General features: G+C 65.8%; 50 protein-coding genes, 1 tRNA gene, 1 pseudogene and 2 riboswitches (1 of these 54 cut by a window edge). Of the genes and pseudogenes, 24 read left to right on the top strand and 28 right to left on the bottom strand.

Annotation, left to right across the window (positions count from 1 at the left end):
- Positions 1-817 carry the 5' portion of an acyl-CoA dehydrogenase family protein gene (locus tag LSI54_RS00260; RefSeq protein WP_241477491.1) on the bottom strand. The gene continues 485 nt to the left of window position 1, outside the view, so 817 of the gene's 1,302 nt are visible here — the first part of the coding sequence; it begins with the start codon at positions 815-817; its stop codon lies beyond the left edge, outside the window.
- A 5-nt stretch (positions 818-822) separates the two neighbouring features.
- A riboswitch (SAM riboswitch) is annotated at positions 823-909 on the bottom strand.
- 262 nt (positions 910-1,171) lie between these two features.
- Positions 1,172-1,258, top strand: a riboswitch (SAM riboswitch).
- A gap of 8 nt (positions 1,259-1,266) precedes the next feature.
- Here LSI54_RS00260 and LSI54_RS00255 point away from each other — a divergent pair.
- The 4 genes from LSI54_RS00255 (at position 1,267) to LSI54_RS00240 (ending at position 5,809) form a co-directional block, all read left to right on the top strand.
- Positions 1,267-1,797, top strand: a complete 531-nt coding sequence (locus tag LSI54_RS00255; RefSeq protein ID WP_241477490.1) for a flavin reductase family protein — start codon at positions 1,267-1,269, stop codon at positions 1,795-1,797.
- Between the two features lie 144 nt (positions 1,798-1,941).
- A complete protein-coding gene (gene acs / locus LSI54_RS00250) occupies positions 1,942-3,981 on the top strand; it encodes an acetate--CoA ligase (RefSeq protein WP_274617482.1) in 2,040 nt (679 codons plus the stop codon).
- Positions 3,978-5,273 carry an O-acetylhomoserine aminocarboxypropyltransferase/cysteine synthase family protein gene (locus tag LSI54_RS00245; protein WP_241463612.1) on the top strand — a complete coding sequence of 432 codons (1,296 nt, stop codon included), beginning with the start codon at positions 3,978-3,980 and terminating at the stop codon, positions 5,271-5,273. Before acs ends, LSI54_RS00245 begins: the two co-directional genes overlap by 4 nt.
- Complete coding sequence (locus LSI54_RS00240; RefSeq protein ID WP_241463611.1) at positions 5,273-5,809, top strand: CoA-binding protein; 537 nt, start codon at positions 5,273-5,275, stop codon at positions 5,807-5,809. Before LSI54_RS00245 ends, LSI54_RS00240 begins: the two co-directional genes overlap by 1 nt.
- Here the strand turns inward: LSI54_RS00240 and LSI54_RS00235 are convergent.
- The 3 genes from LSI54_RS00235 to LSI54_RS00225 are packed head-to-tail and all read right to left on the bottom strand — an operon-like array spanning position 5,796 to position 9,075.
- On the bottom strand, positions 5,796-7,070 hold the full coding sequence (locus tag LSI54_RS00235) for an O-antigen ligase family protein (RefSeq protein WP_241477489.1): 1,275 nt from the start codon (positions 7,068-7,070) through the stop codon (positions 5,796-5,798). The two genes, LSI54_RS00240 and LSI54_RS00235, sit on opposite strands and share 14 nt — an antisense overlap.
- Positions 7,067-7,720: an arsenate reductase/protein-tyrosine-phosphatase family protein gene (locus LSI54_RS00230; protein WP_241477488.1), complete on the bottom strand. Its 654-nt coding sequence runs from the start codon at positions 7,718-7,720 to the stop codon at positions 7,067-7,069. Before LSI54_RS00230 ends, LSI54_RS00235 begins: the two co-directional genes overlap by 4 nt.
- Entirely contained in the window at positions 7,717-9,075 is a 1,359-nt protein-coding gene (locus LSI54_RS00225; protein WP_241477487.1) for a polysaccharide biosynthesis tyrosine autokinase, read from the bottom strand. Before LSI54_RS00225 ends, LSI54_RS00230 begins: the two co-directional genes overlap by 4 nt.
- Before the next feature lie 1,703 nt (positions 9,076-10,778).
- Between LSI54_RS00225 and LSI54_RS00220 the strand changes: the two genes are divergently transcribed.
- Genes LSI54_RS00220 through LSI54_RS00205 form a run of 4 tightly spaced genes read left to right on the top strand, consistent with a single transcriptional unit; the run spans position 10,779 to position 13,863 of the window.
- Positions 10,779-11,435 (top strand): SipW-dependent-type signal peptide-containing protein, encoded by a 657-nt coding sequence (locus LSI54_RS00220; RefSeq protein ID WP_241477486.1) that lies wholly within the window; start codon positions 10,779-10,781, stop codon positions 11,433-11,435.
- A 24-nt stretch (positions 11,436-11,459) separates the two neighbouring features.
- Positions 11,460-12,134, top strand: a complete 675-nt coding sequence (locus tag LSI54_RS00215; RefSeq protein ID WP_241477485.1) for a SipW-dependent-type signal peptide-containing protein — start codon at positions 11,460-11,462, stop codon at positions 12,132-12,134.
- Positions 12,131-13,273 (top strand): hypothetical protein, encoded by a 1,143-nt coding sequence (locus tag LSI54_RS00210; protein WP_241463605.1) that lies wholly within the window; start codon positions 12,131-12,133, stop codon positions 13,271-13,273. The genes LSI54_RS00215 and LSI54_RS00210 overlap by 4 nt, the downstream gene beginning before the upstream one ends.
- Before the next feature lie 17 nt (positions 13,274-13,290).
- The gene (locus LSI54_RS00205; protein WP_241477484.1) at positions 13,291-13,863 is read left to right on the top strand and encodes a signal peptidase I; all 573 of its coding nucleotides are present in this window, start codon (positions 13,291-13,293) and stop codon (positions 13,861-13,863) included.
- Positions 13,864-13,879: 16 nt separating this feature from the next.
- Here the strand turns inward: LSI54_RS00205 and LSI54_RS00200 are convergent, their stop codons facing one another.
- The 10 genes from LSI54_RS00200 to LSI54_RS00155 all read right to left on the bottom strand — a co-directional run bounded on the left by LSI54_RS00200 (position 13,880) and on the right by LSI54_RS00155 (position 26,369).
- Positions 13,880-15,169, bottom strand: a complete 1,290-nt coding sequence (locus LSI54_RS00200) for an adenylosuccinate synthase (protein WP_241463603.1) — start codon at positions 15,167-15,169, stop codon at positions 13,880-13,882.
- A gap of 106 nt (positions 15,170-15,275) precedes the next feature.
- On the bottom strand, positions 15,276-15,926 hold the full coding sequence (locus LSI54_RS00195; RefSeq protein ID WP_241463602.1) for a thymidine kinase: 651 nt from the start codon (positions 15,924-15,926) through the stop codon (positions 15,276-15,278).
- A gap of 36 nt (positions 15,927-15,962) precedes the next feature.
- Entirely contained in the window at positions 15,963-16,385 is a 423-nt protein-coding gene (locus LSI54_RS00190; RefSeq protein ID WP_241463601.1) for a DUF3151 domain-containing protein, read from the bottom strand.
- Positions 16,386-16,540: 155 nt separating this feature from the next.
- A complete protein-coding gene (locus LSI54_RS00185) occupies positions 16,541-16,960 on the bottom strand; it encodes a hypothetical protein (protein WP_241470313.1) in 420 nt (139 codons plus the stop codon).
- Between the two features lie 219 nt (positions 16,961-17,179).
- Entirely contained in the window at positions 17,180-18,202 is a 1,023-nt protein-coding gene (gene fbaA / locus LSI54_RS00180) for a class II fructose-bisphosphate aldolase (protein ID WP_241463599.1), read from the bottom strand.
- Between the two features lie 60 nt (positions 18,203-18,262).
- Complete coding sequence (locus LSI54_RS00175) at positions 18,263-20,518, bottom strand: MMPL family transporter (protein ID WP_241470314.1); 2,256 nt, start codon at positions 20,516-20,518, stop codon at positions 18,263-18,265.
- Positions 20,519-20,866: 348 nt separating this feature from the next.
- Complete coding sequence (locus LSI54_RS00170; RefSeq protein WP_241477483.1) at positions 20,867-24,313, bottom strand: pyruvate carboxylase; 3,447 nt, start codon at positions 24,311-24,313, stop codon at positions 20,867-20,869.
- A 119-nt stretch (positions 24,314-24,432) separates the two neighbouring features.
- Positions 24,433-24,750 (bottom strand): P-II family nitrogen regulator, encoded by a 318-nt coding sequence (locus LSI54_RS00165; protein WP_241463596.1) that lies wholly within the window; start codon positions 24,748-24,750, stop codon positions 24,433-24,435.
- A complete protein-coding gene (locus LSI54_RS00160; RefSeq protein WP_241477482.1) occupies positions 24,750-26,252 on the bottom strand; it encodes a DUF1538 family protein in 1,503 nt (500 codons plus the stop codon). The genes LSI54_RS00165 and LSI54_RS00160 overlap by 1 nt, the downstream gene beginning before the upstream one ends.
- A gap of 44 nt (positions 26,253-26,296) precedes the next feature.
- Positions 26,297-26,369, bottom strand: a tRNA-Ala gene (locus LSI54_RS00155).
- A gap of 217 nt (positions 26,370-26,586) precedes the next feature.
- Here LSI54_RS00155 and LSI54_RS00150 point away from each other — a divergent pair.
- From LSI54_RS00150 to LSI54_RS00140, 3 genes are all read left to right on the top strand, one after another.
- Positions 26,587-27,375, top strand: coding sequence for a PTS sugar transporter subunit IIA (locus LSI54_RS00150; protein ID WP_241477481.1), 789 nt, complete (start codon positions 26,587-26,589; stop codon positions 27,373-27,375).
- 9 nt (positions 27,376-27,384) lie between these two features.
- Positions 27,385-28,920: a PTS ascorbate transporter subunit IIC gene (locus LSI54_RS00145; protein WP_241476712.1), complete on the top strand. Its 1,536-nt coding sequence runs from the start codon at positions 27,385-27,387 to the stop codon at positions 28,918-28,920.
- A gap of 148 nt (positions 28,921-29,068) precedes the next feature.
- Positions 29,069-29,950, top strand: a complete 882-nt coding sequence (locus LSI54_RS00140) for a hypothetical protein (protein ID WP_241477480.1) — start codon at positions 29,069-29,071, stop codon at positions 29,948-29,950.
- 36 nt (positions 29,951-29,986) lie between these two features.
- Here LSI54_RS00140 and LSI54_RS00135 read toward each other — a convergent pair whose 3' ends face one another.
- Together LSI54_RS00135 and LSI54_RS00130 are read right to left on the bottom strand one after the other, a co-directional pair.
- Positions 29,987-30,616 carry a TrmH family RNA methyltransferase gene (locus tag LSI54_RS00135; RefSeq protein ID WP_241477479.1) on the bottom strand — a complete coding sequence of 210 codons (630 nt, stop codon included), beginning with the start codon at positions 30,614-30,616 and terminating at the stop codon, positions 29,987-29,989.
- A gap of 106 nt (positions 30,617-30,722) precedes the next feature.
- Positions 30,723-31,394: an O-methyltransferase gene (locus LSI54_RS00130; protein ID WP_241477478.1), complete on the bottom strand. Its 672-nt coding sequence runs from the start codon at positions 31,392-31,394 to the stop codon at positions 30,723-30,725.
- Between the two features lie 85 nt (positions 31,395-31,479).
- On the opposite strand from LSI54_RS00130, the gene LSI54_RS00125 reads away from it, so the two are divergent.
- Positions 31,480-32,019 carry a GNAT family N-acetyltransferase gene (locus tag LSI54_RS00125; RefSeq protein ID WP_241476711.1) on the top strand — a complete coding sequence of 180 codons (540 nt, stop codon included), beginning with the start codon at positions 31,480-31,482 and terminating at the stop codon, positions 32,017-32,019.
- Between the two features lie 43 nt (positions 32,020-32,062).
- On the opposite strand, the gene LSI54_RS00120 is transcribed toward LSI54_RS00125, so the two are convergent.
- From LSI54_RS00120 to LSI54_RS00105, 4 genes are all read right to left on the bottom strand, one after another.
- Positions 32,063-32,992 (bottom strand): endonuclease domain-containing protein, encoded by a 930-nt coding sequence (locus LSI54_RS00120; protein ID WP_241477477.1) that lies wholly within the window; start codon positions 32,990-32,992, stop codon positions 32,063-32,065.
- 172 nt (positions 32,993-33,164) lie between these two features.
- The gene (locus LSI54_RS00115; RefSeq protein WP_241477476.1) at positions 33,165-34,424 is read right to left on the bottom strand and encodes an MFS transporter; all 1,260 of its coding nucleotides are present in this window, start codon (positions 34,422-34,424) and stop codon (positions 33,165-33,167) included.
- 43 nt (positions 34,425-34,467) lie between these two features.
- Positions 34,468-35,061: an orotate phosphoribosyltransferase gene (gene pyrE, locus LSI54_RS00110; RefSeq protein WP_241463586.1), complete on the bottom strand. Its 594-nt coding sequence runs from the start codon at positions 35,059-35,061 to the stop codon at positions 34,468-34,470.
- A gap of 13 nt (positions 35,062-35,074) precedes the next feature.
- The gene (locus LSI54_RS00105) at positions 35,075-35,866 is read right to left on the bottom strand and encodes a potassium channel family protein (RefSeq protein ID WP_241477475.1); all 792 of its coding nucleotides are present in this window, start codon (positions 35,864-35,866) and stop codon (positions 35,075-35,077) included.
- Between the two features lie 288 nt (positions 35,867-36,154).
- Between LSI54_RS00105 and nadE the strand changes: the two genes are divergently transcribed.
- Together nadE and LSI54_RS00095 are read left to right on the top strand one after the other, a co-directional pair.
- Positions 36,155-36,982, top strand: a complete 828-nt coding sequence (gene nadE, locus LSI54_RS00100) for an ammonia-dependent NAD(+) synthetase (protein WP_241463584.1) — start codon at positions 36,155-36,157, stop codon at positions 36,980-36,982.
- A gap of 44 nt (positions 36,983-37,026) precedes the next feature.
- Positions 37,027-37,830 carry an exodeoxyribonuclease III gene (locus LSI54_RS00095; protein WP_241463583.1) on the top strand — a complete coding sequence of 268 codons (804 nt, stop codon included), beginning with the start codon at positions 37,027-37,029 and terminating at the stop codon, positions 37,828-37,830.
- 410 nt (positions 37,831-38,240) lie between these two features.
- On the opposite strand, the gene LSI54_RS00090 is transcribed toward LSI54_RS00095, so the two are convergent.
- Positions 38,241-38,867 carry a sigma-70 family RNA polymerase sigma factor gene (locus LSI54_RS00090; protein ID WP_241463582.1) on the bottom strand — a complete coding sequence of 209 codons (627 nt, stop codon included), beginning with the start codon at positions 38,865-38,867 and terminating at the stop codon, positions 38,241-38,243.
- A gap of 748 nt (positions 38,868-39,615) precedes the next feature.
- On the opposite strand from LSI54_RS00090, the gene LSI54_RS00085 reads away from it, so the two are divergent.
- The 4 genes from LSI54_RS00085 (at position 39,616) to LSI54_RS00070 (ending at position 46,252) form a co-directional block, all read left to right on the top strand.
- On the top strand, positions 39,616-43,674 hold the full coding sequence (locus tag LSI54_RS00085) for a Pls/PosA family non-ribosomal peptide synthetase (protein ID WP_241477474.1): 4,059 nt from the start codon (positions 39,616-39,618) through the stop codon (positions 43,672-43,674).
- A 38-nt stretch (positions 43,675-43,712) separates the two neighbouring features.
- Positions 43,713-44,717 (top strand): 4-hydroxy-tetrahydrodipicolinate synthase, encoded by a 1,005-nt coding sequence (gene dapA / locus LSI54_RS00080; RefSeq protein WP_241463580.1) that lies wholly within the window; start codon positions 43,713-43,715, stop codon positions 44,715-44,717.
- A gap of 116 nt (positions 44,718-44,833) precedes the next feature.
- The gene (locus tag LSI54_RS00075) at positions 44,834-45,937 is read left to right on the top strand and encodes a heparan-alpha-glucosaminide N-acetyltransferase domain-containing protein (RefSeq protein ID WP_241463579.1); all 1,104 of its coding nucleotides are present in this window, start codon (positions 44,834-44,836) and stop codon (positions 45,935-45,937) included.
- 63 nt (positions 45,938-46,000) lie between these two features.
- Positions 46,001-46,252: a hypothetical protein gene (locus tag LSI54_RS00070; protein WP_241463578.1), complete on the top strand. Its 252-nt coding sequence runs from the start codon at positions 46,001-46,003 to the stop codon at positions 46,250-46,252.
- A gap of 34 nt (positions 46,253-46,286) precedes the next feature.
- Here LSI54_RS00070 and LSI54_RS13080 read toward each other — a convergent pair whose 3' ends face one another.
- Positions 46,287-46,889 (bottom strand): 4'-phosphopantetheinyl transferase family protein, encoded by a 603-nt coding sequence (locus tag LSI54_RS13080; protein WP_241477473.1) that lies wholly within the window; start codon positions 46,887-46,889, stop codon positions 46,287-46,289.
- A gap of 136 nt (positions 46,890-47,025) precedes the next feature.
- On the opposite strand from LSI54_RS13080, the gene LSI54_RS00060 reads away from it, so the two are divergent.
- Positions 47,026-48,327: a M1 family metallopeptidase gene (locus LSI54_RS00060; RefSeq protein ID WP_241470329.1), complete on the top strand. Its 1,302-nt coding sequence runs from the start codon at positions 47,026-47,028 to the stop codon at positions 48,325-48,327.
- A gap of 182 nt (positions 48,328-48,509) precedes the next feature.
- Positions 48,510-49,406 carry a hypothetical protein gene (locus tag LSI54_RS00055; RefSeq protein ID WP_241477472.1) on the top strand — a complete coding sequence of 299 codons (897 nt, stop codon included), beginning with the start codon at positions 48,510-48,512 and terminating at the stop codon, positions 49,404-49,406.
- Positions 49,407-49,453: 47 nt separating this feature from the next.
- Here the strand turns inward: LSI54_RS00055 and LSI54_RS00050 are convergent, their stop codons facing one another.
- Complete coding sequence (locus LSI54_RS00050) at positions 49,454-50,578, bottom strand: helix-turn-helix transcriptional regulator (protein ID WP_241477471.1); 1,125 nt, start codon at positions 50,576-50,578, stop codon at positions 49,454-49,456.
- Between the two features lie 268 nt (positions 50,579-50,846).
- Here LSI54_RS00050 and fdhA point away from each other — a divergent pair, with 268 nt between their 5' ends.
- Positions 50,847-52,064, top strand: coding sequence for a formaldehyde dehydrogenase, glutathione-independent (gene fdhA, locus LSI54_RS00045; protein ID WP_241477470.1), 1,218 nt, complete (start codon positions 50,847-50,849; stop codon positions 52,062-52,064).
- 155 nt (positions 52,065-52,219) lie between these two features.
- Here fdhA and LSI54_RS00040 read toward each other — a convergent pair whose 3' ends face one another.
- The 5 genes and pseudogenes from LSI54_RS00040 to LSI54_RS00020 all read right to left on the bottom strand — a co-directional run bounded on the left by LSI54_RS00040 (position 52,220) and on the right by LSI54_RS00020 (position 55,280).
- Positions 52,220-52,987, bottom strand: coding sequence for a GAF and ANTAR domain-containing protein (locus tag LSI54_RS00040; protein ID WP_241477469.1), 768 nt, complete (start codon positions 52,985-52,987; stop codon positions 52,220-52,222).
- 6 nt (positions 52,988-52,993) lie between these two features.
- Positions 52,994-53,332 (bottom strand): hypothetical protein, encoded by a 339-nt coding sequence (locus tag LSI54_RS00035; protein WP_241463571.1) that lies wholly within the window; start codon positions 53,330-53,332, stop codon positions 52,994-52,996.
- The gene (locus LSI54_RS00030; RefSeq protein ID WP_241463570.1) at positions 53,329-54,063 is read right to left on the bottom strand and encodes a GAF and ANTAR domain-containing protein; all 735 of its coding nucleotides are present in this window, start codon (positions 54,061-54,063) and stop codon (positions 53,329-53,331) included. The genes LSI54_RS00035 and LSI54_RS00030 overlap by 4 nt, the downstream gene beginning before the upstream one ends.
- Before the next feature lie 463 nt (positions 54,064-54,526).
- Positions 54,527-54,737 (bottom strand): annotated as a pseudogene (locus LSI54_RS00025) (manganese catalase family protein); the annotation flags it as partial.
- Between the two features lie 93 nt (positions 54,738-54,830).
- A complete protein-coding gene (locus LSI54_RS00020) occupies positions 54,831-55,280 on the bottom strand; it encodes a hypothetical protein (protein ID WP_241477468.1) in 450 nt (149 codons plus the stop codon).
- Positions 55,281-55,775: 495 nt separating this feature from the next.
- On the opposite strand from LSI54_RS00020, the gene LSI54_RS00015 reads away from it, so the two are divergent.
- The 3 genes from LSI54_RS00015 to LSI54_RS00005 form a co-directional block, all read left to right on the top strand.
- Positions 55,776-56,177 (top strand): hypothetical protein, encoded by a 402-nt coding sequence (locus tag LSI54_RS00015; RefSeq protein ID WP_241477467.1) that lies wholly within the window; start codon positions 55,776-55,778, stop codon positions 56,175-56,177.
- 51 nt (positions 56,178-56,228) lie between these two features.
- Positions 56,229-56,783 carry a hypothetical protein gene (locus LSI54_RS00010; protein WP_241463567.1) on the top strand — a complete coding sequence of 185 codons (555 nt, stop codon included), beginning with the start codon at positions 56,229-56,231 and terminating at the stop codon, positions 56,781-56,783.
- Positions 56,784-56,854: 71 nt separating this feature from the next.
- A partial coding sequence (locus LSI54_RS00005; RefSeq protein WP_241477466.1) for a hypothetical protein occupies positions 56,855-57,208 on the top strand: 354 nt, incomplete at its 3' end.

Genomic DNA, 57,208 nt, shown 5'->3' with positions numbered 1-57,208 from the left:
AGCGCTCATGCAGCAGCGTTGCGGCGTCCCGTGCCGCGGCCTCGACGACGCCGGCGAGCACGATCAGCAGGAAGTGCTGGTAGAGCGCAGTCTGGTACGGGAAGCGATCGGTCAGTCCGCGCAGCTCCGACTCCTCCACCACGGCGTCGGTCAGCCGCGCGGTGCCGGAGCCGGTGGTGCGCTGTCCGAAGCCGTCCCAGTCGTCGTCGATCTGCACTCCGGGCTGGTCCCGGCGCACCAGCACGGCGAGCTCATTGCCCGCGGCGTCCCGGGCGGTGACGTCGAGCCAGTCCGCGAAGATCGCACCGGTGGTGTAGTACTTCACCCCGGTGACCCTGGGCCCGTCGTCGGTCTGGCTGACCACGGTGCCGGACTGGTGGAAGCCGCCCTTGCCCGGTTCGGTCCAGGCGTTGCCGACCAGCTCCCCTGCGGCCAACCTGGCGAGCCAGCGCTGCACGACGCGCCGGGCATCGGGCTGGGCATCGGGCCGGGCGTCACGCGCGGAGTCAGGGGCGGAGTCAGGTCGGGCGTCGCAGCGCCACAGCAGATCCTCCTGGACCGCGAAGTGGCCGCGCAGCACCTGCGGGATGTTGCTGTCCTGGGCGGCGAGCTCCAGGAGGACCTCGGTGGTCTGCACCCAGTCCAAGCCGTATCCACCAGCCGGCTCCGGCACGCGAAGCCGTCCGATGCCACCTGCCACGAGGTCCGTGACCTCATCGCGGGCGAGCTCACGGCTGCGCTCTCGGTCGAGCGCGGAGAGGCCGACACGCTCAATGGCGTCGCGCAGATTCTGGGGCACAGGCAGCTGAATGTTCATTCTTTCCTCCATCGATTCTGGCGGTAGCACCCGGCATGCCCGGGTTGCTGCGACGTCTTCGGGCCAGATCCCTCGGTCGCTCTGGATGGTGATGAGGCTCAATATAGAGGATGCAGGGGCTCATCCGTCAAGTTCGGACGACGGCGGAAGCCAGACTCCGACTGACGGACCAGCGCCGAGCCGGGCGAACCATATCCATGAACGTCGTCCACCCTGACCTCCGTTGTGACCAGGTGTGTTCATCCAGCAGATCAAGGACACGTTCGGTGGTGACACCAGCGCCGAATGTCATATGGCGTCTCACAGTGCGAACGATTCTTGCTGGTCGGCGAGACGACGCGTAGCGTTGAGGTGTCACCATCCCGAGCGGCTGAGAGATCTGGCTCAGAGACGCCGCAGCAACCCGGATTCGCCGGGTGCTAACGCCAGGACCGATGGAGTTGATCTGCATGTCTGTTCCTGCTCGCACCCTTGAGAACCCCACCGCCGCGTCCCGTGTGGACTCCTTTGCGCTGCGCCACGCCCTGGCACAGTTTCCGCAGGGCGTCGTCGCCGTCGGCGCGGAGGTCGATGGGACACCTGAGGCGATCATCGCGTCCACCTTCACGGTGGGCGTCTCGCTGGCGCCGCCCCTGGTCACCCTGGCGGTGCAGCACGATTCCTCCACCTGGCCGAAGCTTGAGCGCAGCGGCGGCGAACTGGGCATCTCGGTGCTCGGCCGCGATCAGAACGGGCTGTGCAGGCAGATCGCGTCCAAGGACCGCGCCAACCGATTCACCGGGGTGGACTACCAGCTCCACGGCTCGGCGCTGCTGCTCGATGGGGTCCCGATGTGGCTGCGCACCCGGATCTACGACCGGGTCCGCGCCGGGGACCACGACATCATCGTGCTGGAGATCCTGGACCTGGGCTTCACCGAGGGCGCTCCTGGGCTGGTCTTCCACCAGCACGAGTTCAAGACCCTGACCACCCTGAGCTGACCCGAAGGACCCTTGTTGAGCATCCACCCTCGATCCACCGTGCCCGCAGCCGCGGCCACTCCCGAAGACCCGACGCACCGCGACACCCCCGAAACCGCACCCTCGTTCAAGGCCCAGCGCTCCGCGATCGTGCCCTCGGATCCGTTGAGCGCCGACGTGCACGCCTGGACGGACCCGCAGAACGAGGACCAGCGCATGGCATTCTGGTCCGCGGCCGCCACCCTGTTGGACTGGTCGACCCCGTGGGAGACCACCCACTCCTGGACCCCGCCGAACCCGGTCACCCAGCGCGGCCCGAAGATCGGCTGGTATGAGGGCGGGACGCTCAACGCCGCGGTGAACTGCGTGGACCGCCACGTCGCCGCGGGACGCGGGGAGAAGATCGCGCTGCACTTCGAAGGCGAGCCCGGAGACCGCGAGGACGTCAGCTACGCCGAGCTGGGCCGTCGGGTCAACCAGGCGGCGAACGCGCTGACCAGCATGGGCATCACCCGCGGGGACCGCGTGGTGATCTACCTTCCGGTGCTGGTGGAGACCATCGTGATCACGCTGGCCTGCGCCCGGGTCGGCGCGGTGCACTCGCTGGTCTTCGGCGGATTCTCCGCCGAGGCGCTGAAGTTCCGTGTCGAGGACACCGGGGCGAAGCTGCTGGTCACCACCGATGGTCAGTTCCGCCGCGGCAGGGCCGTGCCGGTGAAGGCCAACGCTGATGCCGCCGTCGCCGAGGCCACCGCCGAGCACGGCGGCAACCTCGAACACGTCCTGGTGATCAACCGCACAGACTCCCCCGTGGAATGGACGCCGGAGCGGGACCTCTGGTGGCACGAGGTGGTCGAGACCGCCTCCCCCGAGCACACCCCGGAGTTCTTCGACGCCGAGACCGAGCTGTTCATCATGTACACCTCCGGGACCACCGGCAAGCCCAAGGGACTCGTCCACACCACCGGCGGCTACCTCACCGGGGCCCTGTACACCTACCTGCGGCTCTTCGCCCACCCTGACCCGGAGCGGCGCACCCAGGACGTCCACTGGTGCACCGCCGACCTGGCCTGGGTCACCGCGCACACCTATGAGATCTACGGCCCGCTGGCCGCCGGCGCCACCCAGGTGATCTTCGAGGGCACGCCGAACACTCCGCATGAGGGCCGCCACTTCGAGATCATCGAACGCCACCAGGTCACCACCTACTACACCGCCCCCACGCTGGTGCGTTCCCTGATGGGCTGGTTCCCCGAAGGTGTTCCGGCGCAGTATGACCTCTCCTCGATCCGGCTCGCCGGGACCGTGGGCGAGGCGGTCAACCCCGAGGCCTGGCACTGGATCCGCCGCGAGATCGGCCGCGACACCACCGACGACGCCGGCCGACCGGCGCTTCCCGTGGTGGACACCTGGTGGCAGTCCGAATCCGGGTCCACGGTGCTCTCCCCGCGGCCCGAGGACGCCCGGTCGACGCACCCAGGGCTCAAGCCCGGGGCCGCGACCCGTGCACTTCCCGGCTGGGGCGCCGCCGTCGTCGATGAGGCCGGCCAGCAGGTGCCCACGGGCACGCAGGGCAACATCGTGCTCACCCACACCGGCCCCTCGATGGCCAGGACCGTCTGGGGCAACCCGGAGCGGTACTTCACCTCCTACTGGGAGAAGTACGCGGAGCAGGGATGGTTCCTCGCCGGGGACGGGGCGCGGAAGGACGAGGACGGGGACATCTGGATCCTGGGCCGGATCGATGACGTCATCAACATCTCCGGACACCGGCTCTCCACGATCGAGATCGAATCGGCGCTGATCTCCCACCCCGACGTGGTCGAGGCCGGGGTCTGCCCGGTCTTCGATGCCATGACCGGTCACGCGGCCGTTGCGTTCACCGTGCTGACCACCGCCGCCCGCGAGCGCCTCGACGCCGCGGGGGGTGCGGGCAGCGCGGCCGAGCGGGAGCTGCTCGGGAAGCTGCGCAGCCATGTGGGCGAGGTGATCGGCCCGGTGGCCAAACCACGCACGGTGATCCCCGTGCCCGAGGTGCCCAAGACCCGCTCCGGGAAGATCATGCGCCGGCTGCTGACCCAGCTGCATGACGGCGAGACCCTGGGAGACACCACAAGCCTGCAGAATGAACCCTGTGTACCGAAGATCGAAGAGATCTGCCAACGGCGCGGAACCGCGCCGAGAAGAGAAGAGGTAGCTACATGAGCGATCGCCAGTTCGGCTTCCGCACCCGCGCCCTGCACGCCGGGGCCGTCCCCGATGCCGTCCACGGATCGCGTGCTGTGCCCATCCACCAGTCCACCTCCTTCGTGTTCAAGGACACCGACGACGCTGCGAACCTCTTCGCGCTGCAGAAGTACGGGAACATCTACTCCCGGATCGGCAACCCCACCGTCTCGGCGCTGGAGGAGCGCGTCGCGTCGCTGGAGGGCGGCATCGGCGCGGTGGCCACCGCCTCCGGGATGAGTGCTGAGTTCCTGGTCTTCGCCGCACTCTGCGGCTCCGGGGACCACATCGTGGCGAGCTCGAAGCTCTACGGCGGCACGATCACCCAGCTCGACGTCACGCTGCGCCGCTTCGGGATCGAGACCACCTTCGTGGACTCCCTGGAACCGGAGGACTACGAGGCGGCGATGCAGGAGAACACCAAGGTTCTCTACACCGAGGTCGTCGCGAACCCCAGCTCTGACATCGCTGACCTGCGCGGACTCTCAGAGGTCGCGCACAAGCACGGAGTCCCGCTGGTGGTGGACTCCACCCTGACCACCCCGTACCTGATCCGCCCGTTCGAACACGGCGCGGACATCGTGATCCACTCGGTCACCAAGTTCATGGGTGGCCACGGCACCACCCTGGGTGGAGTGATCGTGGAATCCGGCGAGTTCCCCTGGGACAACGGGAACTTCCCCGCGATGACCGAGCCGGTGGCCTCCTACGGCGGGCTCTCCTGGTGGGGCAACTTCGGCGAATACGGCTTCCTGACCAAGCTGCGCGCCGAGCAGCTGCGCGACATCGGACCCTCACTGGGCCCGCAGGCCGCGTTCAACCTCATCCAGGGCATCGAGACCCTGCCGCAGCGTATCGACGAGCACGTCGCCAACGCCCAGAAGGTCGCCGAATGGCTCGAAGCCGATGACCGGGTGGTCTACGTCAACTACGCCGGTCTGCCCTCCCACGCCGATCATGACCGGGCCAAGGAGATGCTGCCCAAGGGTGTGGGCTCGGTGTTCAGCTTCGGCATCCGCGGAGGCCGGGCGACCGGCGCCCGCTTCATCGAGTCCCTGCAGCTGGCCAGCCACCTGGCTAATGTGGGGGATGTGCGCACCTTGATCCTGCACCCAGGATCAACCACCCACCAGCAGCTTTCCCCGGAGCAGATGGCCGCAGCCGGGATCCCGGAGGACCTGATCCGCATCTCGGTCGGCATCGAAGACGTCGATGACATCATCTGGGATCTGGACCAGGCGCTGAGCACCGCAGTCGAAGGAGACAAGTGATGAGCGAGCAGACCCTGCAGCACCACGACGAGGCCACGGCCGAACATCCCCACGGCCGCTGGGAAGCGCCGTCGCCCTCCCGCCGGCTGCAGCTGCTGCGCAGCGCCAAGTCGGTGGCGATCGTGGGCATGTCGGACAAGCCAGCCCGGGCCAGCTACTTCGTGGCGACCTACCTGCTGAGCTCCTCGAGCTACACGGTCTACTTCGTGAATCCGCGACTCAAAGAGGTGCTCGGCCAGCCGGTCTACGCCTCACTGAAGGATCTCCCCGAGGTCCCCGACATCGTGGACATCTTCCGCCGAGCCGAGGATGTTCCCGACATCGCCCAGGAGGCCGCCGAGATCGGCGCCAAGACCATCTGGGCCCAGCTCGGCATCGAGACTGAGCAGGCCATGCAGCTGGCCCAGGACGCCGGGCTCAACGCGGTGCAGAACCGGTGCCTGAAGATCGAGCACGGCCGCTTCCACGGCAACCTTCACCTCGCCGGCTTCAACACCGGTGTCATCTCTGCGAAGCGGCAGATCATCGACCGCTGAGTGAGACACGCTTCGAGGGCGCGGCACTGAGGGACTCCGTCTCCGGGTGCCGCGCCCTCGTCCGTCGTTGCTGCAGCAGCCCGAAGAACAGCGTGAACAGCGCGAAGCTGCCGAAGTGGTTGTAGTTGATGAAGAGGAACTCTGTGGGTGACGCGATCAGGAAGATGACCATCACCATCAGCAGTCCCACACCGGTGCGCGTGTCTGTGCTGCGGGCGTAGAGATACGCCCAGCCGGTGGTGCATCCCAGCACCAGGATCAGCAGCAGCAGGCCCAGCAGACCGAGGTCGACGGCGGTCTGGATATAGGAGTTGTGGAAGTGCGCGATGGCGTAGTCGTCGAACTGCGGCACATACAGGCTGGGAACTTCACCCTCAGGCGAGTGGAAGTAGCCGGTGAAGCCCCACCCCGTCACCGGCCGTTCGGCGATCGCGCGGTAGCCCCATTCCCAGAGCACCGTGCGTCCGGTCAGCGTCGGATCGCGCCCGATCGCCTCCAGCAGAGGCACCCAGACCTGGTTCAGCACCGCCCCAGCGGCCACGCCCACCGGCACCAGGACGGCGAGCAGGCCTCCCAGCGGGATGCGCGGGACCAACAGCTGGGCAAGCGGCACGATGATCACTGCGGCGCCCGCGAGCAGGACCCCCGTGGCGGAGCCGGCCCAGAGGACGAAGAGGATGAACGCCGCGAGCACCAGCACCCGGCGGAGACCGCGCAGCAGCGTCATGGCCAGGACAGTGCCGGTGGCCCCGTAGAAGCCGGCCATGATGTTGTGCTGGAAGAAGCCGCGGATCGGATCTCCGCCGAGGAGGTTAGCGCGGCCATGCGGATCAATGTACAGCACCTGGTCGACGCCGACGAGAGCGAAGGCCATGCCTGCCAGCACCAGCACGGTCAGCACTCGGAGGAACACCCGGGCAATCTGCTGCAATGAGTATTCGGCGGCCAGCATGCACGCGACGAGGATGTTTCCGGCGGCCATGACTCCATAGACCAGTGAATCCGTTGGAGAGACGGACCAGGCGGCGCTGAGGACCACGAGTCCCCCGATACTCACGGCGATCGTGATCGGCACCGGGCTCAGTGACCGTGAGGTCAGCAGGACCAGCACCGAGATCAGGTGAAGCAGGACCCAGCTTGCGGAGAAGATCGAGTTGTCCACGACGCCACCGGCGGGGTCGTACGAGATCAGGATGACGGCATTCGCCCCGAGGGTGCAGGCGATGTAGACATAGAAGAACCAGGTCCGCAGCGACCTCACCAAGGCACTCCCTGCGCGAGCTTCCGCACCGATCCGTGGATGCGCGCCAGCGACTCCTGGACCTGTTCGGCGGACGCTCGGTAGACCTTCGGGGCATGCCCGTAGGGGTCGAGCACGTCCATGGTGTCCGGATCACGGGGTGGAATCATCCCGCGCTGGGCAGCCGCACGCTCGACTCCCTGGCGCAGCTGGTCGGGCAGCAGCGGCGACGCGAGACCCGAGCGAGGTGAGGGCAGCGGCTGGAACCGATGCGCCGACGCCCGCTCGACACCTTCGAGAAGGTCGGCAAACTCGGTCAGCAGGAATGCCTTGCGTGATGCCCGTGGTGCAGCGCGAACCACCTCACTGCGGTGTTCACGCGCCATGCCCAGGACGAGATCGGCTTCCTCGACCATGGTCGGGGTGAGCTGCCTGGCTGTGTGGCCGGTGGCATCGGCTCCAAGTCTCAGGGAGAGCGCTGCCGCCTGCTCATCCATGGGGGCTCCTTCCAAGGCTCGGGTCCCCGCACTGGCGATCACCACCGCCGAGCGCCAGGACTCCCCGGCCTGCGCAACCGCGGCCTGCAACAGCTGCGCAGTCTGGGGCGAGCGGCAGATGTTCCCGGTGCAGACCACCAGGACCCTGAACGGGTCGTCACTGACCGGCATCATCGCGGAACCACCCCCACCTGCTGACGGTATGGAGTGCTGTAGCCGTCGACTGCCTTCGGGGGCAGCATCGTGGGCACCACTCCGAACAGCGTCACGTCCACTATGCGCATCGCCTCGATGGCCTTCTGCAGCTGCGGCTTGTGCACCCTGCCAACCGCCACCACCAGAAGCACTCCGGAACACAGGGCGCCCAGCACTCGGGCGTCGCTGACCGGCAGCAGCGGCGGGGCGTCGAAGATGATGATCTCGTACTCACGCTGAAGCGTCGCGACCAGCTCTTCCATGGCCTCGGAGCCGAGGAGCTCGATGGGATTCGGAGGCACCGTCCCGGCTGGCAGCATCTCCAGGTTATCGGGTCCCCAGAATTGGATGACGTCGGGCAGCTCCACGCGTCCGCTGAGCACATCGGTGAGTCCCACCGCGCCCTCGAGTCCGAGCATCTGGGCGGCCATGGGCCTGCGCAGATCTGCATCGACCAGCAGAACCCGGTGGCCTGCGGCGCGCAGGCTGATGGCGAGGTTGACCGCTACCGATGACTTCCCCTCCGCCTCGATCGAGGAGGTGACGACGAAGCTGCGCGCCGACTGTCCCACGGCCAGGAACTGCAGATTGGTCCCGAGCGTGCTGAAGGATTCGGTCAGCGGACTGCCCACATCTGCCTGGGCTATGAGCCGACCCTTCTGCAGCTCCCGGTCGAACTGCACGCCTCCCAGCACTGCCTGATCGGTGACCTCCGTGATGTCCTGCTCGCTGCGGACCTTCGTGTCGAGGACTTCGCGCAGCGCCAGAATCACGATCCCGATGGCGAGGCCGGCCAGCAGTCCGAGTCCCAGGATGCTGATCGGCTGCGGAAAGCTGGGAGCATCCGGGACGAAAGGTTCTTCCACGGCGGTCAACGTGACGTTTCCGTCGCCCTCCGTCGATGTCGTGAGACCCTGGACCACATCATCGAGCGCAGCAGTCATCGACGTGGCGATTGCGGCAGCCCGCTGAGGATCCTCGTCGGCGACGGTGACCTCCAGGATCACCGTGCCGGTCTGCGCGGCCACCGTGATCTGTTCGGCGAGCTCTCGCGGGGTGTCCTCAAGCTCCAGGTCCTCCACCACAGGTCCAAGAACGGCTGAGCTCCGGGCGAGCTCGACGAAGCTCCTTACGAGTTCCTGGCTGTAGATCGACCGCTGGCTCAGGTCGTAGGCCTCGGCATCCTCCACCGCGACGTAGATGCGCGTCTCCGCCTCGTAGGTCGCCGGCAGCAGCGCGACCAGCGCGGCCGCGGCACCGACGGTCACGACCACGGCCAGGACCAGGGTCAGCCATCCTCGCTTGAGGACTCGGACATATTGCTGGAGCTCCATTGAGAAACCTGCTCTTGTAGAGAAACGACGGTTACAGACTTAGATTACGGTGCAGAATGCGAATCGAGAAGGGTTTTTCGCGGGAGAAGCCAAGGTCAGTCACGATTTGACAGGTTCGTCCACGGCCTGGCGACCTGTTTTGTCTTGACCCCGCAGAGATGAATGAGCTGCAAGAGAAGCGCTGCCCGCGAGCGCGGGGCGGCAGGCTCCCCGCAGGGCCCGCCGCGAGCGGCCGCGTGCCGGGTGAGGCATCACGCAGTCGGTGCCGAATCTCGTAGCGGGACGAGACGTAGACCTTCGTCATCGCATTGCGCACATGGAAATCTACGGTGCGCAAGGACAACCCCCAGCGCCTCGATGATCTCCTTGTTTGTCCAGCCGTCAGTGATGAGCACGGCGGCCTGGCGCTCTCACGCCGAGAGCCCCTCCAAGACTCCTGCCCCATCGACAGCGACCTCGGCGCAAGCTTCCTGCGGAGGCGTCTCCACGGATTTCACCGCTGAGGGTCGGAGCGGAGCCGTCTCCTGCGCGCGTGAGATCCAAGGTTCCCAGGGCAAGGAAATTGAACGCCCGAAATACGCGGTGGGCGCCGAAATCCGAGACGTGCTGCGCGGAATGGATCGGCTGAGTGCGCGGCCCGCACCACGAGCAGCATCAAATCTGCTCCAACGTTCCACCACGCCCCGGACTCGCCTCGAAGGCGCAACAGGTGCTTCACGGTCTGCTTATGACCCGGCTCCACGATGGCCTCCAGGCATGGAATCGCTCTTGCCCGGCCGAGACCAGCACTCCGGATTCCCGGCGCACGGCGGTGATCTCGGCAATCATGGGCTCGGCGTCGTCGCACTGGCTCCGACTGATCGAAATCAAGGCCCAGGTCAGGTTCGCGACAAAGACCCCGGCATCCTCGCATCCGGGGACACTGTCACGGCAGTGGAAAGATCGGCAAAGGCCGCGATGGGGTCACCCAGCTGGCGAGAGACGTCTTCCTCTGCTTCGCGGATCTTCCCGGGCCCCGATGACGCTGCAGGCCGGGGCCTCATTCTTCTGCCTCACCTGAAGGCCTACACGCGATGCTCGGCGGTGTCGCCCCGATGCAACCACGCGACATCTAGACACTATGCCCAGCTACCAAAGACCTTCTGGTCGTCTGAGAAAATAGATCATTGATGGAATTGCATAGATCATGGAATCTGAGAAACGTCGACATATGGCCATCCGCTTCACTGATATCAGCTCCAGTTACCGCGCCAAAAATCTAGTCTTTCTACTAGAAGATACTTGAAACAAGCAACAAGTTGCTGCTCCGTATCACACCCTCGAGAGCGCACGATTCGACGAGTCACCAGACTTTCTTCGGAAGACTGCGGACAATCACCCAGAATCCCCCTTGCGCCCCACCTGATTTCATCCTTATGCGGACGCGTGTACGCATTACCGCGCGGGAGATCTAGTCGGAATGGCCAGCAGCTCTTGTGAGTCATATCACTACACCGCGTTGCGGTTACCTGCCATTTTCCTCAAAACCTTGAATACTGCACTTGATTGTGTTTTAGTTAGAACGTCTAAGCGTCTTGCACCGCTTGGATCTGTCACCAGCAGCGAATGCGCGAGTACTTCGCTCCACCCTTGTCCGTTTACTTTTCCGTCCACTGTGCCGTGGATTCATCCGGTACAGCATGCCTGCGCCCAGGAGATCATCCATGACTGCAACACCCCCTGCCTCACGCCCAGAAACCTTCGAATCCCAGACCCGCGCTCACTCACGCCGCCGCAAGATCAAAGCCGTCGTCGCCGCAGGCACCGTCCTCGGCATCGGCGCCGTGGCCACCCTCGCGACCTGGAACGACTCAGAATTCGCCCAAGGCCTGTTCGGCGCCGGGTCATACAACGTAGAGAGCTCCGAAGACGGCAACGGTTTTGCAGAGCACCCCGAAGGCGAACCCGCACAGCTGCAGTTCTCGGCGGCCAACGCGGCCCCGGGCGACAAGTTTGCGGCCCCCCTCTGGCTTCGCACTGATGAGGAAACCACAATTGACGGCATGATCACCGGCATCACATCTGTGGGCACTGGCCAGGTTGAGAACTTCGTCGATGTCCGGGTATTGGAAGTGACCGGTGGCACCTGCGCCGCAGGAAGCAATTCCGGCAACGTCATCGCGACTGGAGCCCACCTCGGAGAGCTCGAGGGCGCGCTTAGCAAGGATGAGCAAATCCGTCTGGTCAACGGCGAGTCCGACACCGCAGGCACCTCCGTTCAGCTCTGCTTCCAGGTGACCGCCGCTGACGAGAACATCCTGGAGCCCAAAGCGAAGGCTTCCGCCACATGGAAGGTGCAGACCGAGTCCGTCGAAGACTGACCTGAGCCCCGATAAGCTCAGTCAATGAAGATGTCCGCCGCTGGCCCCACGCATGACCGCGTATGTTCCCCACGTGGCAGGCGTCTCGCGAAGCTGCGAGCCCTGCTGGCGAGCGGCAGCGTTCTGGGTCTGGGCGCGTTCGCCACGGTGGCATCCTGGACTGATCAACAGGATGCCACCGGCACGCTGACCGCGGGGGAGTTCGTACTGACCAGTTCGACCAATGGTGAAGACTTCTCTCAGTACAGCCCCGATGCCCCGGCTCCACTGTTCATCGATGCCGCAGAAGTGGACATGATCCCTGGATCTCCGGTCTACGCCCTGCTGAGCGTGAGCACTGATGAGGGTTCGGTCGGCGGCGCAGTCGCCCTGCTGGCTCACCCGGACAACATCACGGGACTGGGCGCGCACCTGACCTACGGAGTCCAGCGGCTCCCCCCGAGTCCGGCCGGCCCCCCTTCCTGCAATGCCGACAGCTTCACAGCCAGTGAGACTGCGGTCGTCCCGCTCGGGTCATCCTTGGCCGATGGCGGCGGTCCGGGCAGTGAACAGGCACTTCAGGCACAGGGGTCCGACCAGGTCGACTTCTGCTTCGCCATCACTCTGCCGCCCGAGATCAGCCCCAGCCCCGACGCGACCTCAGTGGAGGCCTCGTGGGAGCTGGCAGGAACCGCGAATGGAACTGGCAGCAACCAATGACATCGAACCCCCGCATGCTCAGCGCCTGGGCCGCGATCCTCGGCGTGGCCGCGCTGGCTCTGGCCTCCGTGCACCATCCGGCCGAGCTCACCGAAGCGTCCTGGACCGACTCCGAATATGCGGCGGCAGAGCTGCGCTATGAAGCTCCTGAGCCTGAGGAGACGGAGGAGCCCCCGGAATCTGACGCGCCCACCGAGCCAGAGGATCCCTCCGAGACCGAAGACCCTGCTGATCCGTCGGAACCCGAAGACCCCCGAGACCCCGAAGACCCCGACTCCTCCCCAAACCCAGAAGACCCAGATGAGGGCGAACCAGAGACCCCCGACGTTCCCATCGCAGACGGTGGCGCCGAGGTGGATCAAGCCCGCGTCGACGAGATCAACACACTCCCCGCCCTGCAACCCAAGAATGACCTCGCCGCAATGGGGCTGACCTTCCAGACCACCTCGGTGACCCCCCTCGGAGGACGCACACTCGACTTCTGCCACGACTTCACAATCAGCAACTCGTCTGAAGAGCCCGTGGAATGGGAGCTTGAGTTCGACACATCTCAGGCACCGCTCTGGGGCTGGACTCCCTACGCCACATCGGGGGAACCACGCTTCCAGACCCAGGGAAACCCTCGACAGGGGGCCTTCACCGGCGATTTCGATACAACCTCATCGATCTGGAGCATTCGCGGGCAAGACTTCAGATCTGACGCTCGGCAGTCTTGGCTCGGTGACACTCGCACCATTGAGCCCGGGGCCGATATGGCAATCCGCTTCTGCACGCTGCGCGATTCCGTGCCATACCCCGAGGTTGACACAGCGCTGTTCACCTGGGACTTGAGCAATGATGGCGGATGGTCACTTGGCATCAGCGCAGACGTGCAGACTCCAGTGGAGACGTACATTCCCTGGGCGATCACCATAGATCTGTCCCAGATCGTCTGCCCCGAGTTCCTGGACGACGCGACCCTCCGCTGGCAGGGCGGCGAGGTGACTGCCCTGGATGATTCCGGGCATCGGTTCTCCTACAGACTTTCCCAAAACGATGAGTTCGACCTCATTCGCGCCGATGCACCGGTCCATCGGGGCATCGTTCGCGTCCAGCTGCCCGGTCGATCCGCGGGCGCCAACCTGCAGCCCAACTGCTGATGGGCGTCCAGCGCTTCATGAAACGCGCCCTCCACCTTCTGGGCGAACTCTTCCTGTGGCTGGCTGCGGTCCTCGGCGGAATCTCGATCCTGCTGGTCGTCCTCGGGTGGGCCATGAACATCTCACTGATCATGTTCCGCACCGGGTCGATGGAACCGACGATCCCCACCGGAGCTGTCGCCGTCGTCCAGGAGATCTCAGCCGAGGAGGTGGAGGTCGGCGACATCCTGACGGTCGACCGAGACGACCAGCTTCCAGTGACGCACCGTGTGACGAGCATCGAACCCGGAGCCGGGTCCGCTGAGCGCGTCATCCGCATGCAGGGAGACGCCAACGAGACGGAGGATCCTCACCCGTACACGATCACCGAAGCGCGACTCTCGCTGTTCCACATCCCGCACATCGCCAACGCGGTCAACCAGCTCAACAACCCCTACCTGCTGGGTCTGATCACGGTCGTGGCGGCGGCTGGCGTGGGCTGGACCTTCTGGCCCCGAGAAGAAGATCGACCGTGCAGCTCCGCTGCGCCTTCCCCTGCTCCCGCCTCACCGCCTCCACGGCACCGGCCGCGCCATACCTCAGTGGAGTGACGCTGACCGGTCTTGCTCAGTCCTCGATGAGGTCGTGGATCGCGATCACCTGGTCGCGGCCAGGCCCCACGCCCACGCCCGAGATCCGGCAGCCGCTGAGCTTCTCCAGCGCGAGCACGTAGTTCCGTGCGTTCTCCGGGAGGTCCTCCAGCGTGCGGGCGCCGGAGATGTCCTCGGTCCAGCCGGGGTAGTTCTCGAAGACCGGCTTCGCGTGGTGGAACTCGGTCTGGGTCATCGGCATCTCGTCCTGACGGACGCCGTCGACCTCGTAGGCCACGCAGACCGGGATCTCTTCGATGCCGGTGAGGACGTCGAGCTTGGTCAGGAAGAAGTCGGTGAAGCCGTTGATGCGGGAGGCGTAGCGCGCCATCACCGCGTCGTACCAGCCGCAGCGACGCGGGCGTCCGGTGTTGACGCCGAACTCGCCGCCGGTCTTCTGCAGGTACTCGCCCCACTCGTCGAAGAGCTCGGTCGGGAACGGGCCGGCACCGACTCGTGTGGTGTAAGCCTTGACGATGCCGATGGAGCGCGTGATCCGGGTCGGCCCGATGCCGGACCCGACGGACGCGCCGCCCGCGGTCGGGTTGGAGGAGGTCACGAACGGGTAGGTGCCGTGGTCGACGTCGAGGTAGGTCGCCTGACCACCCTCCATCAGCACCACTTCGCCGCGGTCCAGCGCGTCGTTGAGCAGGATGGTGGTGTCCACGACCATGGGCCGCAGTCGCTCGGCGAAGTCCAGGAAGTACTCGGCGATCTCATCGACCGCGATGGCTCGGCGGTTGTAGAGCTTGACCAGGAGCTCGTTCTTCTGCCGCAGCGCCCCTTCGATCTTCTGCCGCAGGATCGACTCGTCAAAGATGTCCTGGACCCGAATGCCGAGGCGGGCGACCTTGTCCATGTACGTGGGACCGATGCCGCGACCGGTGGTGCCGATGGCGCGCTTTCCGAGGAACCGCTCGGTGACCTTGTCCATGGTCTGGTGATAGGGCGCGACGAGGTGCGCATTGGCCGAGATCTTCAGCTTCGAGGTGTCGGCGCCGCGCGCCTCGAGGCCATCGATCTCGTGGAAGAGCGCCTCCAGGTTCACGACGACGCCGTTTCCGATCACCGGCACGGCGTTCGGGGACAGTATCCCGGCCGGAAGGAGCTTGAGCTCGAACTTCTCGCCGCCGACGACGACGGTGTGACCTGCGTTGTTGCCGCCATTGGGCTTCACCACGTAGTCGACCCGGGAACCGAGCAGGTCCGTGGCTTTGCCCTTACCTTCGTCGCCCCACTGGGCTCCGACGATCACAATGGCTGGCATGGCAGTCCTTTCCCGAGCTGAGCTGGTCTGGGAGCACCCGCAACCGCAAAGGCGTCCTTGTAGATCCTACCAACGTCGACCGAAACCAGGATTGGTCCTGACACAGTCAGCCCAGTCGACCGCCCGAAGCCTCGAGGTAGCAGGCGGCGCAGAGGGATTCGTACCAGATGTCGGTGCCGTCGATCGCGACCTGATCACCGTCGAAGATGATCGCGTCACCGGCGCGTCGGGTGTTGAACACCGCCTTGCGCCCGCAGCGGCAGATGGTCTTGAGCTCCTCGAGTGCATGGGCGAGGTCCATCAGCCGCGCCGACCCGGGGAACGCCATCGTCCGGAAATCCGTGCGGATGCCGTAGGCGAGCACCGGAACGTCATCGAGCACGGCGATGCGCAGCAGGTCCTCCACCTGCGCCGGGGTGAGGAACTGGGCCTCATCCACGAGCAGACAGGCCACGGGTTTGATCTGCCGGTTCAGCGCCCCTGACTCCGCTTCCATGTCATCGAGCAACGTTCCCGGCGTGGTCCCCGCAGCATGCTGTGCCACCAGTTCGCGCAGCGGAGCCTGCGGCGGGATCAGGAAGTCCACGTTGCGGGTCACGCCGAGACGGGAGACGATCTCGTCCTCGCCCTTGGTGTCTACCTGGGGCTTCGCCAGCAGAACCCGCTGACCGCGCTCCTCATAGTTGAACGCGGCCTGCAGCAGCCCGGTCGACTTGCCCGAGTTCATCGCGCCATAGCGGAAGTAGAGCTTAGCCATTCTCAGAAGAACCCTTCGGCTTGGACAGCGCAGGGCTCAGCGCAGGCGGCTGATCGCCTCGGGTGCGGAAGCGTCGCAGTCGCGCAGCAGCTTGGTGATGCGTTCAACCTCGGCGGTCTCGCCGATGGCGGCCGCAGCCTGGCCCAGCGCGCCCAGGGAACGCAGGAAGCCGCGGTTGGGCTCGTGGCTCCACGGCACAGGGCCGGCACCGCGCCAGCCGGAGCGGCGCAGCACGTCGAGGCCGCGGTGGTAGCCGACCCGGGCGTACGCGTAGCCCTCCACGGTGTATCCCTGGTCCAGCGCGTCCTCTGCGAGCAGCGCCCAGACCAGGGAGGACTCCGGGTGTTTCGCCGCGAGATCCACGGGCTCCTCGCCGGTGGCCAGCGATTCGGAGACTTCGGGTTCAGCCGGAAGCAGCGTGGGCTCCGGCTCCATCAAATTTTGACCAACGATGCTCATGGCCACATCCTACTGCCAAGATTCCTCACCGGGATTCGCATCCAAAGCCGCTCCCGCACGGGCTGCGCGGCCCTCTCGACGTGAGGATCTCGGCCGGAGCCCGGCGGCGGCCCGCGTGGACTCCAGCGGGCCGCCGCCTGATGTGGCTGCGCGGATCACTTCTTCTTGCGGCTGGACTTCTTGCCGGAGTCGACGAGGGCGATGGCGATCGCAGCGAGCCAGGCGTCCTTTGCCAGCGGAGTGCCGTCCTGGGTGGGGCGGACGCCGTCGGACTGGGTCATGCCGTCATTGCGGAAATACATGCTGAGCATGCCCGCGGTGAAGGTGCCGAGTGCGAGACCTGCGACCCGGTTGCTCACGAAGGGTGCCAGCAGCGCGCCGCCGAGGGCGATCTCTCCCCATGCCAGAGCCTTGCCGAACTGCTCCGGCGAGAGCTGCTTGACTGCGGGCACGCCGGTGGCGGCCATGCCCTGCATGCCGGCGGCGGAATCGGCATCAAGGCCGAGCTTGCCGATCCCGGCGTTGAGGATGAAGGCACCGGGGACGGTGCGCAGCGCGATCGTGGACATGTTCATGAGGTTCTCCGACCTGTTGGGGACGTCCGGCCGCCTGAGACGGCGGCCGTTGAAGACGATTTCCCAAGGCTCAACCCTACCGAGGGCGCGGCCATTCCCACGCTCGGGACCAGTCAGCGGCCCGGTCGGCTGGGAACGACGACGGCGGCCGCCGCTTCACCGAGAAGGGACGGCCACCGTCGTCGTCGTTGCTCGGCGCGGGACGCTGAGCGAGAAGTATTACTTGATGGACTTGCCGGCGGAGCCGAGGCGCTGGGAGGCCTCCACGATGCGGGCGGCCATGGACTCTTCGGCCTTGGCGCCCCAGACGCGCGGGTCGTAGGTCTTCTTGTTCCCGACCTCGCCGTCGATCTTCAGCACGCCGTCGTAGTTGGCGAGCATGTGACCGGCCACCGGGCGGGTGAAGGCGTACTGGGTGTCGGTGTCGATGTTCATCTTGATCACGCCGTAGGAGACCGCGTCGGAGATCTCCTGCTCGGAGGAGCCGGAACCGCCGTGGAAGACCAGGTCGAAGGGTGCCGCCTTGCCGTACTTCACGGCGGCCTCCTCCTGGATCGCCTTGAGGATCTCCGGGCGCAGCTTCACGCCGCCGGGCTTGTACACGCCGTGGACGTTGCCGAAGGTCAGCGCGGTCATGTAGCGGCCGTGCTCGCCCAGGCCGAGCGCCTCGATGGTCGCGGTGGCGTCTTCGATGGTGGTGTAGAGCTTCTCATTGATCGCGTTCTCCACACCGTCCTCTTCGCCGCCGACGGTGCCGATCTCTACCTCGAGGATCTGCTTGGCGGCCGCGCTGCGGGGAAGCAGCTCGGCGGCGATGCGCAGGTTCTCCTCGAGCGTCTCTGCGGAGCCGTCCCACATGTGGGAGTTGAAGATCGGGTCGCGTCCGGCCTTGACCTCGGCCTCGGAGGCTTCGAGCAGCGGCAGCACGAACCCGTCGAGCTTGTCCTTGGGGCAGTGGTCGGTGTGCAGCGCGATGTTTACGCCGCAGCTCTTGGCGACCTGCTTGGCGAAGGCGGCGAAGCCCAGGGAGCCGACCACCATGTCCTTGACGCTGGCGCCGGACCAGTACGCGGCACCGCCGGTGGAGACCTGGATGATGCCGTCAGACTCGGCCTCGGCGAAGCCGCGGATGGCGGCGTTCAGGGTCTGCGAGCTGGTGACGTTCACCGCGGGGTAGGCGTAGCCGCCAGCCTTCGCGGAATCGATCATCTGGTTGTACTTGTCCGGGGTTGCGATAGCCACGTGTGAGCTCCTTATTGCATAAGTCAGAGACGGCAACGTCATTGGTGCGCTGCCGTCATCCTATCGGGGTTGAGCCGCCAGAGCCGAGGAATCTTTCGCTCGATCTGCAGAATCTTCAGGTCCCGACGTGGTCACAGGGTCGTTGCTCCAGCGGTCGCCTCTGCCGATCTTCGAGGGCCACCAGAACCGGTGACCGAGGTCCACGCCGATCGCCGGGACCTGCAGGGTACGCACGATGAAGGTGTCGATCAGCACGCCCAGGGCGACCAGGAAGGCCAGCTGCACCATGAACATCAGCGGCAGCACGCCCAGGGCGGCGAAGGTCGCGGCCAGCACGATGCCGGCGCTGGTGATGACTCCGCCGGTGATGACCAGTGAGTAGAGCAGCCCCTCCTTCGGCCCGCGGCGGATGGTCTCCTCCCGGGCTCGGGTGGCCAGGAAGATGTTGTAGTCCACCCCCAGGGCGGTGAGGAAGACGAAGCCGAACAGCGGCACCGTCGGGTCGGCTCCTGGGAACCCGAAGATGTAGTTGAACACCAGCGCGGAGATGCCCAGTGCTGCGGTGTAGGAGAGCACCGTGGTGACCAGCAGGATCAGCGGGGCAGTCACCGAGCGCAGCAGCACGATCAGGAAGGCCAGGATGACCAGCAGCACGATCGGGATGATCGTGATCAGGTCACGCTGGGCGGTCTCGTTGGTGTCCAGCTGGGTGGCGGTGGTGCCGCCGACCAGCGCTTCGCCGTCGAGCGCGTTGAGCTCCTCGCGGAGCTCCCCGATGGTGCGCTCAGCCTCGAGGGAGTCCCCGGAGTCGGTCAGCGTGACCGAGAGCTGGTTGTAGCCGTCGACCTCATTGGCATCCTCAGGACCCTGGGCCGGTGCGCCGTTCTCGGCCACCGCGTAGACCTCGCCTACGCCGTCGCGGGCATCGACGATCTCGAGTGCCGCGGCAAGCTCATCCGCAGGCACGAAGACGTTCGCGGGGGCGCCGGTGCCGGCATCGAAATGCTCCTCGAGCATCGCCTGGCCATCTTTGGCGTCGGTCTGGCCCAGCACCTGTTCCGACTGCGGGACGCCCTCGGCGCGCAGATCCAGCACGCCCACCGAGGCGATGAGCAGCAGGCCGGTGACCACGAGCCAGATGAACCGGGGACGGGCGCGGACCTTCTCCGCGACCACGGCCCAGAGGGTCCGACGCCGCGAGGTGTGCTTCGTGCGGCGCGTCTCCAGGTCTGGGTTCGCGGCCAGGGCCTCCTCCACGGCGGGCTTGGGCGCATGCGGGACCTTGGGCCAGAAGACCGGGCGGCCGAAGAGCGCGAGCATCGCGGGCAGGAAGGTCAGCGTGGCGAGCATCGCGAAGACGATGCCGGTGCTGGCCACGGGGCCCAGTGCCCGGTTGGAGTTCAGATCGGAGAAGAGCAGGCAGAGCAGCGCGGCGGCCACGGTGCCGCCGGAGGCGAGGATCGCAGGGGTGGAGCGGCGCCAGGCTTCCCAGAGCGCATCGAAGCGGTTCTCTCGGGCGAGCAGCTCTTCGCGGTAGCGGGCGACCAGCAGCAGCGAGTAGTCGGTGGCGGCGCCGATGACCAGGATCGAGAGGATGCCCTGGGCCTGGCCGTTGAGCGTGATCCACTCCCACTTGGCCATCTGGAAGATCACGGTGATGGCGCTGGAGAGCGCGGCGATGGAGGAGAGCAGCACCAGGAAGGGCAGCAGCACCGAGCGGTAGACCACCACCAGGATGACGAAGACCGTGATCACGGCGACCAGCAGGAGCAGCCCGTCGATCCCGGCGAAGGCGTTGGCGAAGTCATCGGAGAGCGCCGCCGGTCCGGTGACGTGGGTGGTCCACTCATCTTCCGTGAGCTCGGAATCGACGAGGTTGCGCAGCTCTTCGACAGCACCGTCCTCGACCGCGGCCTCTTCCATGAGGACCAGCACCTGGAAGGCCTCCCCATCTTGGGAGACCTGCGGGGGCAGGGAGCGGTCGACGCCGCCGAGCTCGTTGATCTCACCCACCAGAGCCTCCAGGGAGACGAGCGCCTGCTCATCGACCTCACCGCCGGCGGGTTCACCGATGAGGGTCGCCGGGACGGAGTCATCGTCGGAGAAGCCCTGGCTGAGTTCGAGCGCCTCGGTGGACTCCGCGTCGGCGGGAAGGAAGGTGGTCTGATCATTGGTGGTGACCTCGCTGACCTTCCCGAAGGTCTGACCGCCCACGGCGGTCACCCCGAGCCAGACCAGCACCAGAATCGCGGGGATCAGGATCCGGATCCAGCCGGGCTGGGTGCGGCTGCGCCCCTGCTGAGTCTTGTTCTTCACGTCTTCTCGCTATCGTTCCCGCCGTACCTAGACGCCGCGCCGCGCCACATGGCACGAAACGCTGCACCGTTCGGGCATAACCTCGGCCTTCACCGGCAGGTGTTGATCCCTGCGTCGAAGACATCTGACGAAGACACTGTACTGCGCTCGAGTATTTCTAATTTGTAGCAGATTCCCAGGCTTGGGTGGACGTGCGAGATGCGACTGTCGACTCCCCCACATCTCGGCTCGCTTCGCGCGGGACGCGGAGACGCGGCACGCGCAGCGTCACCTGTAGGCCCGGAGGTGGCTCAGGTGACGCTGCGCGGTCGGCGGCGTCGAACAGAGGGTGAGGTGCTCGCGTGCTGACTATTCGACGACGACGAGCAGATCTCCGCCGTCGACCTGCTGCACCCCGCTGATCACCGCTCGGGTCACGGTGCCCGCCACCTGGGTGGTGATCCCAGCTTCCATCTTCATCGCCTCGATGGTGGCCACGTTCTGTCCGGCCTCCACGGTGTCACCCTCCTCGACCGTGAGCGTGACCGCTCCGGCGAAGGGTGCGGCGACATGGCCCGACTTGGAGGCGTCGGCCTTCTCGGCGACCGCCACGGTGGCTTCCACGGAGTCATCCCGGGCGCCGACCTGGCGGGCCTGCCCGTTGAGCGTGCACATGACGGTCCGCACACCTTTGGGGTCAGGGTCGGAGACGGTCTGCAGCGTGACCAGCAGCCGCACACCTCTGCCCAGCGAGATGACGTGTTCGTAGCCGGTGCGCATTCCGTAGAGGAAGTCTCGGGTGTGCAGGACTTGGACGTCGCCGTACTTGTCCCGGGCGGCCTCGAAGTCCTTGGTCGGGCCGGGGAAGAGCAGCCGGTTCAGCGTGCGACGCCGGACGGCGGCGTCGTCGGAGCGCAACGCTGCGGAGTCCTCCTCGGTGAGATCCTGATCCAGCGGCTTGATCGTGCGACCCTCCAGCGCCTTTGAGCGGAACGGCTCGGGCCACCCGCCTGGCGGGTCTCCGAGCTGTCCGGCGAGGAACTGGATCACCGAATCGGGCAGGTCGAAGCTCTGCGGGTTCGCCTCGAACTCCTTGGGGTCGACGTCCATGCCGACCAGCTGCAGCGCCAGATCCCCGACCACCTTCGAAGACGGGGTGACCTTCACCAGCCGGCCCAGCATGGTGTCGGCGGCGTGGTACATGTCCTCGATGTTCTCGAACCGCTCCCCCAGGCCCAGCGCGATGGCCTGCTGGCGCAGGTTCGAGAGCTGACCACCCGGGATCTCGTGCCGGTAGACCCGGCCGGTGGGGCTGGTCAGCCCTGATTCGAAGGGCGTGTAGATCGAGCGCACGGCCTCCCAGTAGGGCTCCATGGAGGCCACGGCCTCCAGGCCCAGCCCGGTGTCGCGCTCGGTGTGCTCCAGGGCTGCCACGAGCGCCGAGGCCGGAGGCTGCGAGGTGGTCGCCGCCATCGAGGCCACCGCGACGTCGACGGCGTCGACCCCGGCCTCGGCGGCGGCCAGCAGGGTGGCCAGCTGTCCGCCGGCGGTGTCGTGGGTGTGCAGGTGCACGGGCAGGTCGAAGCGTTCCCGCAGGGCGGTGACCAGGGTCTTCGCCGCGGAAGGGCGCAGGAGCCCGGCCATGTCCTTGATTGCGAGGATGTGCGCGCCGGCGTCGACCATCTGCTCAGCCAGGCCGAGGTAATAGTCCAGGGTGTAGAGGTCCTCATCCGGGTCGGAGAGGTTGCCGGTGTAGCAGATGGCGGCCTCGGCCACGGCTGTACCGGTCTTGCGGACCGCCTCGATGGCCGGGACGATCTGGTTCACGTCGTTGAGCGCGTCGAAGATCCGGAAGATGTCGACCCCGGTGGCGGCGGCCTCGGCCACGAAGGCGTCGGTGACCTCCAGCGGGTAGGGGGTGTAGCCCACAGTGTTGCGGCCGCGCAGCAGCATCTGGATCGGGATGTTCGGCAGCTCAGCGCGCAGCAGGCGCAGCCGGTCCCAGGGGTCCTCGGAGAGGAAGCGCAGCGCGACGTCGTAGGTCGCCCCGCCCCAGGCCTCGACCGAGAGCAGACCGGGGGTCACATGCGCGACGGCGGGCGCGGCGGCGAGCAGGTCGCGGGTGCGCACGCGGGTGGCGAGCAGCGACTGGTGGGCGTCACGGAACGTGGTGTCGGTGACGGCCAGCGCGGTCTGTTCGCGGAGCTTCCGGGCGAAGCCCTCGGGGCCCTCGCTGATGAGGACCTGGCGCCAACCGTCGGGCTTGGGGTGGTCCGAGGGGCCGTCGAAGGGACTGCGGTCCGGCTCGTCGCGCTTGTCGCCGGGGAAGTGCGGGAGCTTGTCGCGCGGGTCGATGCCTTCGACCCGGGGGCCGTAGGGCTGGTTCACGGTGACGTCGGCCAGGTACTGCAGGGCCTTGGAGCCGCGGTCCTGGGAGCGGTTGATCTTGGCCAGCTCGGGGTGGGCGTCGATGAAGTCGGTGGCCACGTCCCCTGCGAGGAACTCCGGCGAATCCAGCACGTTGAGCAGGAACGGAATGTTGGTGGCGACCCCGCGGATCCGGAATTCCGAGAGCGCGCGACGGGCGCGGGCGATGGCGGTCTGGTGGTTGCGGCCGCGGGCGGTGAGCTTGACCAGCATCGAGTCGAAGTGCGGGCTGATCTCGGCGCCGGCGTAGACGGTGCCGCCGTCGAGCCGGATGCCGGAGCCGCCGGCGGAGCGGTAGACGGTGACCGTGCCGATGTCCGGGCGGAACTCGTTGGCCGGGTCCTCGGTGGTGATCCGGCACTGCATGGCGGAGCCGCGCACGCGCAGGTCCTCCTGCCGGATGTCGAGGTCTTCGAGGGTCTCCCCTGCGGCGATGCGCATCTGGGCGGAGACCAGGTCGATGTCGGTGATCTCTTCGGTGACGGTGTGCTCCACCTGGATGCGCGGGTTCATCTCGATGAACACGTGCTGCCCGGCGCGCTCACCGACGGTGTCCACGAGGAACTCCACCGTGCCGGCGTTGCGGTAGTTCATGGCCTTGGCGAACGCGACGGCGTCGCGGTGCAGCGCCTGGCGGATGTCCTCGTCCAGGTGCGGTGCCGGGGCGATCTCCACGACCTTCTGGTAGCGGCGCTGCAGCGAGCAGTCGCGCTCGAAGAGGTGGACCACGTTGCCTTCGCCGTCGGCCAGGATCTGGACCTCGATGTGGCGGGGACGCAGGACAGCCTGTTCGAGGAAGACGGTGGGGTTGCCGAAGGCGGTCTCGGCCTCGTGCATGGCCGAGCGCAGCGATTCGGCGAGGTCTTCACGCTTGTCCACCCGGCGCATGCCGCGTCCGCCGCCGCCGGCGACGGCCTTGACGAAGATCGGGAAGCCGATCTCCTCGGCGGCCTTGATGAGCTCTTCGGTGTCCTTGGAGGGCTCGGAGCTCTGCAGCACCGGGACTCCGGCCTTCTTCGCGGCACGCAGGGCCTTGACCTTGTCTCCGGTGGATTCCAGGACGTCGGCAGGCGGACCGATGAAGGTGATGCCCGCCTCGTCACAGGCTCGGGCCAGGTCAGGGTTCTCGGAGAGGAAGCCGTAGCCGGGGTAGATGGCATCCACGCTGGCGTCCTTGGCGACGCGGATGATCTCTTCGATGTTCAGGTAGGCGCGGACGGCGTGGCCCTCTTCGCCGATCCGGTAGGCCTCGTCGGCCTTCTGCCGGTGGAAGGAGTTGCGGTCCTCATGCGGATACACGGCGACGGTGCGCGCGCCGAGTTCGACGCCGGCGCGGAACGCGCGGATGGCGATCTCCCCGCGGTTGGCGACCAGGATCTTCGAGAACATAACTGCGGTCTCCCTCACTTCGTGGCGCCGCCACCTCATTGTGGCGGCGTTGGAGCGATCCTACCGGGCTGGGGGTTCGAGGAGGAGGGTCTCCCTCAGTCGCGCGGGTCTCCCCGTGTTCACTCGTGGTGTGAGAGGCCCGGCACCGAGATCTGATCCACCGGGACCGAGAAGCAGATGCCGTGAGACTCCCCGCGCTTGAAGAGGACCTGATGCAGGGAGTCCGTGATGGGCTGCACCTTTTCCTCCTGCACGACCATCATGAGCACCGACTGCGCGCCCGTGAAGCGGACCCCGAAGAACGTCTTGTGCGGATGAGCGCCCACGCCTCGGGCCGACAGTGCTGTCACGCCGGTCGCTCCGGCGTCCTCGACCAACGAGATGGCTCTCTCCTCCTGATCGTCCGGGATCACGACGAAGACGACTCGGTGCGGCATCAGGTCTCCTTGGGGGCGGTCGATGAAGATCTTCGAGCTTGCGCCGTGGCGGCGAATCTCACGACGCAAGCATAGGCGAGGACCGCGATGACCGGACCGACCGAGGCGAACGCGATGAGCCCGAAACCGTCCATGAGCATGTCCCTGCCGGGCGTCGCCGTAGCCAGGCCGATTCCCAGAGCGGTGATCAGCGGGACGGTGATCTCGCTGGTGGTGACTCCACCGAGGTCGAAGGAGAGCGGAACCAGGTCCTTCGGCGCCAGCAGCAGCAGGAGCAGCGCGAGCAGGTACAGCCCGATGATGATCGCCACGAATGACCCCCCGGTCAAGATCCGCAGCACGCCTACTCCGATGCCCACCGCGACGCCGCAGGCCACCAGGATCCTGAGCGTGTTCGCGCTCAGACGCTTCTCGGAGATCTCCTGCGCCTCCTCGCTGATGGCCATCAGCGCAGGCTCTGCCATGGTCGTGGCGAACCCGATCAGCACGCCGAAGGCGACGATGAGCAGGACCTGGTCCGTCTCGATGAGCTGCTCCGCCATCCGACTGCCCATCGGCAGGAGTCCGATCTGCAGCCCCACGATGAACCCGTAGAGGCCGAGGACGACCATCGCGAAGCCGACAGTGACCCCGATGGGATTGCCGAGTCTCCTTCGCAGCACGACGAACTGGAAGAACAGCACCACGGCGATCACCGGAAGCACGTCGCGAACAACGGTCATCAGGCCCACCAGCAGATCCAGCCACCATGCCGCTTCATCCGCTGAGTCAGTCGAGACGACGGCCGCGGCATCTCCGAACTGATAGACCACGATCCCGTAGAGCTGGACGCTGATCATCGGAACCATCACGCACAGGGCCACGAGACCGAATCCGTCTCCGAGGCGACTCCTGCCGGTGATAGAGGCAGCCATCCCGATGCCGATCGCCGCGATGAGCGGGACCGTGACGATGTTCGTGGTGACCCCACCGGAGTCGTAGGCCAGGCTGGCGACCTCCTCCGGTGAGATCAGGGTCAGCCCGATGACGACGGTGTAGCCGATGAGCAGGACTCTGTGCAGGGCCCAGCCCAGGAACACGCGCAGCGCGCCGATCACCATCACAAGCCCCACGCTCAGCGCGATCACGAATCGCAGAGTCATGCTGTTGATCCGGCCCTCGCTGACCAGCTCCGCCTGATCTGCGACCGAGATCAGCGCCGGCTCGGCAATGACCGCTGCGAACCCGATGAAGAAGCAGAAGGGAAGAAGCTTCCACAACGACGCCGTCTTCACCAGCTTGTTGGTGATCGACTTCCCGACCGGAAAGACGCTGCGCTCCAGTCCCTCGAGGAAGAGCGCGATCCCCGCGGCGACGATCAACAGCCCGATGAGGATGGAGCCGGCCCCCTCCGGGACCTGTCGGAAGACCGCGGCCTGGAAGAGGACGACGACCAGAAGGATGGGCAGAAGTGCCCTGAGCGCGTGGATGAACCGTCGTCGCAGCGAACCCAGCAGCTTCACATCAGATCCCTCCCGTGCAGCTGCTGCACCTCGACGTCGAAGAGTGGAGCTAAGGGGAGTCGAACCCCTGACCTCGTCGATGCGAACGACGCGCTCTACCAGCTGAGCTATAGCCCCGCGCCCTGCCGCCGTGCTGCAGACCAGACTTCTCCGGCCATCTGGACCCGCGGCGTCGGCCCTCACAGGATAATGGACATGAGACGCCGGCTGCTGAGGCTGCCGCCGCCGATCCCACGCCCTAGGGTCTCCACCCCAGCCCGTGGTAACGTCTCTGACCCTCCGCAGCACTTGCGCCAGCAGCGACACGAGCAGGTCTGAGCAGAACGGATCAACAATGTCCTCATCTCTCCCTGAACTCATCCACCAGGACTCGATTCTGCTGGATGCGGAAGCAGCCGACTGGAAATCCGCCGTGCGCCTAGCAGGTGGCCTCTTGGAACAGGCAGGCGTCGCGTCTGCTCAATACACCGAGGCGATGATCGACAACGTCGTCGACAACGGTCCCTATATCGTGATCGCACCCGGCTTCGCGTTCGCGCATGCCCGCCCCTCCGAGGCTGTCCAGCGCACCGGCATGTCCTGGGTGCGGCTGAAGGAGCCGGTCGACTTCGGAAGTGGGGACAACGACCCGGTCTCCCTGGTCGTGGCACTTGCTGCCGTAGATTCCAAGCACCACACGCATGCCCTGGCCGAGCTCAGTGGCGTCCTGGGCGATGAGGACACCCGGGCCGCGTTGGACGCCGCCCCGTCCCCCGCAGCCATCTCCGCCATCCTTCGAGGAGAAGACGAGTCCCCTACCTCTGCAGGCCCGGCGACCCGGTCGTCGGGCGGGAACGAACAGCACCTGATTCTCACCGTCTGCGGCAACGGCCTCGGGACCTCGTTGTTCTTGAAGAACACTCTCGAAGGTGTTCTGGACACGTGGGGCTGGGGTCGGTACCTCAACGTTGAAGCCACCGACACCATCTCGGCTCGCGGACGGGCTTCAGAGGCGAAGGCGATTCTCACCTCCGGAGAGATCGCCAAGTCCCTCGGCGACGTCGGCATCCCGGTGAAGGTCATCGAGAATTTCACCAGCAAAGACGAGCTCGACGGCGCTTTGCGCGAACTCTACAACGTCTAAGGAACTCACATGGACTGGCTCGTCGCAATAGCCGAATTCCTCGTCAACGAGATCCTCTCCGTCCCGGCGTTCCTGATCGGCATCATCGTCGCCGTGGGACTGATCGCGCTCAAGAAATCCACCGGACAGATCATCGGTGGCGCGATGAAGGCGATACTCGGATTCCTGCTCATCGGTGCGGGAGCCGGGCTCGTCGTCGCATCTCTGGACCCGCTGGGGATCATGATCCAGGGGGCCACCGGCGCCCAGGGCGTCATCCCCACAAACGAAGCGATCGTCGGCATCGCCCAAGAGACCTATGGCGCCCAGGTGGCGTGGCTGATGATCCTGGGATTCGCCATCAGTCTGGTGCTGGCGCGCTTCACCCCGCTGAGCTACGTCTTCCTCACTGGCCACCATATCCTCTTCATGGCGACGCTGCTGACTATCGTGCTGGCCACTGCCGGGTACTCCGGGCCACTCACCGTAGGACTCGGCGGAGCTCTGCTGGGCATCCTGATGGTCTCTCTTCCGGCCTTCTCACAGCCCTTCACCCGCAAGATCACCGGCGATGACAGCATCGCCATGGGGCACTTCGGCACCGCTGGCTACATCGCGGCAGGAACCGTGGGTCGCCTGGTCGGCGGCAAGTCCAGTCGATCCACTGAAGACCTGAAACTGCCTGAAGGCCTGCGGTTCCTCCGAGACTCCATGGTCGCGACTGCACTGTCTATGGTGATCATGTACGTCGTCGTGGCACTGATCTTCTTCGCCCGCGAAGGTGAAGCGGCTTACGAGGCATTCGACGGTGGAGCCGAGAATCTCGGCAACTTCATCATGCTCTCGGTGACGCAGGGGCTGCAGTTCGGCATTGCGGTAGCGGTGATACTTTTCGGTGTCCGCACCATCCTCGGAGAGATCGTCCCCGCGTTCCAGGGCATCGCAGCCAAGATCGTGCCGGGTGCCAAGCCGGCCCTCGATGCTCCAATCGTGTTCCCTTTCGCGCAGAACGCAGTGCTTATCGGTTTCCTCTCGAGCTTCACCGGTGGATTGGTGGGACTCGCGGCGCTGACCCTCTGGCTCAACCCGGCACTCGGACTGGCCCTGATCCTGCCGGGGCTGGTGCCGCACTTCTTCACCGGCGGCGCAGCCGGTGTATACGGCAACGCGACTGGTGGTCGGCGCGGAGCAATCGCAGGAGGCTTTGTCAATGGGCTCCTCATCACGTTCTTGCCCGCACTTCTGCTCCTGGTCCTTGGAGACTTTGGAAGTGCCAACACGACGTTTGGAGATACTGACTTCGGCTGGTTCGGGATTCTAGTCGGCTACGGAGCAGGCATCGGCTCTGTCGCCGGCATCGTGGTCGTCTCGGCCCTGGGCCTGGTGATTCTTGGTGCTGCGATCCTGGTGCAGCGTCGCGTCGTAGACCGGAACTGGGACCCATCGCCCAATCGGCCCGACCAGGGAGAACGGGCCTCGATCGACACTCCCGCAGCAGACGCCCACGGTCAGTATCCGAAGATTGCCCCACCCGAGGGAGCGCCCGCACCGCCTCCGCGAGGGTAGCTCTGCTGCGTGCCGTCCTCTGCAAGGCCAGGAGTCGCTCCAAGAGCGCTCGGCAGAACGAATGCTGCTGCGCCCACCACTCAGCGTCAGAACCGAACTTCCCCGCCACGCCGACCCGCGGAGTCACCGACTACAGGATAATGGACACGTGACTTCCACTGCTGAGGCTGCGGCCTTCAATCCCACCCCGCCCTTCGGTCTGCTGCTCGACGTGGACGGGCCCATCGCCTCTCCGGTCAGCCGCACCGTCGCCATCGAGTCCATCGCCCGGGATCTCACGGCGATGGCCAACCAGGGCATCCCGGTCATCTTCAACACCGGACGATCCGACGACTTCATCGCCCGACAGGTGATCCCACCGATGCGCGCCGCCGGCCTGCTCCCCGACGCCCCGGTCTTCACCATCAGCGAGAAGGGTGCGGTGTGGGCCGAGGTCACCCCTGAGGGTCTCGGCGAGATCCACATCGACGAGGAGCTCAAGCTCACCACCGGCCTCTCCGACGATGTTCGGACCCTGGTCACCGAGCGCTTCAGCGCGCACATGTTCTTCGATGAGACCAAGCGCGCCATGATCTCTGTGGAGCAGTCCACCGAGGTCGAGAACAAGGACTACCTCGAAGCGCAGAAGGAGTTCGACGCCGCGATCCCCGCCCTGCTGAGCAAGCACCAGCTGGAACATGTGCGGATCGACCCGACCATCATCTCCACCGACGTGGAGCACGAACGCGTGGGCAAGGACCTCGGCGCCGAGCGCTCCCTGAATCTGCTCAAGGCCCGCGGCATCACCGCGGAGACCTGGTTCACCATGGGTGACTCCCGCACCGACTACGCCATGGCCACCTGGCTGCACGAGCGCGGCCTGCCCGTCTCCCACGTGGACGTGCGTCCCGAGGACGGGATCCCCGAGACTGCATATGAGGTGCTCACCTCCTCCACCGGCGCGATCCATGACGAAGCGGGTGCTGAGTTCCTCAGCCGCTGGGCCGCAGACCCCGCCACCACCAAGGCCGGCCGCGGTGAGACGTCGTAGGTTCCAGCGGTGAAAGTGATGTCGTTGCGGAGCCGGTCAGCTGTCGAAGCGGTGCTGCCGGATCCAGGCGTGCATCGCGATCCCGGCCGCGGTGCCGGCATTGATCGACCGGGTGGAGCCGAACTGCGCGATGGACAGCGTGTCCAGCGCGGCCTCCCGCACCTCGTCGCTGAGCCCCGGACCCTCCTGGCCGAAGACCAGCACGCACCGCTTGGGCAGCTCATAGGTCTCAATCGGCATCGAGTCCGGGAACAGGTCGACGCCGAGCACCGGCAGTCCCTCCGACTCGGCCCAGGCCACGAAGTCCTCCACCGATGCGTGGTGGCGGACGTGCTGGTAGCGGTCGGTGACCATCGCGCCGCGGCGGTTCCAGCGGCGGCGCCCGATGATGTGGACCTCTTTGGCCATGAACGCGTTGGCGGTGCGCACCACGGTGCCGATGTTGAAATCGTGCTGCCAGTTCTCGATGGCCACGTGAAAGTCGTGCCGGCGGGAATCAAGGTCCGCGACTATCGCCTCATGGGACCAGTAGCGGTACGCGTCGACCACATTGCGGCGGTCGCCCGCGCGCAGCAGCTCCGGGTCGTAGTGCTCACCTGAGGGCCAGGGTCCCTCCCACGGGCCCAGGCCGATCTCACGTTCGGTGGGCTGCCCAGATTCATCCATGGATTCGAGGCTATCCCACCGGTGGGGTGTCAGGATTCGGTGGTCTGCGCGCGGGGGTCCGGGGCTCAACGTGCCGAGCAGAGTGTGCGTGGCGGGGCGTGCAGGATCAGTTCACGCGCGCCAGGAGGAACCCGTCCCAACCCTTGAGCCCCACGGTCTGCAGAGCGGTGGCGCTGAGTCGCTCATCGGCCTGGATCAGCTCCATCAAGGTGCGGATGCCTTGGATGTCCGGGTCGGCGCTGTCCTGCTCGAGCACCGCACCGGAGCGCACCACGTTGTCGATGACGATCACCGTTCCCGGGTGCGACAGCGTCAGCGAAGCTTCAAGGTAGTGCGGGGTGTTCGCCTTGTCGGCGTCGATGAACACCAGGTCGAAGGGGTGGGTTCCCTCATCGATCAGCGCGTGCGCGGATTCCAATGCGGGGCCGATGCGCAGCTGGATGCGCTCTGCGACGCCGGCGGCATGGAAGTTCCGCCGGGCCACCTGCGCTGCCGCCGGGTCGATGTCCAAGGTGACCACGGCGCCGTCGTCGTCCATGGCTCGGGCCATCCAGATGCTGGAATACCCGGCGAGGGTGCCGAACTCCAGGACGCGGGTGGCGCCGGTCATCTGCACCAGCAGCGCGAGGAAGGCGCCCATGTTCGCGGTGACATCGATCCCCGGGGTGGCGGTCTCCGCAGAGCTGAGCCGGGTGTCCGCGAGCGCCTGGTCCTCGTGCACCAGGTGATCGATCAGGTAGGTGTCGACGGCCGCGAAATCATCGTGTGCTGTGACCATGCCAGCACCCTAGGCCGGGAATGGTCTTGGGCACCAGGGGGCGTGTGTCCTGAGGAGGGGCGGGAGCGGGGATTATGCTCCTGCTATGCCTGATGCCGACTCCCTCGCATCCCCCGCCTCCCCGGTGCGGATCCGCGATGCAGAGCTGCCCGATCTGCCCGCGGTGGTGGAGATCCAGACCCACTACGCCCACCACACGGTCACCACCTTCAGCGAGGAGCCGCTGAGCCTGGCGGCTTGGGCTGAGAGCCTGGAGGAGAAGCGCGCGGCGAATCATCCGTTCCTCCTTGCGGAGCAGGACGGGGTCGTTCTCGGGTTCGCCTACGCCGGGCACTGGCGGCGGAAATCCGCCTATCGGTACACCGTGGAGGACACGATCTATCTGCGTCCCGGGGCGGAGGGCCGTGGGGTCGGGCGGGCGCTGCTCACCGAGCTGCTGGCCCGGTGCGAGGCCGCCGGGCACCGGCAGGTGATCGCGGTGCTCACCGACGACGTCTCCACCCGCGCCTCCTACGCGCTGCACCTGAAACTCGGGTTCACCCAGGTGGGGCGGTTGGCCGATGTCGGGGTCAAGCGCGGGCAGACGCTGAGCACCGTGCTGATGCAGCGCTCACTGGGGAGCTAGGTCGGGGGCTGCTGCTGCGGGTGCAGACCCGGCGCGCATCGGCTCAGCCTCCCGCGAGCGCCGCGCGAACCTGCGTCACGGCCCGCTGGAACCCTTCCCGGGAGTCTTCTGCATTGAACCGCAGCACCCGCCAGCCCTCCGTGAGAAAGACGTTGTCGCGTCGCTGATCCGCGCGCTGCTGCTGCGGTGTGAAATGGGTGTCACCCTCGTATTGGATCGCGACCTTCAGGGCCGGGTAGCCCAGATCCGCGCGGGGAGACCAGCGAAATCCCGGCTGCGCGGGTACCTGCAGCTCAGGTTCAGGCAGTCCCGCCCGGATCAGCGCGAGTCGAAGCAGCGTCTCCTGCACGGAATCAGAGCCCACCCGAATCCAGGTCAGGGCCGTGAGGCAGCGTCGTCGTCCCGCTGCTCCAGGGGTTGCCTGGAGGAGGTCTCGCAGTTCATCGATAGTGGTGTGCGGGGTGGTTCGGGCGTCGAACCGCGGGTACGGGTGGCGCACGAGCAGGTCTCCCATGATGATCAGCTCCCGCACGCTGCAGCCCCTGCCGACGTCGAGCCAGGTCCTCGCTGGGGTGCTGAGCCGGAGGCCCTCACGCGTGGTGATGTCCTGGGGCCGCAGCGATACCCGGTGTCCGCAGACACCCCGTCGGCGAGTCCAAAGGCCTGGTTCCAGTGGATGAGAGAGGTGCAGGCGCTGATCCGTCGAGGGCCCGCCGGGAAGCCATAGCCGATGGATCTGTGCGGCGCTCGAGTGGGAGATCCACGCGTCTGGGCGCTCGCGAAGGAGTGCGGCCGCTTTGAGCTGGAGCGTTTCCAGTGGGGTGCGTGCATCTGCGAGCGTCTGCACTGCGTAGACGCCTGCCCCGAGCGCCACCACGTCTTTGCGCCGCAGTCGCTCTCGCGGCACACCCTTGCGCAGGGCCTCGGCCGCGGTGAACGCCCCTCCGGTGAGCTCCTGCGGCAGCGGGTACATGGGGTCAGTGTGCCCAAAGTCCCCGAACAACCCTCTGGTTTTCCACACCGCCACATCTACTGGGCGATTTGAGGGAATTCTGCCTCCGTTTCGGCCCCCATTTCCCCTCATATTGCACAGTAGATGGCGGGCGGGCGGGAGGGGACACGGGTCGAAGAGGGCGATCCGTGATTCAGCCGCGGGACGCCTGCGCGGGGATGCTGGCCGCGATCGCACCCAGGCCGAGCACCGCCAGTCCCGCCAGGACGCCGAACATCGCCTCGTAGCTGCCCAGCCAGTCGGCCAGGATCGCGCCCACGAAGGGCGCGACCGCCACGGCGAGCATCATCGGCCCGTTGAGCACCCCTGAGAGGCGGCCGTAATCCCTGATCCCCCACCGGTCGGTGACCGCGGTGGCCTGAAGCAGCGTGACGATCCCGCGCGCGACGCCGGCCGCCATCGAGATCATGATCAACAGCACCGCGGCGGTGATGTTCCAGGCCAGAGCCGCCGTGGTGAGGGCGAGCAGCGCGTAGATGAGCACGCTGCGCTGCCGCACGCTGGTCCCGCGATCCAGCCGGGCATAGAAGATGCGGCCGATGACCTGCCCCACCCCGCCGAGGCCGAGCACCCAGGCGGCCACCATCGGGGAGACCCCGCGCTCCACCAGCATCGGCACCAGGTTGATCAGCCCGGCATACATCGCCACCGCACCCAGTGCCATCCCGGTCACCAGCAGGATGTAGGGGCGGCTGCGCATGATCGTGGCGGCGTAGTCCCGCGGAGGTGGCTGGGGCGGGAGCTCCGCAGCGGTGGCGCTGACGGGGGCGGCGGCAGCGTCGGCGGCACCCGGGACGACGTCGGCGGACTCACCCGTCTGCTCCTTCGGCCAGGGCCGGCTCAGCACCACCGCGTGCACCGGGACCACCAGCACACCGAGCACCACCGCCAGCACCACGTAGGTCTCTCGCCAGCTCAGCTGGGTGGCCAGCGCCTCCGTGACCGGAGCGAACACCGTGCTCGCCAGGCCGCCGGCGAGGGTGACCATGGTCAGCGCGAAGATCCGCCGCCGTCCGTACCACCGGGTCAGCGCTGCGAAGGCGGGCGGGTAGAGCGTCCCGGACATCGCGACGCCGAGGAGAAGCCAGCCCAGCAGGAACACCCAGTACGACGGCGCAGCGGCCACTGCCAGCAGCCCCGGGACTGCGAGCGCCGCACCCATGGTCATGATCAGCCTGGGACCGCGTCGGTCCAGCACCCGTCCAAGTGGAATCCCGAGCAGTCCAGAGATCACCAGCGCTGCAGAGAAGGCCGCGGTCAGCGCCGTGGCGGACCAGCCGGTGTCAGCAGCGATGCGCGGCTGCAGCACCGGGAACGCGTAGAAGAGCACCCCCCAGGAGGTGATCTGGGTGAGGCACAGCCCGAGGAGGACCGCCCGTTTGGAGGGGTGCACCTGATCAGTGTCGCGGACTGCGCCGGGCCGGGGTCAGCCCGGCTCAGTCCAGTCCGAGGTCGTTCTTGGAGTACGCGAACAGGTAGGGCACGCCGGCCGTGGCTTCGATGTGCTCCTTGGCGCCGGTGTCGCGATCGACGATCACCGCCACCGCCTGCACGATCCCGCCGGCGCCACGCACGGCCTCGACGGCGGTCAGCGCGGAGCCTCCGGTGGTGGAGGTGTCTTCCAGGACGACGACCTTCTTTCCGTCCACGCTGGGGCCCTCGACCTGGCGGCCCATGCCGTGGGACTTCTGCGCCTTGCGCACCACGAAGGCGTCCGTGGCGGTACCGTCCTGCGCGGCAGCGTGCATCACGGCGGTGCCCACCGGGTCCGCGCCCATGGTCAGCCCGCCCGCGGCGACGTAGTCGATGCCAGCTTCGGCGAGAAGCATCCGGATGACCCGCCCGACCAGCGGGGCGGCCTCATGCTGGAGGGTGATCCGACGCAGGTCGATGTAATAATCGGCTTCCTTGCCTGAAGACAGAGTGACCTTGCCGCGCACCACGGCGAGCTCGCTGATGAGTTCTTGGAGGCGCTGGCGATCGGCGGCATGGTCGGCGGGCTGCGGGGTTCCGGCGGCGGTCTCAGTCATGTGACCATCCTAGCTATGGGCCCGGCTGCGGCTCGGCCTCCTTGGGATTCGGTCGAGCCCCGCCGTCCGGTCCGGCCGGGCCGTCCGGTCCGCTCTCCTGGCCGGTGGTGACCTGGCGCTGGGCCTCGGTGATCCGCTCCACGAACCACGAGGCGATCGTGGCGGTGATCGAACCGATGAGCGCGATGCCGGCGATCATGAGACCTATCGCGATGAGCCTCCCCAGACCGGTGACTGGATAGTAGTCGCCGTAGCCGACCGAGCTGATGGTGACGAAGGCCCACCAGAGCGCATCTGAGAAGCTGGTGATGTTGGCGCCCTCGGCGTTCTGCTCCGCATCGAGGACTCCCAGCGCGGCCACCAGCACCAACATCCCCGAGACGCCGGCGACGTAGACCGACACCTTTCCGCGCAGCGCAGAGCCCATCGTCCGATGCATCACCGCGACCACCTTGACCAGACGGAGCAGCTGAAGCGGACGGAGGAAGGGGAGCGCCGCCATCGCGAGTTCATGCAGGTGGGTGACGAACCAGCGTCCTCGATTCCGCACCAGCACCAGGCTGATCACGTAGTGCAGAGCGAAGACGACCCAGACTCCGATGAGGAAGATCGGCGGCCAGGAGACATCGGTGGGCCTGGTGTTCGCGAGCACCAGATAGGCATACACGACGAGGAAGGCCAGCGCCACGATCGCCATCGGCAGCTCCGTGGCCTTGTCCCAGCGTTGATAACGGGCCCCGAAGTCAGCCTTGGACCGCTCCCGTCTTCCCAGGACCACGGGTTCGGATGCCTCTTCTGGTGCCATCAGAGTGTTCCCCCTTCGCCCTGCGGGGTGGTGTCGCCTCAGCGTACCGAGCCGCCCATCTCGACAGCCATGCCTCGCGCACCCGGGAAGGTCCTTCTACGGTCTTCTCGAAGCCGCCAGGCCGGAGGGTCCCGGGCCGGAGGGTTCAGCGCCGGAGGGTTGCGCACGACTCGCTGCCCCGCCGGCCTCCGCCTCGGCGTCGATCTCCTGCTGCGCCTGCGCCCCGGTGCAGCGGACACACAGGCTCCAGTGACCTGACCGAAACCTGCTCCTGAGTAGACTCGGATCATGCGTGAGCTACAGACAGACATTGTGGAAGAGATGGGCGTCAAGCCCGAGATCGATCCCGCAGAGGAGGTCAGCCGGCGCGTGGACTTCCTGGTCGAATACGCCAAGACCGCGAAGGCCAAGGGCTTCGTGCTGGGCATCTCCGGCGGAGTGGACTCCTCGCTGGCGGGCAAGCTCTGCCAGCTCGCGGTGGTGAAGCTGCGCGAGGAAGGCCACGAGGCCGAGTTCCACGCGGTGCGGCTGCCCCACGGTGTTCAGCACGACGCCGACGACGCCGATGCCGCCCTGGACTTCATCGCCCCAGACCAGACACACACCTTCAACATCGAGAAGGCCGTGACCGGAGTGAACGCCGCTTTCGACGAGGCCCTGGGCCGCCCCATGCAGGATTATCACCGCGGCAATGTGAAGGCCCGGCTGCGGATGACCGTGCAGTACGCCATCGGCGGCGAGAACAACCTGCTGGTCGCCGGCACCGATCACGGGTCCGAATCCATCACCGGCTTCTTCACGAAGTACGGCGACGGCGGCGCAGATGTGCTGCCGCTCTTCACCTTGAACAAGCGCCAGGTCCGGCAGCTGCTGAAGCACCTCGGCGCCTCCGAGATGCTCTGGTCCAAGGCGCCTACCGCGGATCTGCTCGATGACAAGCCCGGTCAGCTCGATGAGACCGAGCTCGGGATCAGCTACGACCACATCGATGACTACCTCGAGGGTCGTGCGATCCCGGACAGCGAGGCCGCGGTCCTCGAAGAGCACTACCTGCGCACCCGGCACAAGCGCACCGTCCCGGTGTCCATCCAGGATGACTGGTGGCGCCACGGCTGAGCACCTCGCAGGGAGCATCAGTGCGCCGCTGGTAGTTTTGGGCCATGCGGATTGCGACATGGAATGTGAACTCGATGCGAGCTCGAGCCGACCGGGTCGAGGCCTGGCTGGATCGATCAGAGGTGGACGTCCTGGCGATCCAGGAGACCAAGTGCAAGGACGAGAACTTCCCCTGGGAGCTCTTCGAGGCCAACGGCTACGACGTCGCCCACTTCGGACTCAGCCAGTGGAACGGCGTCGCCATCGCCTCCCGGGTCGGCATGAAGGACGTGGAGCGGACCTTCCAGGACCAGCCGGTCTTCGGCAAGGGCGGCAAGGACCCGATCCAGGAAGCCCGCGCCATCGCCGCCACCTGTGGCGGAGTGCGCATCTGGAGCCTCTACGTGCCCAACGGGCGCTCCCTGGAGGACGAGCACATGAGCTATAAGCTGGCCTGGCTGCGACAGCTCAACGAGCACGCCGAGTCCTGGCTGGGCGAGGACCCCAAGGCCCAGATCGCGCTGATGGGAGACTTCAACATCGCCCCGCAGGACGAGGATGTCTGGGACATCGACTTCTTCCGCGAGCAGGGCCTGACCCACGTCTCCGCCCCCGAGCGCGAGGCGTTCCAGGGGTTCCTGGACAGCGGCTACACCGAGGTCGTGCGGCCGCACACCCCAGGCCCCGGGGTCTACACCTACTGGGACTACACCAAGCTGCGCTTCCCGAAGAAGGAAGGCATGCGCATCGACTTCGTGCTCGGCTCACCCGCCCTGACCGAGCGTGTCACCTCTGCCTCGATCGACCGCGAGGAGCGCAAGGGCAAGGGCGCCTCCGACCACGCCCCCGTGGTGGTCGAGCTGAACTGACGCGGTACCGCTAGACCTGCTTGGACGACGACGGCGCCTGATCCCCCACGTGGAGGATCGGGCGCAGAGACCTTGAGCCGACGATCATCATCTACGCAGGTCAGCCTGGTATCTCGGGTTGCTCAACAGCCTTCGCATCACGCCGCCATCGGCCATGAAACACGAGGCTGGCGTCAGCCATGCATCAGGACGGCGAGTACGACCTCGACCGTCCATCTTCGCCGTCTGAATCTCGGTCAGCTTCGAAGGTTGATCTGCGGATCCGTTCCTCAAGGCCTGGAGGTGGGGCCTCCTCCTGCCAGGTCACGTTCGCCGCATCAAGACGAGCGGCCGTTGCGCGAAGCTCCGCGAGCTCCACGTCGATCGACGGGTCTGCCGCCCGGGCCTGGTCGAACTCCTGCCACTCAGCGTCACTGAGATCGCCCGTCAGCGCCCCGGCGATAAGCTCCTCCCGCCGCGAAGGAATCTCCCCCATCGTGAGCATTCCCCCCCAGTGCCGTCCGCAGTGATCTGAGCCCGTAGTACATCCGCGTCCGTAAGGTCGCGACCGGAACCCCCGTCTGTTCCGAAAGCTCTTGATAGCCTACGCCGTCCAGTTGAACAGCGGCAATGACCTCCCGGTGCTCGAAGGTGAGGGTGGCCAGGGACTCATACAGGACGAGCCGCTCCACGATGAGCAGGTCTTCCGTCACCGGCTCGCTCGCCCATTCGATCTTCTCCGCGTCCGAGGGCGCCGGGCGCCGGGCGCGCGCCCGGAGGCAGTCGATGACGAGGTTCCGCACGATGGCGAACAGCCAGGTCCGCACCGAGCCGCGCGAGCTGCTGTATCGCTCTCGGTTCCGCCAGGCTCGGATGAACGCTTCCTGCACGCAGTCCTCCGCCTCGGCTCGGTCACCCAGCGCGTTGAGGGCGAAGGAGAAGAGGGCTCCTCCGTGTTCGGCAAAGGCTTCCCGTACATCGAAGGGCTTGTCATCCTCGGGGTCCATCGAAGACACCCCCTCGCGAGCCAGGGCTCCGGAATACGGATGAGCTGCCATCGAATGAAAAGGTCCGCGTGATGAGCTGGCGACGTCCAGATGGAGGTGCGATGCTCACGCCTGACTCAAACACCCTCACCAGCGCCGAAGGCCGCTGTACCAGAGGGGTCAGCGAGGGCGAATCAGGCTCACGAGGGGGCTGCGCCGTGGTGGACACCATCTTCCCAGCGGTGCTGCGTGGAACGGTTGGGGAGATAGGCATAAGAACTCACCTTCCTGGTCCCCGAGCGCGTCCGGTGCAAGGAAGTGACCCGGGGACGGTCCTTAAGTACTGAAGCCTCTAGCAGAATAGCCGGGGAGTCCTGGTTTCCACAAGATGTGGTTGAACTCACATTGTCGGCAGAGCGTCTCGTGCGCCCCGCCTGCTCCCCTGCCCCCCCCCCCCCTGCGCCGCGGGTGAGGAGCTTGATTGCCCTTCTACAGAACGCTGGCATTCGCATCACATCGGCGTTCCGGACGCGATCCGCACATGAACCGGGGCGCGCGCTCTGAGCAACGGGCCACTGTCGAGCTGCACCCTTCGCCGTGCGCCGTGACCCAAGACGTCGTCAGCCCTGTCCGCCAATTTGACCCTGTGGGCACGACCTCCCCCTGCATCCATGTACGCAGTCTTTTTGAAACTTCATTGAACGCTGCGACGGATGCTCCCGTATCCCTATTCACAACCGTTCCGCCATACGGACCGGAAACCATCGGTCGCGCCCTGATACCGAAGAGACGCTGACATTTCCATCCGAAAAGGTGATTCATGGTTCTATACGAAGGCTCGCCGAAGGCCCTCCCCTCGCTGGCCCCGGACCTTGCACTCAAGACTTCCTCTGTCCCAGTCCGCCGAGAAGAGACACCCCATGAGGTCTTGGCACTGACCGCTCCGGCAGGCTCCTCCAAGTACAGAGGCAATTTCGCGCCGTCGACCGCCGTGTACTCCGGCGGGACTGTGCCCGCTCCGCGCACCCTGTTGGACATCTTCTTCCACACCGTGGACAACTGTCCCGATGCAATCGCAATCGACGACGGTGTCGTCGCGCTGACCTACATGGATCTTCTGGGCCGCATCGAATCGGTGGCGCTGACCATGAGGGAATCCGGCATCGGCACGGGTGACCGCGTAGGCATCCGGGTGCCGTCAGGAACTGCGGACCTCTACATCGCCATTCTTGCGGCCCTCATCCGCGGCGCCGCCTACGTTCCGGTGGACCACGACGAACCAGAGGACCGCGCCAGGCTGGTGTGGACAGAGGCCGACGTCACCGCCGTGGTGGAATCCGGGCTGAATGTTCGCCTCAGGCCCGAGTCACCCCCGCGTGGAGCGGATCGTCCTCCCACCGGCGATGACGATGCCTGGATCATCTTCACCTCCGGCTCCACCGGCAAGCCCAAGGGCGTCGCCATCTCGCACCGCTCGGCGGCGGCGTTCGTGGATGCCGAGGCCTCTGTGTACTGCGTCGATTCACCGCTTGGACCCGGGGATCGAGTACTGGGAGGACTTTCCGTCAGCTTCGACGCCTCCTGCGAGGAGATGTGGCTGGCCTGGCGCTACGGAGCCTGCCTGGTGCCTGCACCACGCGACGTCGTCCGCTCCGGCGAAGACCTCGGTCCCTGGCTGACTGAACGCGGCATCACTGTCGTATCGACCGTTCCGACGCTGGCTGCGCTGTGGCCGGCGAAGTTCCTGAAAGACATCCGACTTCTGATCTTTGGAGGCGAGGCCTGCCCTCCGGAGCTTGTGGCTCGCCTGGCCACCTCCGGCCGGGAGGTGTGGAACACCTACGGCCCAACCGAGGCCACCGTGGTCTCCACCGCCGCTCTGGTCAACGAGTCCATGCCGGTACGCATCGGCCTCCCCCTTCCGGGTTGGCAGCTGGCCGTGGTGGATGCCGAGGATCAGCCTGTCGCCTGGGGCGAAGTCGGAGAACTGGTGATCAGCGGGGTCGGGCTGGGACGCTACCTGGACCCGCAGAAGGATGCCGAGAAGTACGCTCCGATGACGACGCTCGGCTGGCCTCGGGCCTACCGCAGCGGCGATCTGGTCCGAGCCGAGATCGAGGGGCTGATGTTCGTGGGCAGGTCTGATGATCAGGTCAAGCTTGCAGGTCAGCGTGTCGAGCTGGGCGAGGTTGATGAGGCCCTCAGTCACCTGCCGAACGTTGCCGCGGGTGCCAGCGCGGTGCAGAGCAGCCCGGACGGCAATGGCATCCTCGCGGGATACCTTGTGCCGGCAGCGGGCCGGACCATCGACCTTGTCGAGGCCCGCGCCCAGCTCAGCGAGCAGCTGCCAGGGCGGCTCATCCCCGCACTCGCAGTGATCGATGAACTGCCGGTGAAGACCTCCGGCAAGGTCGATCGCAAGGCGCTGCCCTGGCCCCTGCCCACCGACCCGAGCGCAGCAGCCGCAGCCACCGCGCTGCACACCGACTTCGTCTGGCTGGCAGAGAAGTGGACCAGCCTGCTGGGACCGGTCCCGCTGAGCGCGGACAGCGACTTCTTCGCCATGGGCGGATCGAGCCTGACCGCAGCACAGCTCGTCTCGACGCTGCGCAAGCGCTACCCGGACGTCTCTATCGCTGACCTCTACGCTCATCCCACACTTTCCGCGATGTCCTCACACCTTCGACAGCTGGATCCGGCAAGCGCCGTGGAACGCACGACTCGTCCCACGCCACGATGGACCGGCTTCCTGCAGATGCCGCTGATCGCGGGCCTCTACAGCATCACTGGCCTTCGCTACGTGACCGGCATCGCGATCGTCTGCCTGGTGCTCTTCCAGATCGGTGAAACACCCTGGGTCCCGAACCCGCCGCTGGTGCCGACACTGATCGCCTGGCTGGTCCTGTTCAGCCTGCCCGCCAGGGCGGTGGCCGCGATCGGCTCTGCCCGCTTGCTGCTTTTCAAGGTCAGACCGGGCATCTACCCGCGAGGCGGGCAGATACACGTCCGTCTCTGGGCCGCGGAACGGATCATGACCTTCTGCCAGTTGGACGGGCTGATGGGGACTCCTTTCGCCCCGGCACTTGCCCGCGCCATGGGTTCCGGGGTCGGCAAGGACGTCCACCTGGACGCGCTCCCGCCGGTCACCGGCCTCGCCGCGATTGAGTCCGGCGCCTCCATCGAACACGACGTCGACCTTGCCGGCCACTGGCTGGAGGGCGACGAGCTGCACATCGGCGTGGTCCGAATCGGCCAGGACGCCCGCGTGGGCACCAGGTCGACCCTGCTCGGCGGGGCAGTGATCGGTGACAACGCAGAGATCGCCCCCGCCAGCGTGGTCACCGGCATGGTCCCGGCGAATGAGCACTGGGCGGGTTCCCCGCTGGAACTGATCGGCGTCTCAGGACAGGACTGGCCGGACACTGAGGAGACCAAGGAGCACCGCTCCCGCGGCATCGATCTGCTGTACCCGCTCGGGCTCGTCCTGCTGGGGCTGCTGGGGCTGCTGGCATCTCTGCCCGGAGCGGCACTCATGCTCTACCTGATCTCAGACTACGAAGCACTGGTCCCTGCGCTGTGGACGCTCGCCGCGTGGACACCGGTGTTCATCATCATCTCGGTGATTGCATACCTCGGCCTGCTGGCGGGCTCCGTCCGGCTGATGGGCCGACTGATGCCTCGCGGCACCTATTCGGTGCACAGTGTTCCCGCGTGGGCCGCCTGGATGTCCGGTCAGCTGATGTCGAAATCGCTGACCAACATGTATCCGCTCTACAGCAGCATGCTCACCCCCGTCTGGCTTCGCCTGCTCGGTGCCCACGTGGGGAAGGACGTCGAGGCGGCCACCGTTGAGGCCATCCCACATCTGACCAGCGTCGGTGACAAGTCCTTCCTGGCCGACCATTCGCTGGCCTCCTCCAAGTACGTTCGTCGCGGCTGGCTGAAACTCGAAAGCGGCAGCGTCGGCCAGAAGGCCTTCCTGGGCAATTCGGCGATCCTCGGTCCGAACCAGAGAATGCCCTCCAACTCACTCGTCGCCGTGCTGTCTTCGGCACCGAAGGACATGCCGCTGAACTCCCTGTGGCTGGGCAACCCTCCGATCGAGCTGCCGCGAGCCGTGGAGGAGGTCGACACATCACTGACCTTCAATCCGCCCCGCAGGCTCAAGGTCGCCCGGGCAACGATCGAACTGTGCCGCATATTGCCGATGTTCATCACCGCATGGCTGGCGCTGGTCACGGTCTGGGTGCTCGCCATGGTGTACACCAACTACGGATTCGGGCTCGCAGTGCTGCTCTCAGGGCCCGTGCTGCTGGCAAGCGGGATCGTCGCCGCGCTGATCGCGGTGACCGCCAAGTGGCTGCTCGTCGGTCGGTTCAAAGCATCCGAACGCCCGTTGTGGAGCTCGTTCGTCTGGCGCAACGAGCTGGCCGACTGCTTCTCCGAAGCCCTCGCCGTGCCGGGGCTCATCCGAATGAGCCTGGGCACCCCGCTGCTGAACCTCTGGCTGCGCGCCATGGGAGCGCGAATCGGTCGAGGAGTCTGGTGCGAAACCTGGTGGCTGCCCGAGTTCGATCTGATCCAGCTCGACAAAGGCGCATCGGTCAATCGCGGGACCGTCCTGCAGACACACCTCTTCCATGACCGCATCATGCGGCTGGATCGGGTCCATCTCGAGGAGGGCTCCTCGCTCGGGGCGAACAGCATCGTGCTCCCCGGCAGCTCCCTGGGGGCGCATGCGATCGTCGGCGCCGGCTCACTGGTGATGCGTTCGGAGAGCATCCCTGCATCAACCACGTGGAACGGCAACCCCATTCGGCGGACCCACGACGCTGCAGACACCCGAAAGTCTTTCGAAACCGCCGAAACGCTCCGTTGAGACGGCACAAGGTTGAGAACCCAGAAGAAGGAGACACAATGGACTCGGCACAAGACTTCAGGTTTCGGATCACACCCCAGTTCGGCACAGTGATGACGGCCATGGTGACACCCTTCGACAAATCCGGGCAGCTGGACTTCGAAGGGGTCAGAGACCTGGCCCGCTGGCTCACCCGTGACGGCTGGAACGACGGACTCGTCGTCAACGGCACCACCGGCGAGTCGATCACCACCACCGACGCCGAGAAGACAGCCATCATCAGGACGGTGTCCGCCGCGGTCGGCGGCACGGCGACAGTGATCGCAGGAGTCGGGGTGGCAGACACCCAGCACAGCATCGAGCTGGCCCAGGCTGCCGCGGCGGCCGGCGCCGATGGACTGATGGTGGTCGCGCCCTATTACTGCCGTCCCGACCAAGCGGGCCTGCTGCGGCATTTCACGGCCATCGCGGACAGCACCTCGCTGCCCGTCATGCTCTATGACATCCCGAAGCGCACCGGCGTTGAGATCCGCCGGGAGACTCTCGTCGCGGCCGCGGAACACCCGCAGATCGTCGCGGTCAAGGATGCCAAGGGTGATCTGGCCTCGAGCTCCTGGGTCATGAGGCACACCGATCTCGCCTACTACTCAGGCGATGATGTGTTGAACCTGCCGCTGCTTTCGATCGGGGCGACGGGTTTCGTCTCAGTAGTCGGGCACGTCGCCGCGGATCTGCTGCGCCACCTGCACCGCTGCCACCAGCAGGGAAGGACGGCACAGGCTGCCGGAATCCACCGCCAGCTGCTCGCCATCTATGAGGGCATGTTCCGCTCGCCCGCAGCCGCTTCGGTCAAGGCGGCGTTGGCGATGCGGGGGCTGCCCGCCGGTCCGGTGCGGATGCCCCTGGTGGAGCTCGACGAAGCGCAGCGGGAGCAGCTGTCTCAGGACCTGACGGCATCCGGCATCCCGGATCGATCGATGCCGAGCCGACCTTTGGTGTCAGCCGAGGCCACGGTGTCGCAGTCCGGTCAGTCGCGACCTGTTCTGAGCCTGCGGCTGCCGTGAAGGGTGTCCTCAGAGCTTCCGTCTCCGGCACCTCGCCGCAGACATCCGCACCCGGGGACACGCGCAGACGTCGTCTGATCGGGGTCGATGCAGCGCGAGGCCTTGCGCTGATCAGCATGATGGCCATCCATATCCTTCCATCCTGGACGGACAACGATGAGCCGACCTTCATCTGGACTGCATTCTCAGGTGTGTCGGCCACGCTCTTCGCCCTGCTGGCAGGCTTGGCTCTGGCATTCATGACGGGCGGCACTCGTCCGCCGCACGGCCCCGCGCTGACCGCCTCCCGGGCGGCGCTGGGCGTCCGGGCGGCGCTGATCGCCGTCCTTGGACTGTTGATCGCCTACGTCGATCCGCCGGCATCCATCATCCTGGTCTACTACGGCGTCATGTTCCTCCTGGCCATCCCGCTGCTCCGGCTCTCCGTCAGGGCACTGGTGGGCGTCGCAGTCGGCATCGCGGTGCTGGGTCCGGTCATGGTCCATCTGACGCAGAACGCCCTGCCGAACCTCGACGGCTACGATCCCACCTTCACCACCCTTCTCACCGAGCCGATCACGTTCGTCAGCGTCGTGCTGTTCACCGGCAGCTTCCCGGTGATCCCGTGGATGGCGTACGTATGCGCAGGTCTGGCTATCGGTCGCCTGGACCTGAGGAACCGGCGCACCGGGCTTCGACTGTTCCTCACCGGCACACTGGTCGCCGTCGGCGCCTGGTTGACCTCATCGCTGCTCCAGGGACCGCTGGGAGGCCGGGAACGGCTGCTCGCGGCGACCCCGTGGTCAGCACGGGAGATGACTGAGTTCCTCACCTGGGGTCCGCCCCCGGACCTTCCGACGACGACATGGTGGTGGCTGACTGTTCTGGCCCCCTATACATCGACGCCGTTCGAGGTGTTCCATTCACTCGGCATCGCGGTGGCGGTGCTCGGAGCCATGCTGCTGATCGCTCGATCGGCGAGGCGGATGTTGCACCCGTTGGCGGCGATCGGAGGCATGACGCTGACGCTGTACTGCGCGCATCTGCTCCTGCTGGCCACCGGATTCCTTGCGGACGCGCCCTGGGTCTCGCTCATCGTCCAGACGATGGCGGCCATCGCGTTCGCCGTAGTCTGGCTGCACTTCAAGGGGCCGGGCCCGCTGGAGCGGGGGGTCTCGACGGCCGCCCGGATCGTGCGGGGCCGGGTCGAGACTCGGCTGCGGGGAAGGACACCGGGGTAGCGATGCGGAGACGCCTGCAGTTCTCGGTCCACTAGACTGTCTCCGAGAATCAGGCGTTGCCATATGCGCACGCCTTCTTGTCTTTTGTTTTCCACGGTGCTGGAGGGGTACGTGCGCAGTAACCGGGACGAGGCGGGCAAATCCTTGTACGACGAACGAAGGAAGATGCTTGCCGGTCTGATGATGTCGGAGGCTGAGCCATGGGAAGATCTGCCCGAGGACGTGAAGGAACGATGGCGGCGCAAGTGCGACAGCGCCGGAACGCCCGGTGACGCCGCCGAGCCCGGGCGGTCCTCCGAGGGCCGACGCAGGTAGCATCGTCGGATCGGGCCGTCTTCCGCCCGAGGATTCACCGGCGCGGGCGCCTGACCGGACCTGTGTTCTGGGCCAGAGCCAGCATCACGGGCCCAGAGTCCCCGACGTCGTCCCGGGTGGGCAGGTCGGTCAACGTCACCAGGGCGTGGCTGAGACACGCGGGGGCTTCCCAGGGCTCGTTCAGCACCACGGCAGTGGGCGGCATGCCGCCGCGGCTGGTGTCGAAGCCCGTATGCAACGACTTCAGCACCGCCTCCTTGCGCACCCAGGTTCGCAACAGCCAGGACAGTCGCTGCGCCTCAGCGACACGTCCGGTCGCGAGGAACCACCGGATCTCCTCCGGCGCCAGCACCACCTCCGCAAAACGGCGTGGCTCTGTCGCCGAAGCCAGAAATGGCCTCACCGCCTCGATGTCGATCCCCAAGGAGAACTTCTCACTTGGACCGGCACAGGCCGCCGCGACATATCCCTGCGAGCGGGACCTGGAGACCTCTATCCGCTGCCCCTCGATCCTGGCCTCCGGTGCTCCACGCTTGCGCGGCAGTTCCACCCGTGCCGGCTCGACACCATAGGTTTCGGCAACCAGGGCGCGGACGACCGAGTCCACCTCGCTGCCGAAACGATACGTCCACTCCACCGAACCACCTCCCGAAACCCTGACTCGCGGTGAACACTGAACCTGATCGAATCAGCTCATTCTCACACCGTTTCACTGCGCACGAGGGTCGCGAACCGAAATCGGACGATCTTGCAGAAGGACGTGTGTTTCTCCCATGAGCCAGCTCGATTCCTATACTCCGACCTCTGGATCGACGGATCTCCAGATCGACCACTACGACCTCGATCTGGACTACGAGATCCGGCCGAACCGACTCACCGGCCGAGCAGTGCTCCACGGCCGGGTGCTCGCCGAGGCGTCCACCATCGAACTTGATCTGTGCGGGCTGAAGGTCAGCCAGGTGCTGCTCAACGACACCAAGACCCGGTTCAAGCAGACTCGCACCAAGCTGGTGCTGCACTCACACTTCGCCGCGGATGAGCCGATCATCATCGACGTGCGCTATGCCGGAAAACCCCGACCACAGCGCGGCACCTGGGGCGACGTCGGCTGGGAGGAGCTCTCCGACGGCGTGCTGGTGGCAGGCCAGCCGAATGGAGCGGCCACCTGGTTTCCGTGCAACGACCACCCCAGCCACAAGGCCACCTACCGCTGCACAGTTCTGGTCGATTCGGACTACACGGCGATCAGCAACGGCGAGCTGCTGGAGGTGACCCGTCATGGCAGCCGGACGGCATGGACCTGGGAATCCGCACACCCGCTGGCCACCTACCTCGCGACGGTGCAGATCGGCGCGTATCGACGCGACCGGATCTCACCCGCCGGACACGCGCCCGCACGAGTTCCCCTGTGGCTGGCCTGCGGGGATCATCTGTGGAAGCAGGCGCAGGACTCTCTGGGCAAGCAGCACGCGATGATGACGGTCTTCGATCGGCGTTTCGGGGAATACCCCTTCGGCTCCTACACGGTCGTCGTGACCGACGAGGCGCTGGAGATGCCGCTGGAATCCCAGCCGCTGTCGATACTCGGCTCGAATCATCTCAGGCCTGGTTGGAGCAGGGAGCGCCTGGTCGCCCACGAGCTCGCTCACCAATGGTTCGGCAATTCGGTGACCCCGCATCGATGGGCTGACATCTGGCTCAACGAAGGCTTCGCGACCTACGCGGAGTGGCTGTGGTCGGAGGACTCCGGCCAGCGCGGCATCGACACCCACGCACGCGAAGCGCACGATCGACTGGCGACCCTGCCGCAGAACATCGTGCTCACCGATCCCGGCGGCCCGGGCATGTTCGACGACCGTGTCTACATGCGCGGTGCGCTCACGCTGCACGCCCTGCGTTCCCTCACGGGGGACGACGTGTTCTTCCGGGTGCTGCGCTCATGGACGGCAGAGAACCGATACCGCACGGTGTCCACCGCTGGTTTTCTCGACCACGCCGAGCGAGTCTCAGGCCAGCCGATACGGTCACTGCTGCACGCCTGGCTGTTCGAACCGCGACTCCCCCGCCTGCCCTGAGCAGCGCTTCCATCAGTGGACACCGGGTTCCTCACGCATTTGCGCTCAACTGCGGCCCCGTATCTCATACACTCTTCGCAGAAGCCACTCATGCCGATGCACGAACCCCATCAGATCCACCGTCCGGCGTCTCCGAAGAACCCTCGGAGCCGACGCCCGGTGCAACCACGAGGAATGCAGCTATGACGAAGCGTTGGGCATTGTTGTCCGGAATGGGGGTAGCCGTGCTCGCCGTGCTCGTCGGGTTCTTCATGCTGACCATGCTCTTGGGTGAAGAGGAGGACACGGAGGCCGCTGAGGAGTCCCCTGCCAGATGTGAAGCACACGGGATCGCGCCACCCGACCCGCGGGCGAACCCCGATCCCGTCAGCGGCGGCGAGTCTGGGGATGCAGTGGACTCTGTGCAGCTCGCTCGCGAGTTCACCTCGGGCTATTCGACCAGCAGCTACCACCTTTACACCAGGGGCGTGAATTTCGACGAGCCGGTAGGCGTGGTGGTCAGGCTCCATGGCGACGGCGGGGCCGAACATCAGGACCCCGACGGGCTGCTGAACTGTCTCGCCGCCGTCGCCGCATCGCACAACATGATGTTGCTGGCACCGCTCACCCCGGATGCGCAAGGCGAAGTGACCTGGTGGAACGACATCTCGACGAACCTTCCCTGGCTGCGTGATCTGCTCAACGAACGCGTGCTGGAACCCTACGCCGTCGACGCCGGGCGCGTCTGGTGGATGGGGTACTCGGGGGGTGCCGAGATGATCACCTATGGCGTGCTCCCCCGGACCCCTGAAGCTGTGACCGGGGGCGCCGTGATGATCGGCGGCGGAGGAGCTCCACAGGCCGCCGTCGCAGAACCCACATCGGCGCAGCGGGAGTCCCTTGAACTGCTCTGGGTGACGGGCACCTTGGATGACGGCACTGTCGCCTACGCACCGTTCGACGCAGTGACGGCCGCCCAGAAAGGCTCAGCCTGGTATCGCCAACAGGGGTTCGAGCAGGTGCGGGCCGAGTATCCGGAGGGAGAGGACCACTTCTCGCTGCCCCAGGCGCAGATCCTCGATGAGGCGCTGGCGGAATAGTCCAAGGCGAAATCTCGAACGAGCGAACTCCTCGATCTATGGGTTCCTCAGGCCCGTTGCTCAGCCAGGAGCGCGGCGATGGCCTCCGCGCGGGAGTCGGCCTTCAGCGTGTGCAGGATCCGGGAGATGTGAAACTTCACCGTGTTCTCGCTGATCCCCAGCTCATCAGCGATGGCACGATTCCTGCTTCCTGACGCCAGAAGGTTCGCTACTTGCATCTCCCGTGGCCGGAGACCGGCGATCGCTGCCGTGGACGGCAGAACCGGGGGAGGATCCAGCGGAAGGACCACCTTGAGCTCTGCACCCCAACCTGATGTCGAATTCACCGAAATCTGCCCCCTGAGTGCATGGACGCGCTGCTGAGCAATCTGCAGCAAGGTATCTGCATCGGCGGTCCCACCATCGCCATCATCGCGAACATTGACGATGAGATCGGTGCCGTCGCAGTCCCACTGCACGCGCACACGGCTGATCTCAGAACTCTCCATCCGGCTGAGAATGACTCGGTGGACCACGGCCCTGGCTCCACGAGCGATGTCATCGGAGACCAGGTGGTCACCCTCAGGCGGTTCTATGAACTCGAGTTCAACGTGCCAGTAGCGCGCGGCGGACCAAAGTTCTTCTTTCAGACGCGCGAAGGACCTGGCCACCGGCTCCTCTGCTACGGTGCGTGCCTGCCCGGTCATGGTGTGAAGTCGAGTCAGTCCTGCGGCGGATCGGGCAATGGCAGCGTCTCGCGCTGAGGCATCAGAAAGCTGTCCTGATCTGAGCGGAACAAGGATGCTGTCCAGAATCGCCGAGTACTCGTCTCTGATCTCGCTCAGCGCCTGGAGACGGACCCCCGCAGTCGACCGTGCATGGCGGAGATAGTCCGGCGCGGCTTCGTCTGCGCGCTCCTGCACGTGCAGCGAGACGATGTTCCAGATGTCCAGCAGTCGCTCGACATCAGACACCGGGCCTGGATCAGTGATGACCAAGAGCGCACCGTTGCGGGCCAGAACCTGCAGTGTCGAGCGCTCATCATCCCCGACCCGCAGCGTGGTCTGGTGGACGCCCTCGACACTGCCGATCGTTCTCCGGATCTGATCAAGGTCCAGTCCACGCACACCGCGGTGAACAGCCGGATCGCCAGAATACTGAGAACGGCCGCCACTGATGTCGGCGGTGAACATGACCAATGCTGAGTGCGACACCAGCGGGCCCAGCAGCTCAGAGAGCCCGCGAGCGATCGAGCCGAGCGGCGAGCCGAGAACTTCGAAGAGCCGGTGGAGCAGATCGTCGGAAAATGTGACGCGTTCCATATTCCGAATACTACTGATGTGACCTACCCGAAGGTAGAGGTGTAACCAACCTCAAGGGTCATTGAGAAGACTCACGCCCAAATAGAGACTTGATGCATGTGGCGGAACCCACCCGCCATGGTCCAACGAGAGGATAGCAATGTCTGCAAACAGTGCAATCGCGTATAAGAGTCCGGGTGTGGTGGAGGTCGTAGATACTCCTTATCCCGAGTTCGAGCTCAAGGACGGGCCAGGCGTCAATCCCGCCAACGTCGGACGTAAAGTTCCGCACGGCGCCATCCTCCGGACAGTGGCCACGAATATCTGTGGCTCCGACCAGCACATGGTGCGAGGCCGGACCACCGCCCCCGCGGGGCTCGTTCTCGGACATGAGATCACCGGTGAAGTGGTGGAGGTAGGCCCTGATGTTGAATTCATCAAGGTCGGTGACATCGTCTCAGTGCCGTTCAACATCTCCTGTGGGCGGTGCCGCAACTGCAAGGAACGCAAGACCGGAATCTGTCTCAATGTGAATCCAGACCGCCCTGGCAGCGCCTACGGATACGTGGACATGGGAGGGTGGGTCGGAGGGCAGGCGGAGTACGTGCTGACGCCCTATGCCGATTGGAACCTGCTGAAATTCCCAGACCGGGACCAGGCATTGGAGAAGATCCTTGATCTGACCATGCTCTCGGACATCTTTCCGACCGGCTTCCACGGCGCCTACTCTGCCGGTGTCGGACCCGGATCTACCGTGTACATCGCCGGTGCTGGCCCCGTCGGACTGGCCGCTGCCGTCGGTGCACAGCTGCTGGGCGCAGGTGCGGTGATAGTCGGTGACCTCAATGAGGAGCGATTGGCTCAAGCCCGTTCCTTCGGGTGCGAAACCGTCGATGTCTCCAAGGGCGATCCCCGCGACCAGATCGAGCAGATCCTCGGGGTGCCGGAGGTCGAGTGCGGCGTTGACGCAGTCGGCTTCGAGGCCCGTGGACACGGCGCTGGTTCAGCACAGGAGGCACCTGCAACCGTCTTGAACTCGCTGATGGACCTCACCGAAGCGGGCGGCGCGCTCGGAATTCCCGGCCTTTACGTCACCGGAGATCCAGGCGGAGTCGACGAGGCAGCCCAAGTAGGATCCCTCTCGATCCGTCTGGGATTGGGCTGGGCCAAGTCCCTGTCCTTCGCCACCGGTCAGTGCCCGGTGATGAAGTACAACCGTCACCTCATGCAGGCGATCCTTCAAGAGAAGGTGCAGATCGCCAAGGCCGTCAGCGCCACTGCGATACCACTTGATGAGGCGCCGGCTGCATACGCAGAGTTCGACGCAGGCGCGGCGAAGAAGTTCGTGCTCAATCCCAACGGCTACATCAAGAACTGATTCGCTTCAGGGGTGACCCCTGCCGTTCAAAGGAGAACGACGGAACCCCCTGGCGAATACCGCGTCCAGCGACTCCGGGATGTCGATCTCTCGACATCCCGGAGCGCAGCCGGCGTCAAGCAGGCGAGTCGACGCTCCCCATCTTGCGCTTCCGCTCAGGTCTTGCCGCCGGTAAGTTCTCCGCTGTTGACCAGGTCTTCGGCAAGGACCTGCAGCTTCTTGTTGGTGTGCTGACTGGCCTTGGCCAGCAGCAGAAAGGCCTGATGTCCAGTGATCTTGTAGCGCTCCATCAGGATTCCCTTGGCCTGTCCGATCACGTCCCGGCTCTGCACCGCCTCGTGGAGCTGGCTGACCTGCTGGGCGTCGGCGAGGGCAACCGCGGCATGTGAGGCGACGATCAGCCCGACATGCTCAGAGTCATCGTCGAACGCGTCGACCTGACTGGAGTAGAGGTTCAGCGCACCCAGGTTGTCTCCCACCACGAAGAGCTGGAAGGCCAACATGCTGCCCACTCCGGCTTCGGTCGCCTTCTCAGCAAAGCTGGGCCACCGCGCCTCGGTCGCCATCTCCCGCACGCGGATGGTTCGTTCCGAGTAGATCGCCTCGAGGCAAGGACCTTCGGTCAATTCCACCTGCAGATCGTCCAATCGTCTGAGCAGCTCGCTGGAGGGAGCCACCGTCTCGACCTCCTTGCGCCCGGTGACGATGCTCAGAGAGGCCTCTTCGACGCCGGGGATGAGTTCGATGGCGGCGGCCACCACGAGCTCGAGAACGGCCTCCGGACTCTCCTGGTTGAGGGATCGGGCCAGATCGCCGAGCTGTGAGGCCAGCTGATGCGCCCCGGCAGAGCTTCCTTGGTCGTGCGCGGAAGGTTGTCCCTGTTCTGTGTTCGCCTGCGTCCGGATTTCTTCTACGCTCTGCATGATGTTTTACCCCTGAAGTTCTTTCGTCGGCGGGCCGCCGTCGTCCGTGTCATCGCTGTATGACGCCCGGGGCGGCGGCGGGAGCATGTCGATCATCTCGTTCACGGCCTGGGCCAAGATGTCCTGCTGAAGATCAGGCAACGAGTACGAGGCGTTGATGTAGGCATCGAGCTCGTACTCACCGGCCGTGCCGCCCATGCTGAAGTAGTGCAGCCACAGCCCTTTCAGTGGAAGCGCCGAATGGCGCACCGCCCGGCCAAGGATTCGGCGCTGCGACTCCCCCGAACCACCGGAGGGCAGGTCGCCCTCAGGCCGTGAAGGCTTCGGTGGATTGGGATCCTTCACAACTGATTACCGCCCTGGCGCTGGCCGTCTGCGATGATGTGTTCGGCGACCTCCAGCACAGTGATGCGTTCGGCGCGGGCGACCTGAATCAGGCGCAGGGTCGCGGCTTCCTCGTCGAACCCGGATTGGGCCATGAGGATGCCTTTGCCGATATTGATCATGTCGCGCCGGCCCATGGCGTTCCGCAAGGATCCGCTGAGCTTCACCGGAAGGTCCTTGGTCTGCACATGAGACAAGAGCGCAGCGGCCGGAACGGCGAACATCGTCAACAGCCGTTCGGTCTCCGAGGTGAAGGCGGAGTCCGCGGCGGAGTAGACCTTCATGGCGCCGACGGCGATCTCCTGATGCTGCAGCGGCGCGCTGAGCACGGACCGAATTGGCAGCCCGACGACGGCCGCGGACCAGTCAGGCCAGCGGGGATCGGACTGGACGTCTTGGACGTTGACAACCATGCGCGATGCCCAAGCACTCAGGCAGGGGCCCTCCCCTGTCACGTATTGGAGATCATCGGCCTCGCGGACCACCCGGTCAGTGCTGCCGGCGCTCTCCTTGCTCCCTGCATCGCTGATCAACGTCACACCGGCGCCGATCGCGCCCGGAACAGTGCTTTTCGCCGCCTGGGCGAGGAGTTCAACCGCGCGTTCGACGGTTTCTTCACTGAGCAACATGCCATTGACGCGGGCGAACACCAGCGACAATTCGTCCAGTGGCAGTTCGGTTGGCATCATCATCTCCCTGTGGCGGCACCGGTGACGCGCGCAGAACGCAACACCGACAAGATTTGATCCAGTCCCCGGCTCGAAGAGAGCTTCACACGTGAGCGTGGAGTCCTGCTCACGGGTGGATGCGGGAATGGCACGGAACTCACCGGACGCACCTGACCTGCGGTCATTGTTGCGCCACTGTGAAATCGATCCGGCTGCTCTGCGCCCTGTCCTGCAACCACTCGACGGCCCTCCTCCGTGAGGGCAACCATACGCCTTCAACCTGTGCGGTCCGCACAAGGCGGGGCCCCACCCATGGCGCGATCCCGCCTCGCGTGAGCAGGTCGTGGCTACTCCTTCCTCAGCTTGCCCTGCCCCCGCACCGGCCGTCTTCTCCACGATGTTCGGCACCTCGGTGGCGGGGTCTCCACATAGCTGAACTCACCGAGTCCGTCCGGGCTGGGTCCCGAGGCCCACGAACCGTCAGCCGTAGCAGGTCCCGGTACTTTCCGGGAATGCGGGCGTTTCATGCCTGGAAGGCTGTACTGCATGGCCACGGTGATCTCTCCGTACTGACCACCTATGACTTCCTGGAGTTTGCGGGCGTAGACGGCGTCTGGCTTCTCGGGCGTTGCGTAGTACGCAGAGCTTGTTCTGCAGAACCATGAGGTTTCTTCTGGCTGGTCCGGATACCTGAACATGTTCCCAATGACGGGCAGTATGCGCCATGGACCACCTGGCAGCCCCTGGGCTGCGGGTCTCATGTCAGCAGCTACGGAATGCTTCTTGCTTACTCAAACGGGGTGAAGGTCCTCTTGACTGCGCAGAACAGCACTCTTCGATGAACGCCAGCGAAGGAACGGGCGCCGTTCGTAGGTGTTCTCAGACCGCGGTTCCGAGCGCGAGCCGGAGTCCCAGTGCGGGTCCCGAGTTCTCATGGCAGCAGACTCATCGGCCACGCACGGCCGCGGAAAACGCGGTGTCGCCAGAGATATCTCTGGAAGACCTTGGGGAACACGGTGGCCAGCGAAGTACATCTCCAACGCCGCCAGCCCCACGGGCTCGATATGCGCCGTGCCCCGCAGGTCGACGATCAGATCCGGAAACGAACGGACGGCCAGCAACTGGTCAAGGACTGCAGACGCTGCCGAGAAGCTTTCCAAGGTCAGGCATCCCACGACCTCCACGATGATCGGTCCAGACAGACCGGAGGCGCTGATGACTACTCGGGAAATGTGCTCCATGGGACACCCTTGTCTGAAGAAACAAGAACCCATCTTCTTGAGCTATGGCCACAGCGTAGCTGACCGATCCATCGCCGCATGCAGCACACAGTTCGCTCTCGCCTCTCTGCCGCTGAGATGAGTTTCCACGCGAGCTGTCTGTGCGAGGTCTTTCGAGTTTCAGTCGCTGCGAACGGTTTGCTTCTGAGGGAATAGCCCGTAGTCTCAGAGCAGAGTTCAAGTAGCGGACTCCTCCTACCGATCTGTTTAGGTAATGATGGAGCACACGCTACGTACCGGTATAGCCGTCGAACTTCTTCCCGGTCCTCTCCCCATCGATCTTGATGGTTGTCTGACCCAGGACCGCATCCAGCTTCCTTCCCGAGGCGACGAGCAAGCTTCGCCGTCTCCGCGCCGGGACGCCCCTTTCGTCGGACATGAGCCGTCCCCGTTCGAGAAGCACGCGGACCATCCCCCGTCGATCCTCCCCACGTCCTCGGACATGGCAGGTGTCTCATGACATTCACCGAGGCAGACGTAGGGCTGGATCCGGGCGCTCCATCGCGAAGCCGCACGGTGATTCCGCTGGTCAGCGGCACCGAACAGAACCTCCGCGACTCCCTTCGCCCGCTGAGCCCGGAGGTCTCGTCATCGACGAGATGTGTGGACTTGATCGAGACCCCCGTTCCATCTCTGCACCCAGAAGACTCCTTCGACGTCGATGTCTCGACGCTCCAGGTTCACGGAGTCCGACCCCTGCTGGTCCGCGACGAGGTAGAACTCATCGGTGTTCTCGAACCCACCACCGTCTTCCCATGGTGCGCACAACACCGGCCGGCGGTCCTGGAAGAGCTAGCCGCTCTGGCCAGCAGAGGAGAAATGCCCGACTGGAACCTCGGCTTGTCCGGCGAGCCGTGACCACCACGATTTCCCTGGTTCAATCCCCCCCCCTACACGAAGGAATTCCCAATGACTCAGAACTCGTACACCCCTGAATCCCGCCCCAACACTCCGGCTGCGAACCGGCCCAAAACCGATCGCACCGATCATGCTCCGGCCCCCAAGCAGCGGCGCGCCGCCGCGACCGGCCTGATCGTCACCGTGGTGGGCGTGCTCCTCTTCAACATCGCGCCGTTCCTGGACTGGGTGACCACCGAAGACTCCGAGTCCTACAGCGGTTATGAGACGGACTCCCTGATTCCGTTCATCGCCTACCTGGGGGTGGGTCTGCTGGTCGCCCTGTTCCTTGCCCGCGGACGTGCTCGACGCGGCCAACACCGCGGTCTGACCTTGGTCTCGATGGCCGTCGGCATCGCAGCTGCTGCGCAGTGCCTGGCCTTCGCCATGGAACCCATGGGAGCGCTGGAACGCGGTGACAACCTCTCCATCGAGCTCGGCGTGTGGCTGGGACTGATCGGCGCAGCCATCTGGGCGATCGGCTCGGGTCTGTTGGCCAAGGAGATCGAGGGCGACGACAACGATCGCACCCATGATCACATCCGCGGCGCCAAAGCTGCACACTGAGGCACCAGATACGCCCAGTCTGAGCCCCACCCCGCTCATCGCCTCGTCGAAGATCACAACGAAAGGCAGTCATGACTGACTCCACCAACACTTCACAGAACCGCCAATTCCCGGAGAGCGCGGGCGACGTCACCCCCCGCTCCGGCATACCCCACGCATCGCGACAGACCACGGATGCGACCGACCAGTTCCGGTCCGGTCCGGCCAGCGCGAGCCGGCCCAGCACTGGCCAGAGCACATCAGACCAGGGCTCATCCGAGCAGGGCAGGTCAGATCAGGCGACGTCAGATCAGGCCAAGTCAGATCAGGCCAAGTCAGATCAGGCCAAGAGTGCGGCCCAGGACGTGGCCGGTGATGCCAAGGACGCCGGCCGGGCCGTGAAGGACACCGCGGCGCAGGAGGCCGCTGGGGTCAAGGACGACGCC

The sequence above is a fragment of the Nesterenkonia sp. AY15 genome, assembly GCF_022565855.1.
Taxonomy (GTDB): Bacteria; Actinomycetota; Actinomycetes; order Actinomycetales; family Micrococcaceae; genus Nesterenkonia.
Note: the sequence above shows the minus strand (reverse complement) of the source record. Positions and strands in the feature narration are given on the sequence as shown.

Bases quoted from the DNA above. Each gene is read 5' to 3' on its own strand.
- LSI54_RS00230 (WP_241477488.1), bottom strand. From the start codon at position 7,720: ATGATGCCGGTCAGTGACGACCCGTTCAGGGTCCTGGTGGTCTGCACC.
- LSI54_RS00055 (WP_241477472.1), top strand. From the start codon at position 48,510: ATGACGAAGCGTTGGGCATTGTTGTCCGGAATGGGGGTAGCCGTGCTC.
- LSI54_RS00165 (WP_241463596.1), bottom strand. From the start codon at position 24,750: ATGCCGCACCGAGTCGTCTTCGTCGTGATCCCGGACGATCAGGAGGAG.
- LSI54_RS00105 (WP_241477475.1), bottom strand. From the start codon at position 35,866: ATGGCACCAGAAGAGGCATCCGAACCCGTGGTCCTGGGAAGACGGGAG.
- LSI54_RS00170 (WP_241477483.1), bottom strand. From the start codon at position 24,313: ATGTTCTCGAAGATCCTGGTCGCCAACCGCGGGGAGATCGCCATCCGC.
- LSI54_RS00030 (WP_241463570.1), bottom strand. From the start codon at position 54,063: ATGATGATGCCAACCGAACTGCCACTGGACGAATTGTCGCTGGTGTTC.
- LSI54_RS00210 (WP_241463605.1), top strand. From the start codon at position 12,131: ATGACATCGAACCCCCGCATGCTCAGCGCCTGGGCCGCGATCCTCGGC.
- LSI54_RS00125 (WP_241476711.1), top strand. From the start codon at position 31,480: ATGCCTGATGCCGACTCCCTCGCATCCCCCGCCTCCCCGGTGCGGATC.
- LSI54_RS00255 (WP_241477490.1), top strand. From the start codon at position 1,267: ATGTCTGTTCCTGCTCGCACCCTTGAGAACCCCACCGCCGCGTCCCGT.
- LSI54_RS00010 (WP_241463567.1), top strand. From the start codon at position 56,229: ATGACTCAGAACTCGTACACCCCTGAATCCCGCCCCAACACTCCGGCT.
- LSI54_RS00130 (WP_241477478.1), bottom strand. From the start codon at position 31,394: ATGGTCACAGCACACGATGATTTCGCGGCCGTCGACACCTACCTGATC.
- LSI54_RS00075 (WP_241463579.1), top strand. From the start codon at position 44,834: ATGATGGCCATCCATATCCTTCCATCCTGGACGGACAACGATGAGCCG.
- LSI54_RS00015 (WP_241477467.1), top strand. From the start codon at position 55,776: ATGACATTCACCGAGGCAGACGTAGGGCTGGATCCGGGCGCTCCATCG.
- LSI54_RS00135 (WP_241477479.1), bottom strand. From the start codon at position 30,616: ATGGATGAATCTGGGCAGCCCACCGAACGTGAGATCGGCCTGGGCCCG.
- LSI54_RS00240 (WP_241463611.1), top strand. From the start codon at position 5,273: ATGAGCGAGCAGACCCTGCAGCACCACGACGAGGCCACGGCCGAACAT.
- LSI54_RS00215 (WP_241477485.1), top strand. From the start codon at position 11,460: ATGAAGATGTCCGCCGCTGGCCCCACGCATGACCGCGTATGTTCCCCA.
- LSI54_RS00050 (WP_241477471.1), bottom strand. From the start codon at position 50,578: ATGTTCACCGCCGACATCAGTGGCGGCCGTTCTCAGTATTCTGGCGAT.
- LSI54_RS00190 (WP_241463601.1), bottom strand. From the start codon at position 16,385: ATGAGCATCGTTGGTCAAAATTTGATGGAGCCGGAGCCCACGCTGCTT.
- LSI54_RS00225 (WP_241477487.1), bottom strand. From the start codon at position 9,075: ATGGAGCTCCAGCAATATGTCCGAGTCCTCAAGCGAGGATGGCTGACC.
- fdhA (WP_241477470.1), top strand. From the start codon at position 50,847: ATGTCTGCAAACAGTGCAATCGCGTATAAGAGTCCGGGTGTGGTGGAG.
- pyrE (WP_241463586.1), bottom strand. From the start codon at position 35,061: ATGACTGAGACCGCCGCCGGAACCCCGCAGCCCGCCGACCATGCCGCC.
- LSI54_RS00020 (WP_241477468.1), bottom strand. From the start codon at position 55,280: ATGGAGCACATTTCCCGAGTAGTCATCAGCGCCTCCGGTCTGTCTGGA.
- dapA (WP_241463580.1), top strand. From the start codon at position 43,713: ATGGACTCGGCACAAGACTTCAGGTTTCGGATCACACCCCAGTTCGGC.
- LSI54_RS00060 (WP_241470329.1), top strand. From the start codon at position 47,026: ATGAGCCAGCTCGATTCCTATACTCCGACCTCTGGATCGACGGATCTC.
- LSI54_RS00245 (WP_241463612.1), top strand. From the start codon at position 3,978: ATGAGCGATCGCCAGTTCGGCTTCCGCACCCGCGCCCTGCACGCCGGG.
- LSI54_RS00145 (WP_241476712.1), top strand. From the start codon at position 27,385: ATGGACTGGCTCGTCGCAATAGCCGAATTCCTCGTCAACGAGATCCTC.
- LSI54_RS00220 (WP_241477486.1), top strand. From the start codon at position 10,779: ATGACTGCAACACCCCCTGCCTCACGCCCAGAAACCTTCGAATCCCAG.
- LSI54_RS00120 (WP_241477477.1), bottom strand. From the start codon at position 32,992: ATGTACCCGCTGCCGCAGGAGCTCACCGGAGGGGCGTTCACCGCGGCC.
- LSI54_RS00040 (WP_241477469.1), bottom strand. From the start codon at position 52,987: ATGCAGAGCGTAGAAGAAATCCGGACGCAGGCGAACACAGAACAGGGA.
- LSI54_RS00070 (WP_241463578.1), top strand. From the start codon at position 46,001: ATGCGCACGCCTTCTTGTCTTTTGTTTTCCACGGTGCTGGAGGGGTAC.
- LSI54_RS00195 (WP_241463602.1), bottom strand. From the start codon at position 15,926: ATGGCTAAGCTCTACTTCCGCTATGGCGCGATGAACTCGGGCAAGTCG.
- LSI54_RS00150 (WP_241477481.1), top strand. From the start codon at position 26,587: ATGTCCTCATCTCTCCCTGAACTCATCCACCAGGACTCGATTCTGCTG.
- LSI54_RS00085 (WP_241477474.1), top strand. From the start codon at position 39,616: ATGGTTCTATACGAAGGCTCGCCGAAGGCCCTCCCCTCGCTGGCCCCG.
- LSI54_RS00205 (WP_241477484.1), top strand. From the start codon at position 13,291: ATGAAACGCGCCCTCCACCTTCTGGGCGAACTCTTCCTGTGGCTGGCT.
- LSI54_RS00095 (WP_241463583.1), top strand. From the start codon at position 37,027: ATGCGGATTGCGACATGGAATGTGAACTCGATGCGAGCTCGAGCCGAC.
- LSI54_RS00090 (WP_241463582.1), bottom strand. From the start codon at position 38,867: ATGGCAGCTCATCCGTATTCCGGAGCCCTGGCTCGCGAGGGGGTGTCT.
- LSI54_RS00185 (WP_241470313.1), bottom strand. From the start codon at position 16,960: ATGAACATGTCCACGATCGCGCTGCGCACCGTCCCCGGTGCCTTCATC.
- nadE (WP_241463584.1), top strand. From the start codon at position 36,155: ATGCGTGAGCTACAGACAGACATTGTGGAAGAGATGGGCGTCAAGCCC.
- LSI54_RS00200 (WP_241463603.1), bottom strand. From the start codon at position 15,169: ATGCCAGCCATTGTGATCGTCGGAGCCCAGTGGGGCGACGAAGGTAAG.